The organism is Amycolatopsis sp. NPDC000009, assembly GCF_055563465.1.
This window is the reverse complement of the sequence record NZ_JBVHDI010000014.1, coordinates 102,043-156,383: the sequence shown is the minus strand read 5'-3', so window position 1 is coordinate 156,383 and position 54,341 is coordinate 102,043. Positions and strand designations below refer to the sequence as shown.

General features: G+C 69.7%; 60 protein-coding genes and 1 pseudogene (2 of these 61 only partly in view). 31 read left to right on the top strand and 30 right to left on the bottom strand.

Annotated elements, in window-relative coordinates:
• The 7 genes in view from ACZ3HL_RS30720 to ACZ3HL_RS30690 are tightly spaced (at most 49 nt apart) and all read left to right on the top strand, a layout consistent with a single transcriptional unit that may run on beyond the window.
• Positions 1-34: the 3' end of a SigE family RNA polymerase sigma factor gene (locus ACZ3HL_RS30720; RefSeq protein WP_465534994.1), read on the top strand. It extends 476 nt beyond the left edge of the window; only the last 34 of its 510 coding nucleotides appear in the window; its start codon lies off the left edge, out of view; it ends in the stop codon at positions 32-34.
• Positions 31-1,029: a hypothetical protein gene (locus ACZ3HL_RS30715; RefSeq protein ID WP_465534993.1), complete on the top strand. Its 999-nt coding sequence runs from the start codon at positions 31-33 to the stop codon at positions 1,027-1,029. The genes ACZ3HL_RS30720 and ACZ3HL_RS30715 overlap by 4 nt, the downstream gene beginning before the upstream one ends.
• A gap of 28 nt (positions 1,030-1,057) precedes the next feature.
• The gene (locus tag ACZ3HL_RS30710; protein ID WP_465418786.1) at positions 1,058-1,981 is read left to right on the top strand and encodes an NADP-dependent oxidoreductase; all 924 of its coding nucleotides are present in this window, start codon (positions 1,058-1,060) and stop codon (positions 1,979-1,981) included.
• Positions 1,978-2,538, top strand: a complete 561-nt coding sequence (locus ACZ3HL_RS30705) for a putative glycolipid-binding domain-containing protein (protein WP_465534992.1) — start codon at positions 1,978-1,980, stop codon at positions 2,536-2,538. Before ACZ3HL_RS30710 ends, ACZ3HL_RS30705 begins: the two co-directional genes overlap by 4 nt.
• 49 nt (positions 2,539-2,587) lie before the next feature.
• Complete coding sequence (locus ACZ3HL_RS30700; protein WP_465534991.1) at positions 2,588-3,310, top strand: ABC transporter ATP-binding protein; 723 nt, start codon at positions 2,588-2,590, stop codon at positions 3,308-3,310.
• Positions 3,307-4,041: an ABC transporter permease gene (locus ACZ3HL_RS30695; RefSeq protein ID WP_465418792.1), complete on the top strand. Its 735-nt coding sequence runs from the start codon at positions 3,307-3,309 to the stop codon at positions 4,039-4,041. The genes ACZ3HL_RS30700 and ACZ3HL_RS30695 overlap by 4 nt, the downstream gene beginning before the upstream one ends.
• Before the next feature lie 9 nt (positions 4,042-4,050).
• On the top strand, positions 4,051-4,437 hold the full coding sequence (locus ACZ3HL_RS30690) for a PPOX class F420-dependent oxidoreductase (RefSeq protein ID WP_465418794.1): 387 nt from the start codon (positions 4,051-4,053) through the stop codon (positions 4,435-4,437).
• Position 4,438: 1 nt separating this feature from the next.
• On the opposite strand, the gene ACZ3HL_RS30685 is transcribed toward ACZ3HL_RS30690, so the two are convergent.
• From ACZ3HL_RS30685 to hisH, 3 genes are all read right to left on the bottom strand, one after another.
• Positions 4,439-4,786 (bottom strand): DUF1330 domain-containing protein, encoded by a 348-nt coding sequence (locus tag ACZ3HL_RS30685; RefSeq protein ID WP_465534990.1) that lies wholly within the window; start codon positions 4,784-4,786, stop codon positions 4,439-4,441.
• An 80-nt stretch (positions 4,787-4,866) separates the two neighbouring features.
• A complete protein-coding gene (gene priA, locus ACZ3HL_RS30680; protein WP_465418799.1) occupies positions 4,867-5,604 on the bottom strand; it encodes a bifunctional 1-(5-phosphoribosyl)-5-((5-phosphoribosylamino)methylideneamino)imidazole-4-carboxamide isomerase/phosphoribosylanthranilate isomerase PriA in 738 nt (245 codons plus the stop codon).
• Positions 5,605-5,613: 9 nt separating this feature from the next.
• Entirely contained in the window at positions 5,614-6,237 is a 624-nt protein-coding gene (hisH, locus tag ACZ3HL_RS30675; RefSeq protein WP_465419054.1) for an imidazole glycerol phosphate synthase subunit HisH, read from the bottom strand.
• Positions 6,238-6,371: 134 nt separating this feature from the next.
• On the opposite strand from hisH, the gene ACZ3HL_RS30670 reads away from it, so the two are divergent.
• From ACZ3HL_RS30670 to ACZ3HL_RS30645, 6 genes are all read left to right on the top strand, one after another.
• The gene (locus ACZ3HL_RS30670; protein ID WP_465418801.1) at positions 6,372-6,551 is read left to right on the top strand and encodes a hypothetical protein; all 180 of its coding nucleotides are present in this window, start codon (positions 6,372-6,374) and stop codon (positions 6,549-6,551) included.
• Between the two features lie 72 nt (positions 6,552-6,623).
• Positions 6,624-7,796, top strand: coding sequence for an acyl-CoA dehydrogenase family protein (locus ACZ3HL_RS30665; RefSeq protein ID WP_465418803.1), 1,173 nt, complete (start codon positions 6,624-6,626; stop codon positions 7,794-7,796).
• A gap of 84 nt (positions 7,797-7,880) precedes the next feature.
• A complete protein-coding gene (locus ACZ3HL_RS30660) occupies positions 7,881-8,216 on the top strand; it encodes an ArsR/SmtB family transcription factor (RefSeq protein ID WP_465418805.1) in 336 nt (111 codons plus the stop codon).
• An 11-nt stretch (positions 8,217-8,227) separates the two neighbouring features.
• Positions 8,228-8,728, top strand: a complete 501-nt coding sequence (locus ACZ3HL_RS30655; RefSeq protein WP_465534989.1) for an SRPBCC family protein — start codon at positions 8,228-8,230, stop codon at positions 8,726-8,728.
• Positions 8,729-8,740: 12 nt separating this feature from the next.
• Positions 8,741-9,541, top strand: coding sequence for an alpha/beta fold hydrolase (locus tag ACZ3HL_RS30650; protein WP_465418810.1), 801 nt, complete (start codon positions 8,741-8,743; stop codon positions 9,539-9,541).
• Between the two features lie 39 nt (positions 9,542-9,580).
• Positions 9,581-10,249, top strand: coding sequence for an NIPSNAP family protein (locus tag ACZ3HL_RS30645; protein WP_465534988.1), 669 nt, complete (start codon positions 9,581-9,583; stop codon positions 10,247-10,249).
• On the opposite strand, the gene ACZ3HL_RS30640 is transcribed toward ACZ3HL_RS30645, so the two are convergent.
• The 3 genes from ACZ3HL_RS30640 to ACZ3HL_RS30630 all read right to left on the bottom strand — a co-directional run bounded on the left by ACZ3HL_RS30640 (position 10,235) and on the right by ACZ3HL_RS30630 (position 12,741).
• The gene (locus tag ACZ3HL_RS30640; protein WP_465418814.1) at positions 10,235-10,663 is read right to left on the bottom strand and encodes an NUDIX hydrolase; all 429 of its coding nucleotides are present in this window, start codon (positions 10,661-10,663) and stop codon (positions 10,235-10,237) included. The two genes, ACZ3HL_RS30645 and ACZ3HL_RS30640, sit on opposite strands and share 15 nt — an antisense overlap.
• A 490-nt stretch (positions 10,664-11,153) precedes the next feature.
• Entirely contained in the window at positions 11,154-12,044 is an 891-nt protein-coding gene (locus tag ACZ3HL_RS30635) for a transketolase family protein (protein ID WP_465534987.1), read from the bottom strand.
• Positions 12,045-12,048: 4 nt separating this feature from the next.
• Positions 12,049-12,741 (bottom strand): transketolase, encoded by a 693-nt coding sequence (locus tag ACZ3HL_RS30630; RefSeq protein WP_465534986.1) that lies wholly within the window; start codon positions 12,739-12,741, stop codon positions 12,049-12,051.
• A gap of 52 nt (positions 12,742-12,793) precedes the next feature.
• Between ACZ3HL_RS30630 and soxR the strand changes: the two genes are divergently transcribed.
• Complete coding sequence (soxR, locus tag ACZ3HL_RS30625) at positions 12,794-13,255, top strand: redox-sensitive transcriptional activator SoxR (RefSeq protein ID WP_465534985.1); 462 nt, start codon at positions 12,794-12,796, stop codon at positions 13,253-13,255.
• Between the two features lie 46 nt (positions 13,256-13,301).
• Positions 13,302-13,850 carry an RNA 2'-phosphotransferase gene (locus ACZ3HL_RS30620; RefSeq protein WP_465534984.1) on the top strand — a complete coding sequence of 183 codons (549 nt, stop codon included), beginning with the start codon at positions 13,302-13,304 and terminating at the stop codon, positions 13,848-13,850.
• On the opposite strand, the gene ACZ3HL_RS30615 is transcribed toward ACZ3HL_RS30620, so the two are convergent.
• Both ACZ3HL_RS30615 and ACZ3HL_RS30610 read right to left on the bottom strand, forming a co-directional pair.
• The gene (locus ACZ3HL_RS30615; protein WP_465534983.1) at positions 13,847-14,719 is read right to left on the bottom strand and encodes a hypothetical protein; all 873 of its coding nucleotides are present in this window, start codon (positions 14,717-14,719) and stop codon (positions 13,847-13,849) included. The genes ACZ3HL_RS30620 and ACZ3HL_RS30615 overlap by 4 nt on opposite strands.
• Before the next feature lie 46 nt (positions 14,720-14,765).
• Complete coding sequence (locus ACZ3HL_RS30610; protein WP_465534982.1) at positions 14,766-15,335, bottom strand: TetR/AcrR family transcriptional regulator; 570 nt, start codon at positions 15,333-15,335, stop codon at positions 14,766-14,768.
• A gap of 160 nt (positions 15,336-15,495) precedes the next feature.
• On the opposite strand from ACZ3HL_RS30610, the gene ACZ3HL_RS30605 reads away from it, so the two are divergent.
• Entirely contained in the window at positions 15,496-17,676 is a 2,181-nt protein-coding gene (locus ACZ3HL_RS30605; RefSeq protein WP_465534981.1) for an MMPL family transporter, read from the top strand.
• Positions 17,677-17,737: 61 nt separating this feature from the next.
• On the opposite strand, the gene ACZ3HL_RS30600 is transcribed toward ACZ3HL_RS30605, so the two are convergent.
• From ACZ3HL_RS30600 to hisD, 5 genes are all read right to left on the bottom strand, one after another.
• A complete protein-coding gene (locus tag ACZ3HL_RS30600; protein WP_465534980.1) occupies positions 17,738-18,292 on the bottom strand; it encodes an NADAR family protein in 555 nt (184 codons plus the stop codon).
• A 53-nt stretch (positions 18,293-18,345) separates the two neighbouring features.
• Positions 18,346-18,501: a hypothetical protein gene (locus tag ACZ3HL_RS30595; RefSeq protein WP_016335988.1), complete on the bottom strand. Its 156-nt coding sequence runs from the start codon at positions 18,499-18,501 to the stop codon at positions 18,346-18,348.
• Between the two features lie 144 nt (positions 18,502-18,645).
• Entirely contained in the window at positions 18,646-19,245 is a 600-nt protein-coding gene (gene hisB / locus ACZ3HL_RS30590) for an imidazoleglycerol-phosphate dehydratase HisB (protein WP_005155296.1), read from the bottom strand.
• Positions 19,242-20,342, bottom strand: a complete 1,101-nt coding sequence (locus ACZ3HL_RS30585; RefSeq protein ID WP_465418833.1) for a histidinol-phosphate transaminase — start codon at positions 20,340-20,342, stop codon at positions 19,242-19,244. Before ACZ3HL_RS30585 ends, hisB begins: the two co-directional genes overlap by 4 nt.
• Entirely contained in the window at positions 20,339-21,664 is a 1,326-nt protein-coding gene (hisD, locus tag ACZ3HL_RS30580) for a histidinol dehydrogenase (protein WP_465534979.1), read from the bottom strand. The genes ACZ3HL_RS30585 and hisD overlap by 4 nt, the downstream gene beginning before the upstream one ends.
• Before the next feature lie 84 nt (positions 21,665-21,748).
• On the opposite strand from hisD, the gene ACZ3HL_RS30575 reads away from it, so the two are divergent.
• Positions 21,749-22,543 (top strand): carbon-nitrogen hydrolase family protein, encoded by a 795-nt coding sequence (locus ACZ3HL_RS30575; protein WP_465418837.1) that lies wholly within the window; start codon positions 21,749-21,751, stop codon positions 22,541-22,543.
• Here the strand turns inward: ACZ3HL_RS30575 and ACZ3HL_RS30570 are convergent.
• A complete protein-coding gene (locus ACZ3HL_RS30570) occupies positions 22,491-22,979 on the bottom strand; it encodes an Lrp/AsnC family transcriptional regulator (protein WP_465534978.1) in 489 nt (162 codons plus the stop codon). The two genes, ACZ3HL_RS30575 and ACZ3HL_RS30570, sit on opposite strands and share 53 nt — an antisense overlap.
• A 69-nt stretch (positions 22,980-23,048) precedes the next feature.
• Between ACZ3HL_RS30570 and ACZ3HL_RS30565 the strand changes: the two genes are divergently transcribed.
• Positions 23,049-23,942: an SMP-30/gluconolactonase/LRE family protein gene (locus ACZ3HL_RS30565; protein ID WP_465534977.1), complete on the top strand. Its 894-nt coding sequence runs from the start codon at positions 23,049-23,051 to the stop codon at positions 23,940-23,942.
• Between the two features lie 64 nt (positions 23,943-24,006).
• Here the strand turns inward: ACZ3HL_RS30565 and ACZ3HL_RS30560 are convergent, their stop codons facing one another.
• From ACZ3HL_RS30560 to eccB, 3 genes are read right to left on the bottom strand one after another with little or no spacing between them, the layout of a single operon-like run.
• Positions 24,007-24,663, bottom strand: a complete 657-nt coding sequence (locus tag ACZ3HL_RS30560) for a response regulator (RefSeq protein ID WP_034319368.1) — start codon at positions 24,661-24,663, stop codon at positions 24,007-24,009.
• Positions 24,660-25,382, bottom strand: coding sequence for a response regulator (locus tag ACZ3HL_RS30555; RefSeq protein WP_465534976.1), 723 nt, complete (start codon positions 25,380-25,382; stop codon positions 24,660-24,662). The genes ACZ3HL_RS30560 and ACZ3HL_RS30555 overlap by 4 nt, the downstream gene beginning before the upstream one ends.
• Before the next feature lie 14 nt (positions 25,383-25,396).
• Positions 25,397-26,824 (bottom strand): type VII secretion protein EccB, encoded by a 1,428-nt coding sequence (gene eccB, locus ACZ3HL_RS30550; RefSeq protein WP_465534975.1) that lies wholly within the window; start codon positions 26,822-26,824, stop codon positions 25,397-25,399.
• 125 nt (positions 26,825-26,949) lie between these two features.
• Here eccB and ACZ3HL_RS30545 point away from each other — a divergent pair, with 125 nt between their 5' ends.
• The gene (locus tag ACZ3HL_RS30545) at positions 26,950-28,023 is read left to right on the top strand and encodes a type VII secretion protein EccE (RefSeq protein WP_465534974.1); all 1,074 of its coding nucleotides are present in this window, start codon (positions 26,950-26,952) and stop codon (positions 28,021-28,023) included.
• Positions 28,024-28,104: 81 nt separating this feature from the next.
• Here the strand turns inward: ACZ3HL_RS30545 and eccD are convergent, their stop codons facing one another.
• From eccD to ACZ3HL_RS30515, 6 genes are read right to left on the bottom strand one after another with little or no spacing between them, the layout of a single operon-like run.
• Positions 28,105-29,481, bottom strand: a complete 1,377-nt coding sequence (gene eccD, locus ACZ3HL_RS30540; RefSeq protein WP_465534973.1) for a type VII secretion integral membrane protein EccD — start codon at positions 29,479-29,481, stop codon at positions 28,105-28,107.
• Complete coding sequence (locus ACZ3HL_RS30535) at positions 29,478-29,807, bottom strand: YbaB/EbfC family nucleoid-associated protein (RefSeq protein ID WP_016336001.1); 330 nt, start codon at positions 29,805-29,807, stop codon at positions 29,478-29,480. The genes eccD and ACZ3HL_RS30535 overlap by 4 nt, the downstream gene beginning before the upstream one ends.
• Positions 29,804-30,322 (bottom strand): hypothetical protein, encoded by a 519-nt coding sequence (locus ACZ3HL_RS30530; RefSeq protein WP_465534972.1) that lies wholly within the window; start codon positions 30,320-30,322, stop codon positions 29,804-29,806. Before ACZ3HL_RS30530 ends, ACZ3HL_RS30535 begins: the two co-directional genes overlap by 4 nt.
• Positions 30,323-30,327: 5 nt before the next feature.
• Positions 30,328-31,677, bottom strand: coding sequence for a WXG100 family type VII secretion target (locus tag ACZ3HL_RS30525; protein ID WP_465534971.1), 1,350 nt, complete (start codon positions 31,675-31,677; stop codon positions 30,328-30,330).
• Positions 31,678-31,694: 17 nt separating this feature from the next.
• On the bottom strand, positions 31,695-32,723 hold the full coding sequence (locus ACZ3HL_RS30520; RefSeq protein WP_465534970.1) for a hypothetical protein: 1,029 nt from the start codon (positions 32,721-32,723) through the stop codon (positions 31,695-31,697).
• 21 nt (positions 32,724-32,744) lie between these two features.
• Positions 32,745-33,524 carry a WXG100 family type VII secretion target gene (locus tag ACZ3HL_RS30515; protein ID WP_465418858.1) on the bottom strand — a complete coding sequence of 260 codons (780 nt, stop codon included), beginning with the start codon at positions 33,522-33,524 and terminating at the stop codon, positions 32,745-32,747.
• A 152-nt stretch (positions 33,525-33,676) separates the two neighbouring features.
• On the opposite strand from ACZ3HL_RS30515, the gene eccCa reads away from it, so the two are divergent.
• The 3 genes and pseudogenes from eccCa (at position 33,677) to ACZ3HL_RS30500 (ending at position 40,017) form a co-directional block, all read left to right on the top strand.
• Complete coding sequence (gene eccCa, locus ACZ3HL_RS30510; protein ID WP_465534969.1) at positions 33,677-37,618, top strand: type VII secretion protein EccCa; 3,942 nt, start codon at positions 33,677-33,679, stop codon at positions 37,616-37,618.
• Positions 37,619-37,779: 161 nt separating this feature from the next.
• A pseudogene (locus ACZ3HL_RS30505) lies at positions 37,780-38,758 on the top strand (IS30 family transposase).
• A gap of 221 nt (positions 38,759-38,979) precedes the next feature.
• Complete coding sequence (locus ACZ3HL_RS30500) at positions 38,980-40,017, top strand: HNH endonuclease signature motif containing protein (RefSeq protein ID WP_465535035.1); 1,038 nt, start codon at positions 38,980-38,982, stop codon at positions 40,015-40,017.
• A gap of 323 nt (positions 40,018-40,340) precedes the next feature.
• Here the strand turns inward: ACZ3HL_RS30500 and cpt are convergent, their stop codons facing one another.
• The gene (gene cpt / locus ACZ3HL_RS30495; RefSeq protein ID WP_465534968.1) at positions 40,341-40,892 is read right to left on the bottom strand and encodes a chloramphenicol phosphotransferase CPT; all 552 of its coding nucleotides are present in this window, start codon (positions 40,890-40,892) and stop codon (positions 40,341-40,343) included.
• A gap of 182 nt (positions 40,893-41,074) precedes the next feature.
• On the opposite strand from cpt, the gene ACZ3HL_RS30490 reads away from it, so the two are divergent.
• On the top strand, positions 41,075-41,773 hold the full coding sequence (locus ACZ3HL_RS30490; protein ID WP_465535034.1) for a S1 family peptidase: 699 nt from the start codon (positions 41,075-41,077) through the stop codon (positions 41,771-41,773).
• 47 nt (positions 41,774-41,820) lie between these two features.
• Here the strand turns inward: ACZ3HL_RS30490 and ACZ3HL_RS30485 are convergent, their stop codons facing one another.
• The gene (locus ACZ3HL_RS30485) at positions 41,821-42,810 is read right to left on the bottom strand and encodes a hypothetical protein (RefSeq protein WP_465534967.1); all 990 of its coding nucleotides are present in this window, start codon (positions 42,808-42,810) and stop codon (positions 41,821-41,823) included.
• Between the two features lie 194 nt (positions 42,811-43,004).
• Between ACZ3HL_RS30485 and ACZ3HL_RS30480 the strand changes: the two genes are divergently transcribed.
• The 6 genes from ACZ3HL_RS30480 (at position 43,005) to ACZ3HL_RS30455 (ending at position 47,255) form a co-directional block, all read left to right on the top strand.
• A complete protein-coding gene (locus ACZ3HL_RS30480; protein WP_076153289.1) occupies positions 43,005-43,346 on the top strand; it encodes a WXG100 family type VII secretion target in 342 nt (113 codons plus the stop codon).
• A gap of 21 nt (positions 43,347-43,367) precedes the next feature.
• On the top strand, positions 43,368-43,670 hold the full coding sequence (locus tag ACZ3HL_RS30475) for a hypothetical protein (protein ID WP_005155348.1): 303 nt from the start codon (positions 43,368-43,370) through the stop codon (positions 43,668-43,670).
• Positions 43,671-43,781: 111 nt separating this feature from the next.
• Positions 43,782-44,186 carry a hypothetical protein gene (locus ACZ3HL_RS30470; RefSeq protein ID WP_465418864.1) on the top strand — a complete coding sequence of 135 codons (405 nt, stop codon included), beginning with the start codon at positions 43,782-43,784 and terminating at the stop codon, positions 44,184-44,186.
• The gene (locus ACZ3HL_RS30465) at positions 44,183-45,490 is read left to right on the top strand and encodes a WXG100 family type VII secretion target (RefSeq protein WP_465418866.1); all 1,308 of its coding nucleotides are present in this window, start codon (positions 44,183-44,185) and stop codon (positions 45,488-45,490) included. Before ACZ3HL_RS30470 ends, ACZ3HL_RS30465 begins: the two co-directional genes overlap by 4 nt.
• 30 nt (positions 45,491-45,520) lie before the next feature.
• Positions 45,521-46,867 carry an alpha/beta hydrolase gene (locus tag ACZ3HL_RS30460; RefSeq protein ID WP_465534966.1) on the top strand — a complete coding sequence of 449 codons (1,347 nt, stop codon included), beginning with the start codon at positions 45,521-45,523 and terminating at the stop codon, positions 46,865-46,867.
• A 10-nt stretch (positions 46,868-46,877) separates the two neighbouring features.
• Positions 46,878-47,255, top strand: coding sequence for a hypothetical protein (locus ACZ3HL_RS30455; RefSeq protein WP_465418870.1), 378 nt, complete (start codon positions 46,878-46,880; stop codon positions 47,253-47,255).
• Positions 47,256-47,317: 62 nt separating this feature from the next.
• On the opposite strand, the gene ACZ3HL_RS30450 is transcribed toward ACZ3HL_RS30455, so the two are convergent.
• Genes ACZ3HL_RS30450 through nadA form a run of 4 tightly spaced genes read right to left on the bottom strand, consistent with a single transcriptional unit; the run spans position 47,318 to position 52,083 of the window.
• On the bottom strand, positions 47,318-48,487 hold the full coding sequence (locus ACZ3HL_RS30450; RefSeq protein ID WP_465534965.1) for a S8 family serine peptidase: 1,170 nt from the start codon (positions 48,485-48,487) through the stop codon (positions 47,318-47,320).
• 46 nt (positions 48,488-48,533) lie between these two features.
• Complete coding sequence (nadC, locus tag ACZ3HL_RS30445; protein ID WP_465534964.1) at positions 48,534-49,424, bottom strand: carboxylating nicotinate-nucleotide diphosphorylase; 891 nt, start codon at positions 49,422-49,424, stop codon at positions 48,534-48,536.
• The gene (locus ACZ3HL_RS30440) at positions 49,421-51,076 is read right to left on the bottom strand and encodes an L-aspartate oxidase (RefSeq protein WP_465534963.1); all 1,656 of its coding nucleotides are present in this window, start codon (positions 51,074-51,076) and stop codon (positions 49,421-49,423) included. The genes nadC and ACZ3HL_RS30440 overlap by 4 nt, the downstream gene beginning before the upstream one ends.
• On the bottom strand, positions 51,073-52,083 hold the full coding sequence (nadA, locus tag ACZ3HL_RS30435) for a quinolinate synthase NadA (protein WP_465534962.1): 1,011 nt from the start codon (positions 52,081-52,083) through the stop codon (positions 51,073-51,075). The genes ACZ3HL_RS30440 and nadA overlap by 4 nt, the downstream gene beginning before the upstream one ends.
• Before the next feature lie 115 nt (positions 52,084-52,198).
• On the opposite strand from nadA, the gene ACZ3HL_RS30430 reads away from it, so the two are divergent.
• Together ACZ3HL_RS30430 and ACZ3HL_RS30425 are read left to right on the top strand one after the other, a co-directional pair.
• Complete coding sequence (locus ACZ3HL_RS30430; RefSeq protein ID WP_192741116.1) at positions 52,199-52,834, top strand: NUDIX hydrolase; 636 nt, start codon at positions 52,199-52,201, stop codon at positions 52,832-52,834.
• A 40-nt stretch (positions 52,835-52,874) separates the two neighbouring features.
• The gene (locus ACZ3HL_RS30425; RefSeq protein ID WP_465418881.1) at positions 52,875-53,591 is read left to right on the top strand and encodes an LON peptidase substrate-binding domain-containing protein; all 717 of its coding nucleotides are present in this window, start codon (positions 52,875-52,877) and stop codon (positions 53,589-53,591) included.
• Positions 53,592-53,869: 278 nt separating this feature from the next.
• Here ACZ3HL_RS30425 and ACZ3HL_RS30420 read toward each other — a convergent pair whose 3' ends face one another.
• Positions 53,870-54,341, bottom strand: the end of a protein-coding gene (locus ACZ3HL_RS30420; RefSeq protein WP_465418883.1) for a M48 family metallopeptidase. The gene runs 569 nt beyond the window's last position; the window shows 472 of its 1,041 coding nt (coding positions 570-1,041); its start codon lies beyond the right edge, outside the window — the gene reads right to left on this strand; its stop codon occupies positions 53,870-53,872.

The following is a 54,341-nucleotide window of genomic DNA, read 5'->3' as shown; positions in this document are numbered from 1 at the left end:
CCCGTCCGTGCAGCCCACGGGAGCCCGCAAATGACCCGACTGAGTGACGAGCACACCGAGGACCTGATCCGCGAGAGCCTCGAACACCTGGCGACGCGGGCGCCCGACGGGGCCGAGATCCGCGACGCGCTGACCCAACGGTCGCGAAGCCGTCCCAAGATGGCTTTGGCGCTGGTCGCGGCGGCGGTCGCGATCATCGCGCTCGGCGTGCCGCTCGGCCTGCGGGCCTTCACAGCGGTCCCACCGGCCGCCCAGCGCAACGCCGACTGGGCGGTGCTGCCGTACAACCCCGGCTGGCTGCCCGACGGCTTCCGGGAAACGAGCCGGGCCGCGAAGCCCTACCCCGCACCACAGTCGAGGTCCTGGAGCGACTCCGGCACCGGCAGCGTCGAGCTGACCAGCACGCCGTTGAGCGAACGGTCCGGCCCGTGGACGATCGCGCCCGCGCCGAACCAGATCATCGTGCGCGGCAGGGTCGGCATGGCCGTCGAGGTCGCCGGCCAGGGGACGACGCTGACCTGGTCGCCCGACGACGTCTACGTGCTGACCTTGAAACTGGTCGGCCTCAAGGACTCCCGCGCGGTCGGCGAGCGGATCGCCGAGGAGATGGTGCCGGACGGCCGGGCCCGGGTCTCGGGCGAGCTCCGGTTCGGACGGCTGCCCGCCGGTCTCGAACTGTCCGGGGTGAAGACGTCCGTGACGACCGGCGGGGGCGTGACCGAACTGGAGGCCACCGTGGCGGGGCAGCCCACCGCGGCGGCGGTCCTCACGGCGTCACTCGGCGGTGACCGGCCGGAAGCCGACGGCGCGGAACCGGTTCCGGTCACGGTGCGGGGCCGGGGCGGCAGTTACCTCCCCGAGCGGGAAGGGGCGCTCGGGCGCCGGAACGCGACGGTCGCCGTCCAGCTCGAAGACGGGCGGTGGCTCACCGTGGCGGGCCACCGGGACAAGGCCGCCCTGCTCGACGTCGCCGACAGCTTGCAGATCGTCCCCGGTGACTACAGCTGGTTCGGGAAGCCGCCGGAATAGTGACGGGCGGGCGGCGGTTGTCGACGGCATGACGGACACCTACCGCTCCATCGCGTTCACCGAATACGGCGACTCCGGCGTGCTGCGCGTGCTCGAGCGGGAGCTTCCCGAACCCGGCCCCGGCCAGGTGCGGGTCGCCGTCCGGGCCGCGGGCGTGAACCCGATCGACTGGAAGGTCCGCTCCGGGCTGATGGCCGGGGTGTATCCGGTCGAGTTCCCCGCCGTTCCCGGTGGTGACATCGCCGGCGTGATCGACGCGGTCGGTGAAGGCGTGTCCGGGTTCGCGGCAGGCGACGAGGTCCTCGGCAGGGGGATCGGCGGATACGCGGAGTACGTCCTCGCGGATCCGGCGGGCCTCACCCGCAAGCCGGAGGAGCTGTCGTGGGAGCTCGCCGCGGCGTTGCCCGTGGTGGTCGGCACCGCCTACCGCGCCCTCAACCTGCTGGACCTCCAGAAGGGCGAGACGCTGCTCATCGACGGCGCGGCGGGTGGCGTCGGCACCATCGCCGTCCAACTCGCCGTCGCGCGCGGGCTCACCGTCGTGGGCACCGCGAGCGAAGCGAACCACGACTATCTGCGCTCGCTGGGCGCCGTCCCGGTGCAGTACGGCGAAGGGCTCGCGGAGCGCGTCCGCGACGTGGCGCCGCAGGGCGTCGACGCGTCCTTCGACACCTCCGGACGCGGCTCGCTCGCCACCCTCGTCGAGCTGACCGGCGGCCCGAAGCGGGTCATCACCATCGCCGCGCCGGACGCGGCCGACCACGGCGTCCGCTTCACGTCGGGCTCTCCGGCCGAGCAGGTCCCCGGAGCGCTGGCCGAAGGCGCCGCGCTTGCCGCCGAAGGGAAACTCGACCTGCCGATCGCCCGGGTGTATCCGCTCGCCGAAGCGGCCGCGGCCCAGGACGAAAGCGAAGCGGGCCACGTCCGGGGCAAGCTCGTCCTGGTCCCGTGAACCTTCCCGCGACCGCGAGCTGGCTGCATCGGGACGCGAGGACCGGCCTGGAGGTCGCGTTCTTCGACGAACACGAAGGCGGCTGGAGGATCAGCGGGGCCACGACGGCGGTCGAGGACGGCGAATCCTGGTTCGTCGAGTACTCGATCACCGTCGACGCCGCCTGGCATACGAGGTCGGCGGCGCTCTCCGGCCGGTCGGTGCGAGGAGTCCGGCGCACGGTGCTCGAATCCGGCGGCGACGGACGCTGGCGGGTGGACAGGGTGGCGGATCCGCGGCTCGACGGCTGTTTCGACGTGGACCTCGAATCGTCGTCGATGACGAACACGCTGCCGGTGCACCGGCTCGGCCTGGCGCGAGGCGCCGCCGCCGAGGCGCCCGCCGTGTACGTCCGGGCGGGCGACCTCGCCGTGGAGCGGCTCGAGCAGCGCTACGAGCGGGTCGGTGACCGCGATTTCGCTTACGCGGCACCGGTTTTCGACTTCTCCTGCGTGCTGCGCTACGACCGGCACCTGCTGGTCCGGGACTATCCGGGGATCGCCGTCCGGCTGTCCTGAACCACGCACCCCTTGACGCACGGTTCTCAACGGGCGCAGAATTAAACACATGGCTAATTCAGCGATCTCCGTGACGGGACTGAGGGTCGTCCGCGGCGGTCGCGAGGTCGTCAAGGACATCGCGTTCCAGACGCCGCGCGGCCGCGTCACCGGCCTGCTCGGGCCGAGCGGCTGCGGCAAGACGACACTGATGCGCTCGATCGTCGGCGTGCAGATCGTCGCGGCGGGCGAGGTCACCGTGCTCGGCCATCCCGCGGGCAGCCCGCCGCTGCGGCGGCTGATCGGCTACGCCACCCAGAACCCGGCCATCTACGCCGACCTCACCATCACGGAAGCCTTGCGCTACTTCGCATCCGTCCTTCGCGCGCCGGTGTCCGATGTGGACAGGGTCATCGCCGAAGTCGGGCTGACCGACCACGCGGGCAAACTCGTCGGCTCCCTGTCGGGCGGCCAGCACAACCGCGCCAACCTCGCCGTCGCGCTGCTCGGGAAACCCGAACTGCTCGTCCTCGACGAACCGACCGTCGGCCTCGATCCCGTGCTCCGCGACGAACTCTGGGTGCTGTTCCGCCGGCTCGCCGAGGGCGGGGCCACCCTGCTCGTGTCCAGCCATGTCATGGACGAGGCCGCGCGATGCGACCGGCTGCTGCTCATGCGCGAGGGCCGGATCCTCGCCGACGACACCCCGCGCGGGCTGCGCGAACGCACCGGGACGACCGATCTCGAGCAGGCGTTCCTGCGGCTCGTCCGGGAGAGGGAGACGACCTCGTGAACCCCACGCTGACACTCGCCACGGCCCGCCGCATCCTCCTTCAGCTACGGCACGATCCGCGCACCGTCGCGATGCTGGTCGTCGTCCCTTCGCTGCTGATGGTGCTGCTGCGCTTCGTCTTCAACTCCGAAGCGGTGTTCAGCCGGGTCGCCCCGGCGCTGCTCGGCGTCTTCCCGTTCCTGATCATGTTCCTGATCACCTCGATCACCACGCTGCGCGAGCGCACCACGGCGACGCTGGAACGCCTGATGACCCTGCCGATCGGCAGGATGGACCTGCTCTTCGGCTACGCGATCGCGTTCGGTTCGATCGCGATCGTGCAGGTCGGCGTCGCCGCCGGGGTTTCGCTCGCCTGGCTCGGCCTCGACATCGCGGGCTCGATCGGGATGCTGCTGCTCATCGCCGTCCTCGACGCCCTCCTCGGGATGGCGCTCGGCCTGTTCGTGAGCGCGTTCGCGCGGACGGAGTTCCAGGCGGTGCAGTTCATGCCGCTGTTCGTGCTGCCGCAGATCCTGCTGTGCGGGCTGTTCGTGCCGCGCGGGGAAATGGGCTGGCTCCTGAACTGGCTTTCGAACGTGATGCCGCTTTCGTACGCCGTCGAAGCGCTCACGCGGGTCACCACGTCGGGCACCGTGGACGCGACCCTCATCCGGAACCTGCTCATCGTCGGGGCGTGTGCCCTGGCCGCGCTGGTGCTCGGCGCGGCGACGCTGCGTCGCCGAACGCCCTAGACTTTCCACATGGGATCGGAGTTCGAGCGGATCGCCGCCGAGAAGTACGTCGTCCTGACCACCTTCCGCAAGAACGGCACCCCGGTGCCGACGCCGGTCTGGGCGGCGGGCGACGGCGGCGAGCTGGTGCTCTGGTCCGAGCGGAAGGCGGGCAAGGTCAAGCGCATCCGCAACAGCGGCCGCGTCGAGGTCCAGGCCTGCGACTTCCGCGGCGCGAAGACCCATGGTGACGTCGTCGCGGGTGAGGCGCGGCTGCTGGACCTCGACGGGACCGAACGGGTGCGCAAGGTGATCGCGCGGAAATACGGGATCACCGGGCGGGTCACGATGTTCTTCAGCAGACTGCGGGGGCCGAAGGACCGGACCGTGGGGATCGCGATCAAGCTGGCGGAGTAGGTCAGGCGGCCTGCAGCGCCCGCAGCCCGGCCGCCAGCGCGGCCGAGTCGTGGTCCGGTCCGCACCCCTCCACCAGGATCAGATCGCCGGGGATGTGGTCGGCCCGCAGCGGCAGGATCTCCCGGTACGCGGGCGAGTCGTACCACTCCCGCGCGGCATCGAGGCTCGGGAACTCGATGAGCACGAGCGCCCCCGGCCACTCCCCCTCGACGACGTGGACCCCGGCTCCGTGCACGAGGAACCTGCCGCCGAAGGGATCGAGCGTGGCCTGGATCCGTTCCATGTACTCGAAGACCTCTTCGGCCAGCACGGCGCCGGGGCGAAGGTGGGCGAGTCCGTAGGCGGTCATGGTGTCCCTCCAGGTTTCGTTGTCCTGGAAGGAATCCTGACCGAGCCGGCGCGTGGCGTCGATTACCCCGGAGGTAAAGCTCAGAACTCCGCGACGGCCGCGAGCGCCTCGGGCAGGGTGAACGCGCCGGCGTAGAGCGCCTTGCCGACGATGGAGCCTTCGACACCGTCGCGGGCCAGCGCGGCCAGCGCGCGGAGATCGTCCACACTGGACACGCCACCGGAGGCGATGACCGGCGCGTCGGTGCGGGCGGCGACCTCGCGGAGCAGGTCGACGTTCGGCCCCTGGAGGGTGCCGTCCTTGCTCACGTCGGTGACGACGTAGCGCTGCGCGCCGTCGCGGTCGAGCCGGTCGAGGACCTCCCAGAGGTCGCCGCCGTCCTGCGTCCAGCCGCGGGCGGACAGCCGGTGCCCGGCCTCGGTGATCCGCACGTCCAACCCGATGGCGACGCGGTCGCCGTAGGAGGAGACGACCTTCGCGGTCCACTCCGGGTCCTCCAGCGCCGCGGTGCCGAGGTTGACCCGGCGGGCGCCGGTGGCCAGCGCGGCCTCCAGCGAGGCGTCGTCGCGGATGCCGCCGGACAGCTCCACCTGGACGTCGAGCCTGGCCACGACGTCGGCGAGCAGTTCGCGGTTGGAACCCTTGCCGAACGCGGCGTCGAGGTCCACCAGATGGATCCACTCCGCCCCGTCGCGCTGCCAGGCGAGCGCCGCCTCCAGCGGGCTGCCATAGGAGGTTTCGGTGCCGGCCTCGCCCTGGACGAGTCGCACGGCCTGGCCATCGGCCACATCAACGGCGGGAAGGAGCGTGAAAGTCACGCGCCCACTCTAAGACAGGGTGTTCAGCCAGTTGCGCAGCAGGTGCGCCCCGGCGTCCCCGGACTTCTCGGGGTGGAACTGGGTCGCCCAGAGCGGCCCGTTCTCGACGGCCGCGACGAAGTCCTGGCCGTGGTTCGCCCAGGTCACCTTGGGTTGCTGCCCGGCGAGGCCGGAGTCCAGTTCCCAGGTTCGCGCGGCGTAGGAGTGCACGAAGTAGAACCGCGTGTCCGCGTCGAGCCCGGCGAACAGCACCGAGTCCTCGGGCGCGCGGACGGTGTTCCAGCCCATGTGGGGCAGGACGTCGGCCTCCAGCCGGTCGACCGTGCCCGGCCACTCCCCCGCGCCCTCGGCCTCCACGCCGTGTTCGACCCCGCGTTCGAACAGGATCTGCATGCCGACGCAGATGCCCAGCACGGGGCGGCCGCCGGCGAGGCGTTTGCCGATGATCTTCTCCCCCGACACCGACCGCAGCCCCTCCATGCAGGCGGAGAAGGCGCCGACACCGGGGACGACCAGGCCGTCGGCCTCGAGCGCGGCATGCGGGTCGGCGGTGACCTCGACGTCGGCGCCGGCGCGCTGGACGGCGCGTTCGGCGGATCGGAGGTTGCCGGACCCGTAGTCCAGGATCACCACGCGAGGAGTAGCCACGCGCCCAGGTTAGCGGACCGGATTTTCCGCGGTTCCCCGTTTCGACCTTCACTCTTCTGGGTAATAGCGACTCCGAGTGAAAGGCCGGCGCAGGACCGCCCTGCACTTGTGGAGGAACGATGCAGGACGCCGACGACCTGACCCGCCTGCTCAGCGCCTGGCGGGAAGACATCGAGAGCGTGCCTTTCCCTACCTTCGCGGAGCTGCTGATCCCGGCGCAGAAGCGGCGCTCCGCCCCCGCCCGGACGGCCACGGCATCGGTTCAGGTGACGAAGACCACCGGATGGCCGAATCGCTGACACCCGACTCCGGTCGCGTGTGTGGTTTTCTTCATAGGAAGACGACCCACCGAGCCGACCAGGAGTGACCGCATGAGCAGCAGCCCGGATCCGCGCGACTTCCTCGATCTCGACGCCGAGCTCACCGCCGAGGACCGGGCCATGCGGGACGCCGTGCGGTCCTACGCGCAGGACCAGCTCCTGCCGAACGTGGCCGACTGGTACGAGACGGGCGCGCTGCCCGCCGCCGAGCTCGCCAAGGGGTTCGGGCAGCTCGGACTGCTCGGCATGCACCTGGAGGGTTACGGCTGCGCCGGGACCAGCGCCGTCGCCTACGGCATCGCCTGCCGGGAACTGGAGGCCGTCGACTCCGGGTTGCGCAGCTTCGTCTCGGTGCAGGGTTCGCTGGCGATGTACGCGATCCACAAATGGGGCACCGAGGACCAGAAGCAGGAGTGGCTGCCCCGCATGGCCGCCGGTGAGGCGCTCGGCTGTTTCGGCCTGACCGAACCGGACGCCGGCAGCGACCCCGGCAGCATGCGGACCCGCGCGGTGCGCGACGGTTCGGACTGGGTGCTGAGCGGCACGAAGATGTGGATCACCAACGGAACCGTGGCCGACGTCGCGGTCGTCTGGGCGCAGACCGACGAAGGCGTGCGCGGTTTCGTCGTCCCCACGAACACGCCGGGTTTCACCGCGAACGAGGTCAAGCACAAGCTGTCACTGCGGGCCTCGCTGACCGCGGAACTCGTGCTCGATGGCGTCCGCCTGCCCGATTCGGCGGCGTTCCCCGAGGTGAGGGGCCTGCGCGGACCGCTGTCCTGCCTGAACGAGGCGCGCTACGGGATCCTGTTCGGCGTCGTCGGCGCCGCTCGCTCCTGCTACGAATCCGCGCTGGAGTACACGCTGAGCCGGGAACAGTTCGGCAAACCGCTGGCCGGGTTCCAGCTCACCCAGCGCAAGCTCGCCGACCTCGTGGTCGAGGTCAACCGCGCCGGGCTGGTCGCGCTGCGGATCGGACGGCTCAAGGACGCCGGGACGCTGCACCACAACCACGTCAGCTTCGGCAAGCTCGCGAACGTCCGCTCGGCGCTGGAGGTCGCCAGGACCGCGCGCGCCATGCTCGGCGCCAACGGGATCTCGCTCGAGTACCCGGTGATGCGCCATATGTCGAACCTGGAAACCGTGCTGACCTACGAAGGCACCGAAGAGATGCACGCGCTCTCGCTCGGCCAGTCGGTCACCGGGCTCGCCGCCTTCCGCTGAGTTTTCCGGAACGCCGATCGAGGGACGACGCCTGCCGTCGTATATCTGCTTGCGTGTATATATAGCCACGTGTATGTTGGCGTCATGACCGCTACCGTGCAGCAGCGTCTCGCGGCGATCTCGGAGCCGAACCGGTTCCGGATCGTCGAGCTGCTCCGAGAGGGACCGCAGCCGGTCGGCGCCATCGTCGACGCGCTCGGCCTCGGTCAGCCGCAGGTGTCCCGGCACCTGAGGCTGCTCGCGGAGGCAGGCGTGGTCGAGGCGACCAAGCGGGCACAGCAGCGGATCTACCGGTTGCACCCCGAAGCGATGCAGCTGATCAGCGACTGGGTGCGAGGTTTCGCGACACTGTGGTCGGGACGGATGGATCGTCTCGGCTCACTTCTCGACGACGACCGCCCGTTCGAACCGAACCCGTGAGGAGGCCGGCCGTGCCCGACGGCATCGAGATCGACAGGGCGAACAACACCGTCCACATCAGCCGCACCTACGCCGCGGGCGTCGATCGTGCCTGGTGGGCGTGGACCGACGCCGAGGCGATCCGGCGGTGGTGGGGCCCGCACGGCTGGGCGGCCACCGTCTACGAGATGGACGTGCGCCCCGGTGGCCGGTGGCGATTCCAGATCGCGCCGGAGGACGGCTCGGCGGCCGCGGTACGCAGCGTCGCCACCTACACGGTGGTCGAACCGTGCGCCGAACTGGCCTACGAGGACGCGTTCGCCGACGAGGCGTGGCGGCCCGACGGCACCGACACCTTCCCCACCAAGGTCACCTTCGCGGCCGCCGGCGGCGGCTGCACCGTCGAGGTCAGCGCGGTCTTCGCCGACGGCGAGGCGCTGCAACGCGCTGTCGAACAGCAGATGGCCGAAGGCTACGCCGAGGCCCTCGACCGGCTCGACGACGTACTGGACACCCCGAACGACTTCACCTGAGGAGTATCGACCATGGACACCATCACTTCGGCCGACGGCACCACGATCGCCTACGAAAAGACCGGTTCCGGTCCCGCGATCATCGTGGTCAGCAACGTCGCGGAGGACCACACCTCCGTCGAGGGCCTCGTCACGGCGCTGGCCAAGGACTTCACCGTGCTCACCTTCGATCGCCGGGGCCGCGGCGCCAGCGGCGACCCGCAGCCCTACGATCCGGCGCGCGAAATCGAGGACATCTCGGCGCTGATCGACGTCCTCGGCGGCTCCGCGGCCTTGACCTCCGGATCCGGCGGCTGCGGGATCGTCCTGGACGCGGCCAGCGCGCTGGGCGAGAAGGTCAGCGGCCTCTACCTCTACGAGCCTCCCTTCATCGTCGACGGCTCCCGGCCGCCGGTTCCCGCCGACTCCGTCGAGCACATGGAAGCGCTCGTCGCGGCGGGCAAGCGCAGCGAGGCGGGCGAGTACTTCATGAGCGAGGTGGTCGGCGTCCCCGCCGAATACCTCCCGATGATCACGCAGGACCCGTCCTGGGAGAAGACGACGGCGTACGCCCACACCTACGCCTACGACGGCCGGATCTGGCGGGGGCTCCAGGACGGCACGCCGTTGCCCACCGACCGCTGGAGCATCGACGCGCCGATCGCCGTCGCCGTCGGCGGCAACGGTGAGGCGTTCATGCGCGTCGGCGCCGAGGCGCTGGCCGCGATCCTGCCGAACGTCACCGTGCTGACCCTGGAAGACCACGACCACAGCGCTTTCTGGATGGCCCCCGAACCCGTCGCCGGACAGATCCGCGCTTTCCTGCACGGCTGACGACCGGAAACTGTCGGTGCGGGCCTCTAGGGTCCGCGCATGACCGATTCCCCCGAGTTCCAGTCCGTCGTCGAGCTGCGCCGGTACACCCTGCACCCCGGCCGCCGGGACGAGCTGATCGAGCTCTTCGAGCGCGAGTTCGTGGAGACCCAGGAAGCGTGCGGCATGCGCTTGTTCGGTCTCTTCCGCGAACCGGCCGAGCCGGGCAAGTTCGTGTGGCTGCGCGGTTTCCGGGACATGGAGTCCAGGCGTGCCGCGCTCGGATCGTTCTACTCCGGGCCCGTGTGGCGTGCGCACGGGCCCGCGGCGAACGAGACGATGATCGACGCCTCCGACGTCCTGCTGCTGCGGCCGTCCGGGCCGGGGTTCCCCGCTCCCGGCGGCACCGGGGGTTCCCGGGTGATGGTGACGGTGTGCCATCCGTCCGTCCCCGTCAAGGAGTTCTCCGAGCACTTCGCGGAGAACGTGGCGCCCGCCCTGCGGGAAGCCGGCGTGGAGACGTTCGGCCACTTCGAAACGGAGCCCGCGGAGAACACCTTCCCCCGGCTGCCCGTGCGGGAGAACGAGACGGTGTTCGTCTGGTTCGCCAAGTTCACCGAAGAACACCGGGAACTCCTCGCCCTGGCAGGCGCCGGGCTCGCGGGCGAACTCGAACGCCCTTGGGAGCAACGGGAACTGACGCCGACCGCGCGGTCAGCGCTGCGCTGAAAGGAGGTCCGCGAGTCCGTCCGGGTACAGGATCGCCCTGCCGCTGACCACGTCGGCCATCGGCAGCCAGTGCACGCGCGCGCCGTCGTCGAGCACCACGCCGACCTCGTCGCGCTCGTAGAACGCCTTGTCCGTCAGATCCGCGGTGAACAGGAACACGATCTCGTGCCCCGGCATGCCTTCGTAGGTGTACACGTTCTCCAGTACGGCGATCTGCTCGACCGACGTCAGCTCCGCCGCGAGTTCCTCCTGGAATTCGCGATGCAGCGCTTCGGCGGCGGTCTCCCCGAACTCGATCCCACCGCCGAGCGGGCGGTGGTAGGTCACCCCTTTGGTGTGATCGCGGCCTTCGAACACGAGAAGGTCTTCACCGCGGCGGATGACCCCGAGCGCGAGCGGGCGGATCTTCGTCATCCTGGTGACTCTAGTGTTCCGAGTGGGAAGTTCGCGTCGTAAGTCTGTGTAATGATTCGCTACCGTGAGTGGCGATTCGGGTTCTTGAGGGCAAGACAAAGGTGACGGTGGATGAGGGGTGTGTGGAAATAGGGACGTTGAATGTCCCTATTTCCACACACCCCTTCCGGATGCGGTGGTCACCGGGGCTCCTCGCGCAAAACTGTGTGGATTTCAGGTCATCCAACGCACCAAAATCCACACGGTGAAGGCCGCAGCGCTGGGTTCGGTACGCGAACTTCCGGTGCGCGACACAATTCAGTGTGGCGATTCGTTGGTTCGCGACTTGAGCTCGTGCTCAGATTCCGGTGTCGTGTGACACTGTTTCACCAATTTACGGCGCGAATCAACGACTCGGTGACGCTAACGCCCTGCGCCGGAAATTCGAAGGCCTTCTCGGCGGCCCGGCTTCCCGCTGGACGCACGGCCAGCGGAAACCCGGAGCAGCACGCTAGCGGAGGAATTCCTTGACGGACAAGGTGATCGAGCCGGCGTCGAGGCCGTGCGCGAGGTCGTGATCGGCCATGTCGCCGTAGATGCGCACTTCCGCGTCGCGCCGGACACCGAGGGAGAGCAGCCGGTGCGGCGTTTCGGACAACGCGTCCGTCACCGCGTGCGCCGACGTTCCCGCGAGGTACGGCTCGATCAGCACGACGTCGGTGGTCCCGGCGGCGTCGACGGCCGCGCGCAGCCCGGCGGCGTCGAACGGCCGGACGGTCGAGGTGTAGAGCACGGTCACGTCGAGATCGGCGGTCGCCTCCAGCGTCCGGTCGAGCATCGGCCCGACGGCCACCACCACAGCGCGCCCGCCTTCGCGCAGCGTTTGCAGGCCCGCGCCCAGATGCGGTTTCGCGTTCTCCTGCGCGGAAAGCCGGAGATAGACGCGTCCGTCGCCCGGGATCGACTCGAGCAGCAGCCGCCGTGCCTCTTCGGGATGTCCTGGCACGTGCACGGTCCAGCCCGGCAGCGTGTCGATGAGGGCGACGTCCCCGGGTGCCTGGTGTGTCCGCCCGGCGGTCGGCATGTCGTAGGACGCGCCCGAAGACACCAGCACGGCCCCGACGTCCTGGTGCCCGAGGTCGAGTTTGACCTGCTCGAACGCCCGCTCCACAAGGAACGACGAGAAGGTGTGGACGATCGGGCGCATCCCGGCCAGCGCGAGGCCGCCCGCGGTGCTCATCATCAGTTGTTCGCGGATGCCGACGTTGAGCACGCGGCCGGGATGTTTCCGCGCGGCGAAGGCGAGTTGTGCCGCGGAGATGTCGGCGAGCACGACGGCGACGTTCGGGTCGTTGTCGAGCGCGTCGGCGGCGGCTTCGAGGAACGTTTCGCGCATGTTCACGGGTTCAGCCCTTTCGCTCGACGGTCGCGACCACGGCGAGCGGCCGGTCCGGATGAGGTGCGGTGAAGGCTTCGTGGAGCGCGTCGTGGTCGCGTCCGTCGACGGTGCGGGTCGTCCAGCCTTCGACCTCGAACCGGCGCGCGATCCCGCCGGGCCAGCCGTGGGTGGCCGAGCAGTTGTCGACGACGACGGCCGTCAGCTGCGGCATGCCGATCCGGCCCGCGACCGCGATGGCCTCCTGGTTGGACCCCTCGTCGAGCTCCGCGTCGCCGACGAGGGTGACGACCTTGGCATCGCGGAATCCCTTGGCGCGCAGGCCGAACACGGTGCCGATGGCCAGTGGGAGGCCGTGCCCGAGCGAACCGCTGGAGATCTCGGCCACGGGCAGCCGCGCCCGATCGGGATGGTGACCGAGCCGGGACTCGGCCGAGGTCCAGTCGGCGAGTTCCTCCTCGTGGATGAAGCCCTTCTTCGCCAGCACCGCGTAGTAGGCCATCGGGCCGTGGCCCTTCGACAGCAGGAAGCGGTCGCGGCCCGGATCGCGGACGGTCTCCGGGGTGATGTCGAGCACACGGTCGTAGAGCACCCACAGGACGTCCACTGTGGACTCCGCGGCGGCCTGATGCTTCTCGTCGCCGGTCATCAACGAGATCAGCCTCGGCAGATCCTCGTAGCCGGTCTTGGTGTCGGTGGTCATGAACCGAGGTTGCAACCTCGACTTAGGTCGAAGTCAAGGCTAGCCTGGCGACGTGACGAGACTGGCTGAACACCTGAGCATCGGGCAGGTCGCCGACCGCAGCGGCGTGCCCCATACGGCTTTGCGCTTCTACGAGGACAAGGGGCTGATCAGCTCCGAGCGCTCGGCGGGCAACCAGCGCCGGTACGCGCGCTCGGTACTGCGCCGGATCGCCTTCATCCGCGCCGCACAGCGGGTCGGGCTCAGCCTGGACGACATCAGCTCGGCACTGGAGACCCTGCCCAAGGACCATGCCCCCACCAAGGCCGACTGGGCCCGTCTGTCGCGGGGCTGGCAGGACGAGCTCGACGCGCGGATCGACGCGTTGCAGCGGCTGCGCGACAGGCTGACCGGATGCGTCGGCTGCGGTTGCCTCTCCCTGCGCAGCTGCGGGCTCTACAACGCCGACGACCAGATGGCCCGCTTCGGCCCCGGTGCGGGGAAACTGCGCCCGGCTTCCGAGGGCGGCATCTGAATTCCGTTGCCACGCGGGTGCCGGATATGCGTCACTGTGACTCGAAATGGACAAGAAACACCTCATCCGGGTCTCGAAACGACTCTCCCGGCATCTGCGCCACGCACCCGGCGACATCGGCATCACGCTCACCCCTGACGGCTGGGTCGACGTCGACACGCTCTTGGCGGCCCTGCGCCGCAAAGGTTTGCCGCTCACCCGCGCCGACCTCGACGAAGTGGTCGAGGGCAACGACAAGCGGCGCTTCGCCTTCGACGAGTCCGGGCTGCGGATCCGCGCCAGCCAGGGCCACAGTGTCGACGTCGACCTCGCGCTGCCCGCCGCGATCCCGCCGGACGTGCTCTACCACGGCACGGTCGCCCGGTTCCTCGACGCGATCCTCCACGAAGGGCTCCGGCCGATGAAGCGGCACGCCGTCCACCTGTCGGCGGCCGTGGACACCGCGAGAGCCGTCGGGGCCCGGCGCGGCGTCCCGGTGCTACTGGCCGTGGACGCCAGGGAGATGACCGCCGCCGGACACGAATTCCAGGTCAGCGCGAACGGCGTCTGGCTCACCGCCGCCGTTCCGCCGGAATTCCTGCGCAGACTTCCCTAGACCAAGCCGTTCTTCCGGAGCAGCGACAACGTGTTCACGGTGAACATCCCGTTCCACTCCAGCGCGGCCGCGGGCGAATAGCTGGCGTAGTCGACCCGCCAGCCCCCGTCCTCGTGCTGACCGCCCGCCACCCGGCGCAGATCCGCTTCGACGACGTCGGGCCGGAAGAGCTTCCGCGCCGGGCCATCGGGTTCCGGCGCGAAGTCGAGCGGGCGCATGGCCTCGCCCTCGATCCCGCCGCCGACGGCGACCTCGCCGTCGTCCGGGACGAACCGGCCGAGCTTCTCGACCAGACGTGTGTCGCCCAGGGCGTCCACCAGCTTCATCGCGAAGGCGAGCACGAGCGCGTGCGGTGCCTCGTCGAGCTTCTCGATCTCCTCCAGGCAATAGCTCGTGGCCTTCGCCAGCCAGGGATGCGCGGCGACCGCGGGGTCGTGCGCCGCGACGCGATGCGCGGTCACCGCGACGATCGCGGTGATCTGCAGCGACGAGACCGCCGGATCCGCGCTCGCCCAGAACGGCGCGCTGCCGACGGGGTCCGGTATCGGCAACGCGAACGGGATCCCGCCGTCGGGCAGGGAGATCGAGGCGAGCCAGTCGCAGAGTTCGGCCGCACGGGGACTTGTCGACGTGCCGACATCGGCGAAGACCTCGAAAGCGTGCAAGGCGCCGCCGGGCTGGCTGGTCACCGAGCGGCAGTCGGGTTCGAGCCCGTGGCCGTAGCCACCGTCGGGATTGCGGTACGCCTCGAGCGCGGCGAGCGCCGCGGCAGGATCACCGTCGCGGAACAGGACTTCGAAACGCCGCCTGTCGAGCAGCCGGGCTTGGGTGGCCATGAACGTGGCCGCCGCCTTCAGATCGATGTTCATGCCGACAGGATCGCGCGGATCACGGCGGCTGTCTTGAACACATCGGTCACGAACGGCGGCGCGGGCGGTTGTAGAGCTTGCGTCCGACGGCCAGAAGCGTCTCGCGCAACGCTTCGTCGTCGAGTGAGGCGACCTCTGGCGAGCCGCCGGCGATGGCGATCCCGGCCAGGAGCACCTGGGCCGTCACGATCGCGGTGAGATCCGGATCCGGGCCGACGAGGATCTCCAGCAGCCGGTTCTTGAAGCTGTCCGAGCTGTGCACGGACTTTTCGATCGCGCGGGCGATACCGGGGTCGCTGGAGAACAGGGCGACCAGCGCGCGGTGCCGCACCACGAGATCGACGAAACCGTCGAGCAGGTGGTCGATCTGCGCGCCCCGGGTGCGCTGGGCACGGGCGTCGTCGACGATGCCTTCGAGCTCCAGCAGCACGGGTTCGGCGACGGATTCGGTGATCTCCGCCTTCATCTTGAAGTGGTAGTAGACGGCGGCCTTCGTGACGCCGAGGGCGTCCGCGATCATCTGCAGCGAGGTGCCTTCCACGCCGTGTTCGGTGAACAGCCGCAACGCCGTGCCCAGTAGTCGCGTGCGGGTGTCCTCCGCGTGGACGACGTCCATGTTCCCTCCTCGTTCAGCCGTCGGAGATTACGTCAAGCGTGCCCGCCTGACCAAACGAGTACTAGCCGTGCGGCTAGTCACATACTTGCCGATCGGCTTGTAGGCCCCTAGCCGATCGGCTAGCTTGAAATGAACCTGAACGAGTGAACGGGAGAGTTTCGTGGCCAGCTTCCTGTACCGCCTGGGCCGGTTCTCGTTCCGGCGCCGGGCCCTGGTGGCGGCGGTGTGGGCCGCCGTCCTGGTGGCCCTCGGCGCGGGCGCGCTGACCCTGTCCGGCCAGCTTTCGAACTCGGTGACCATCCCCGGCACCGAGTCGCAGAAGGCGATCGACCAGCTCGCCGACCGGTTCCCGGAAGCCGCCGCGGGTGGCGCGACGGCACGCGTCGTCATCTCGACGCCCGGCGACATCACCGACGAGGCCGGCCGGGCGGCGATCACGGGACTCGTCACCGGGCTCAAGGACGCGCCGAAGGTCGCCGGTGTGGCCGACCCACTGCAAATGCAGGCGATCTCCCCCGACAAGCATGTCGCGCTGGCGCAGGTCAGCTACCGCGTCCAGGGCTTCGAGCTCACCGACGCCGACCGCGAAGGCCTGATGGCCGCCGCGGATTCCGCCAGGGCCGCCGGGTACACCGTGGAATTCGGTGGTGACGCCGTCCAGGCGATGCCCGCCACGAACGCCACCGAAGGCCTCGGTGTCGCCGTCGCCGCGGTCGTCCTGATCATCACCTTCGGCTCGCTGCTCGCGGCCGGGATCCCGCTGCTGACCGCGCTCATCGGCGTCGGCATCGGCATGGCGGGGATCACGACGGCCTCCGGTTTCCTCGAACTGAACACGAACACTCCGGTGCTCGCGCTGATGATCGGCCTCGCCGTCGGCATCGACTACGCGCTCTTCATCGTCTCCCGCTACCGGCACGAACTCACGATCGGACGAGATCCGGAGGAAGCCGCCGGGCGCGCCACGGGCACGGCCGGCTCCGCGGTGGTGTTCGCCGGGCTGACCGTGATCATCGCCCTGGCGGGCCTGACCGTCGTCGGCATCCCGTTCCTCGGCGAGATGGGGATCGCCGCGGCGATCACCGTCGCCATCGCGGTCGTCATCGCGCTCACCCTGCTGCCCGCCGTGCTCGGGTTCGCGGGCGGCAAACTCGCCGGCGGCAAGATCCGCTTGCGCCGCAAGGAAAGCACGACGACACACGGCGAGCGCTGGGCACGTTTCGTGGCCCGGCGCCGGATCCCGGTGCTGATCGCCGCGATCGCCGGTCTCGCGATCGTCGCCATCCCGGCCGCGAGCATGCAGCTCGGCCTGCCGAACGACAGCACCGCCGCGCCGGACACCACCCAGCGCAAGGCCTACGACACCGTCGCCCGCAGCTTCGGCGAAGGCGCGAACGGGCCGCTGGTGATCGTTGTCGACCTGAGCGGCAGCACCGACCGGCAGGCCGCGCTCCAGCAGGCGGCCGCGGGTATCGGCGGACTCCCCGAACGCCCGATCGTCACGCCGCCGAAGACGAACCGGGCCGGTGACCTGGCGCTGCTGACCGTCATCCCGAAGAGCGGCCCGAGCAGCACCGCGACCGAAGACCTGGTCAGCGACATCCGCGGCCTGAACGCGGGCCTGGGCACGGCCACCGGCGCCTCGCTGGCGGTGACCGGCCAGACCGCGGCCAACATCGACGTCTCGGAGAAACTCGCCGACGCGATGCTGCCCTATCTCGCGCTGATCGTCGGACTGGCGTTCCTGCTGCTGATGCTGGTGTTCCGGTCGATCGTGGTCCCGCTGAAGGCGACGCTGGGCTTCCTCGGCTCCGTGGTCGCGACGTTCGGCGCCGTGGTGGCGGTGTTCCAGTGGGGCTGGCTCACCGACCTGCTCGGGGTGAAGACGACCGGGCCGATCATGAGCATGCTGCCGATCCTGCTGATCGGTGTGCTGTTCGGGCTCGCGATGGACTACCAGGTGTTCCTGGTGACGCGGATGCGGGAGGAATACGTCCACGGCGCCGACCCGCAGCAGGCGATGGTCACCGGTTTCCGGCACGGCTCCCGCGTCGTGGTCGCCGCCGCGCTGATCATGATCAGCGTGTTCGCCGGGTTCGTCCTCGCGGAATCGTCGTTGATCCAGTCGATCGGGTTCGCGCTGGCCTTCGGGGTGCTGGTGGACGCGTTCGTGATCCGGATGACCATCGTGCCTGCGCTGATGTCGCTGCTCGGCCGCGGTGCCTGGTGGCTGCCGAAGTGGCTGGATCGCGTGCTGCCCGACGTCGACGTCGAAGGCGAGAAGCTCGCGAAGCAGCTGGACGCTCCTGGTGAGCGCGAGTTGGTCGACGCCTCGAAGTAGGTCCTGGTCCGTGAAGGCCTCCTTGAGGGACTCTAGGTCCCTCAAGGAGGCCTTCACGGACTCAGGCGAGCGCCGCGCGGGCCTCCCCTAGTGCGAAGCCGAGCAGGTTCAGGCCGCGCCAGTGTTCCGCGTTTTCGACGTGCGGATGGTCGGCAGCGAGCCCGATCCCCCAGATCCCGTCCAGCGGGCTGGCCTCGACCAGCACCCGATTCCTGGTACCGAGCAGGAAGTCGCGCAGTTCCGGATGCTGCCCGAACTTCGCGATCGTTCCGTCGAGGACGATGCCGGAGCGCTCGTCTTCCCAGCGACCCTGCTCGAATCCCCGCACTTCGCGGCCCAACTCCTTGGCCTGACGCGGATGCCGGGCGGCGAGGATCCGCGCCGCGCTCTCGGCGTCGTCGAACAGGACGGCTTTGCGCCACATCATGTAGTGCTCGGCCGTCGAGAAGGTTTCGCCGTCGATGGTGAACCGGGCGGGCCACCACTGGCTGAAGCATTCCGGACCGAGCGTGCCGTCACGCCGGGGCTGATGGCCCCAGAAGAACAGGAACTTGACGCGGCTCCCGGCTCGCTGGAGCCGGACGACTTCGGCGACCGAGCGCGGGTTTCCGGACATGCCGGACAGCATGCCCGCCGCTGTCACGGCGCGCAGCCGATTTACCGCAGCGGTCAGGCCAGCCAGGCGATGGCGCCACCGATGGCCAGCAGCGCGCCGATCCCCAGCACGACGGCCATGAACTTGACGCTCTTCCAGGTCGCGTAGACGCCGCCGATCAGGAAGCCGCCGAGCGCGAACAGCAGCACAGCGATGGTCGTGTTACTCACGACCGCCACCCTGCCACACGCCCGCGTCCGGGACCTCGCCGGGCTCGGCCTTGCCGCGACGGCCCGGCGCCGCTAACGCATTTAGTCCTCTGGATGCGGTAGTTGCACGCGCAAGGAACGCATCCAGAGGACTAAACGCGGGGGTTAGAGGACGCCCTTCGTGGACGGGATGCCGCCCGCCCGCGGGTCCGGCTCGGTGGCGGCGCGCAGCGCCCGCGCGACGGCCTTGTACTCGGCCTCCGCGATGTGGTGCGGGTCCCGGCCGTGCAGCACCCGCACGTGCAGCGCGATCTGCGCGTGGAACGACAGCGAGTCGAACACGTGCCGGGTCAGCACGAACGGGTAGTTCCCGCCGATGGTGAAGCTGTTGAACTGCTCCGGCTCGCCCAGGTGCACGCAGTACGGGCGCCCGGAGACGTCGATCGCGGCGTGCGCGAGGGTCTCGTCCATCGGGATCCACGCGTCGCCGAAACGGCGGATGCCGCTCTTGTCGCCGAGCGCCTGCCGCAGCGCCTGGCCGAGCACGATCGCGGTGTCCTCGACGGTGTGGTGCGCGTCGATGTGCACGTCACCGGTCGCCTGCACCTTGAGGTCGAGCGAGCCGTGCACACCGAACGCGGTGAGCATGTGGTCGTAGAACGGGACACCGGTGTCGATCTCCACCTGCCCCGTGCCGTCCAGGTCGAGCTGGACCGAAATGGACGATTCCCTGGTGGTGCGATCCACCTTGCCGACGCGACTCATCGCGGCACCTCCTTGCTGGCCTCGAGAAAGGCGTCGTTCTCTTCCGGCGTCCCGATGGTCACCCGCAGATGCCCTTCGATGCCGACGTCCCTGATCAGCACGCCGTTGTCCAAATAGGACTTCCAGGTCGCAGGCGCGTCCGCGAACCGTCCGAAGAGGACGAAATTCGCGTCGCTCGGGACCGGCGTGAATCCCAAGCCCAGCAACGCTTCCACCACACGATCACGTTCGGCCGCGAGTTTGGCGACCGAGGCGAGGGTGGCGTCCGCGTGCCGCAGCGCCGCGCGCGCGGCGGCCTGCGTGAGCTTCGAGAGGTGGTACGGCAGCCGCACGAGCTGCAGCGCGTCGACGATCGCGGGCGCGGCCGCGAGATACCCGAGCCGCCCGCCCGCGAAGGCGAACGCCTTGCTCATCGTGCGCGACACGATCAGCTTCGCCGGGTACTCCTCGAGAAGCTCGACGGCGCTCGGCTGCGACGAGAACTCCGCGTACGCCTCGTCGACGACCACGATGCCCGGCGCCGCTTCGAGCAGCCCGCGCAGCTCGCCGAACGGGATCGACCCGCCGGTCGGGTTGTTCGGGCTGGTCACGAACACGATGTCCGGACGGCGTTCGGCCACCAGCGCGGCCGCCTTCTCGGTGTCGAGCGTGAAATCGTCGCGGCGCGGCACCGGCAGCCAGTCGGTGCGGGTGCCGGCCGAGATGATCGGGTGCATCGAATACGACGGCTCGAAGCCCAGCGCCGACCGGCCCGGACCGCCGAAGGCCTGCAGAATCTGCTGCAGGATCTCGTTGGAGCCGTTGGCGGCCCACACGTTCGACTCCGACACGAGCACGCCGGTGGACACCGCGAGATAGTCCGCGAGGTCCTGGCGCAGCGCGACGGCGTCGCGATCCGGGTAGCGGTGCAGCGAAGCGGCTTCGGCGCGGACGGCCTCGGCGACGTCGGCCACCAGCGCGTCCGGCGGCGGGTACGGGTTTTCGTTGGTGTTGAGCCGGATCGGCACGTCGAGCTGCGGCGCGCCGTACGGGGTCTTGCCCCGCAGGTCGTCCCGCAGCGGGAGCGAGCCGAGCGTGATCTCCTCGCCGATGCTCATGCCTTCTCCCCCTCGAACCGCGCCGTGATGGCCTCGCCGTGCGCGGGCAGGTCTTCGGCGTTCGCCAGCGCGACGACGCGGCCGGCGATCTCGCGCAGCGCGTCCTGGCTGTAGTCGACGACGTGCACACCCTTGAGGAAGCTCTGCACCGAAAGCCCGGACGAGTGCCGCGCGAACCCGCCGGTGGGCAGGACGTGGTTCGACCCGGCGCAGTAGTCGCCGAGCGAGACCGGCGCGTACGCACCGACGAAGATCGCGCCGGCGTTGCGCACGCGAGCCGCCACCGCCGCCGCGTCGGCGGTCTGGATCTCCAGGTGTTCCGCGGCGTACGCGTCGACGACGCGAATCCCGTCGTCCACAGTGGACACGAGGATGATGCCGGACTGCTTGCCGCCCAAGGCTTCGGTCACCCGCTCGGCGTGCTTGGTCGCGGCGACCCGGCCGGTCAGCTCCTTGTCGACGGCATCCGCGAGCTCCTCGGACGTGGTGACGAGCACGCTCGCGGCGAGCGGGTCGTGCTCGGCCTGGCTGATCAGGTCGGCGGCGACGTGCACCGGGTCCGCGGTCTCGTCGGCGAGGATGGCGATCTCGGTCGGGCCCGCCTCGGAATCGATGCCGATGATGCCGCGCAGCAGCCGCTTGGCCGCGGTGAGGTAGATGTTGCCGGGACCGGTGACGACGTCGACCGGCTCCAGCGTCGCGCCGTCGGTGTCGGTGGCGCCGTACGCGAGCAGCGCGACGGCCTGCGCCCCGCCGACGGCCCAGACCTCGTCGACGCCGAGCAGTTCGGCGGCGGCCAGGATCGTCGGGTGCGGGAGCCCGCCGAACGCGGCCTGCGGCGGCGAGCACAGCACGAGCGTGCCGACGCCGGCGATCTGCGCCGGGACGACGTTCATCACCACGGTCGAGGGGTACACCGCCAGCCCGCCCGGCGCGTACAGCCCGACGCGCTCCACCGGGATCCAGCGCTCGGTGACGGTGCCGCCGTCGACGACCTCGGTCGTGACGTCCTGACGGCGCTGGTCGCCGTGGACCTTGCGGGCGCGGGCGATGGACTCCTCCAACGCCTCGCGGACGGCCGGATCCAGGTTCGCGAGCGCGTCGGTGAGCTCCGCGGCGGCCACGCGGACGCCACCGGGACGGATCTTGTCGAACTTCTCGGTGTACTCGAGAACCGCCTCGACGCCACGATCGCGGACCGCCTCGACCACCGGCCGTACGTGATGCAGCGCCGCGTCCACGTCGTACTCGGCACGCGGGAGCGTGCGCCTGAGCTCGGCAACGGACGGGACCTGTCCACGCAGGTCGGTACGGTTCAGCATGGGTCAAGGGTACGAGGTGGCCGGATCGGTCCGAGCAGGCACACTGGGGTGGTGACCAGCGATCCCACGATGAGGGAGGCCTCCGTGCCGCGAATCGGGTTGTGCCAGCTCACGGCGGCCGAGGATCCCGAAACGAACCTGAAGCTGATTCGCGAAGGCGTGGCGGCCGCGGCGGCCGAGGGCGCGCGGATCGTCGTGTTCCCGGAGGCGGCGATGGCGCGCTTCGGCATCCCGCTCGGGCCCATCGCGCAACCGTTGGACGGACCGTGGGCGTCCACTGTGGCCGAGCTCGCCGAGGAGCACGGCGTCGTGGTCGTCGCGGGCATGTTCACGCCGTCACCCGACGGGCGGGTGAGCAACACCCTGCTCGTCACCGGCGCGGGGCATCACTTCGGCTACGACAAGATCCATCTGTACGACGCCTTCGGGTTCGCCGAGTCCGACACGGTCGCCCCGGGCACCGCGCCCACCACCTTCGACGTCGACGGGACCACGTTCGGCCTCGCGACCTGCTACGACATCCGCTTCCCCGAACTGTTCCGGAAGCTGGCCGACGACGGCGCCGACATCGTCCTCGTGCCGACGTCCTGGGGCGCGGGCGAGGGCAAACGCGAGCAGTGGGAGGTGCTGGTGCGCGCCCGCGCGCTCGACTCCGGCTGCTGGGTGCTGGGCTGCGGGCAGGCCGATCCGGCCACGACCTCGACCCCGGTGAACCCGAAGGCGCCCACGGGGATCGGCTACTCCACGGTCTCCGACGGCTTCGGCCGCGTCCACACCCAGCTGGGTGCCGGGCCGGAGCTCGTGGTCGTCGACGTGGACCCCGCGGTCAGCGGGAAGGCGCGGGCGGCGACGGGGGTCCTGGCGAACCGTCGCCTCTAGCGTCCACAGATCTCTCGAAGAAGGATTCGAGCACCACGATCGTCTGCGTCCCGGTGACGCCCTCGATCGCGTACAGCCTGCGCAGTGACGCCTGCAGTTCCTCGGTGGTCGGCGTGCGTACCTTCACCAGCAGCGAGGCCGGGCCCGCGATGATGTGCGCCTCGACGACCTCCGGCAACGCCTCCAGTGCGGCCTTGGTCGGCGCGTCGCCCATCCACGAGCCCGCCTCGACCAGCACGAACGCCATCACTCCCCGGCCGACGGCCGCCGGTTCGACGTCTACGGTCGTGCGCCGGATGACGCCCTGCTCGCGCAGTTTGCGGACCCGCTCGTGCGCGGCGCCCGCGGACAGGCCGACCGCCTTGCCGAGCGCGGCGTACGCCTGAGTCGCGTCCTGCTGCAACGCGGTGAGCAGCATGCGATCCACGTCATCCATGGGTTGACCATATCAAGTTCGTCGGTTCATGATGATCGCAATATCTCATTCAGGAGCACTGGGGTTTCCATGGACATGGTCAAGGCGCATTTCGAAGTCCTCGACGAACGGTTCGCCCGCGTCAACGGGGACGAGTGGATGCAGCGGATCCACACCGGCTGCCGGTGGACCGAGGGGCCCGCCTACTTCCCGGCCGGGCGGTACCTGGTGTTCAGCGACATCCCGAACGACCGGGTCCTGCGCTGGGACGAGACCACCGGCGCGGTCGGCGTGTTCCGCGAGCCCGCCGGATTCCACAACGGGCACACCATCGACCGTCAGGGCAGGCTCGTCAGCTGTGAACAGGGCGGCCGCCGGGTGACGCGCACCGAACACGACGGCACGACCACAGTCCTGGCCGAGACCTATCAGGGCAAGAGGTTCAACAGCCCCAACGACGTCGTCGAGTCCTCGGACGGCGCGATCTGGTTCACCGACCCCAGTTACGGCATCGACAGCGATTACGAGGGCCATCAAGCGGAAAGCGAGATCGGCGCCTGCCACGTCTACCGGGTCGATCCGGATGGTTCCGTGCGGATCGTCGCGGACGACTTCTCGCGCCCGAACGGGCTCGCGTTCTCGCTCGACGAGACGCTGCTCTACATCGCGGACACCCGGCAGAAACCCAGCCACATCAGGGTTTTCTCGGTGGACAGCGGGCGGCTTTCCGGTGGCGAGGTCTTCGCGACCTGCGACGCCGGCGCTTTCGACGGCGTGCGCGTGGACGCCGCGGGCCGGGTCTGGGCAGCCGCGCACGACGGCCTGCACTGCTTCGCGCCCGACGGCACGCGGATCGGGAAACTGCGGGTGCCGGAGGTCTGTTCGAACCTGACGTTCGGCGGGCCGCGGCGGAACGATCTGTTCATCACCGCGTCCAGTTCGGTCTACACGCTGCGGGTGAACTTCTCGGGGCCACGCGTTTAGTCCTCTGAATGCGGTCGTTGCGCTTGGCAACTCCCGCATTCAGAGGACTAAATGCGGGAGGGGGCTAGCGCAGCAGGCCTTCCCGGATCGCCACGCGGACGAATCCGGCCCGGCGCCGTTCCCCGGTCTTGTCCCGGATCCGGTCGAGATAGGACCGCACGGTCCGCACGCTGATGTTCAGGATCTCCGCCACGTCGACGTCCCGTTCGCCCGCCGCGACCAGCCGCAGGACCTGCTTCTCCCGCTCGGACAGGACGATCTTGGGCCCGGCGTGGCGGTCTTCGCTGTCCTGGATGATCATCCCGGCCAGCGTCGGCGACACGTACGCGTTGTCCTCGGCGATGGTGCGGATGGCGCGCAGGAGTTCGTCGCCGTCGACGTCCTTGGAGAGAAAGCCTTTCGCCCCGGCCTGCATGGCGCCCAGTACTTCGGGCTGCTCGGCGTGCGCGGATACCACGAGCACCTTGTGCCCCATCTGGCCCACTTCGAGCACGGCGGCGGCGTCCTGGACGCCGCGCAGCTTGAGGTCGAGGACGACGACGCTGCCGGGCGGCTGCTCCTGGACGGCGAACCGCGCGACGGAGTCGGCGACGGCGCCCAGCGCGATGTCGGGCGCTTCGGTGAGGACCCGCGCGACGGCGTCCCGGTACAGCGGATGATCTTCGATCACCCCGACGTTGATCGGCGTGGTGCGTTTCGGCTGCTGCTCGTCTGCGTTCACCGGCGTCCTTCGAATCCGCCCGCGTCGGCGCGGGGCGCGACCGGCCGAGCCGGGCCGGGCACCTCCGGCGGAGACGCGAGACCGAGCTGGATGGCCTTGCGGACCAGAGCGGCCCGCCTTCTCTCTCCGAGTTTGTCACGGATCCGGTCCAGATAACCGCGGACCGTCCGAACCCCGATGCCCAGGATGCGGGCGATGTCGACGTCGCGTTCGCCCGCCGCGACCAGCCGCAGGACCTGCTTCTCCCGCGCGGAGAGCGCGACGTCCGGAGCCGGCGCGGGACGGTCGGCGTTGTCCTTGATGATCATTCCGGCCACCACCGCGGAAACGTAGGCCCTGCCCCGCGCGACCGTCCTGATCGCGGTCAGCAGTTCGTCGACGTCGACGTCCTTGGACAGGAACCCCTTGGCGCCGGCGGCGATCGCGCCGAGCACCTGCTCGGGCTCGGCCTGCGCGGACACCACGAGCACGTGATGTCCCAGTTCGGCCACCTGGAGCACGGCGGCCGCGCCGGCGATCCCCGGCAGGCCGAGGTCGAGCAGCACCACACTGCCGGGCGGCTGCGGATGGACGTGGAACCGGGCGACGGAATCGACCACGGCACCCAGCTCGATCCCCTCGGCCTCGGTGAGGACCCGGACCACCGCGTGCCGGTACAGCGGATGGTCTTCGATCACCGCGACGTCGACGCGGTCGGTCTCCGGCCTGTCTTCGGTCATCCGCACGTTCCCGATCACCCCGTCCCACCCACCGCCGCGGACACCGCGCGGCCTGCCTGCGCCGGGTCCAGCGCGGGCCCGCGCGGCACCAGTGCCAGCAATCCATTCGGAACCGGTTGCCGTTCGGCTTGGCCGTACCCGAGGGAAGCGAGTGCCTCGGTGCTCGCCACCGGGTATTTCAGGCCCGTGTCGGTGACGACGTAGACCGTGCCGGAACCGGATTCCGCCACCACCGCGCCTCCCGACGGAGGCACGAAGACGGCGTCGGCGACGAGCGCGTCCGTGCGCGCCGTCACCGGGATCGCCTTCGCACCTTGCGGCAACGGGACCTGTGCGGAGATAACGATTCGAGAACCCTGTGCGCATAACGTCACGGACTGTCCGGTAACGGGCGCTTTTCGCGGGATCCGGTCCGGATACTCGGCGGGATCGGCCCCGCCCGTCCTCGTCGAGGCGACCTTCGGCACCGCGGCGACGTCGGCCGCGCGCACCGCGACGGGCGCCGGGACGCCGGTGTAGGCAACCGCGTTCTCCGGCGTGTTGATCAGCAGGCTCGCCTCGGTCTGGCCGATCGGCTGGAGCCCTTCGGCACGGACGAGGTAGTAGGACGTCGCGTCGCCGGGTGACGCCATCGCGTCGACGACGCCGAGCACCGAACCGACCTTCGTCACGGTGCCGCCGACCTTCGGGCCGAGCCGTCCGGCGTCCTCGACCGCGCGGTAGGCCAGATCGCGTCCGGCGGCGACGGTACCGATCCACCGGGAGGACACCGCGATCACCGGATAGGTGTCGAACTGCAGCGCCGTGGCGGCTTCCGGGGTGAGCTTGTAGCGGCGCCCCGCCGTCACGAGGTAGCGCTCGCCGTCGGGGACACGGACCACGACGGCCTGATCCCTCGGCAGGTCGACCCCGGCGGCGGGTGCGCCGAGGAGCACCGTCGTCTCCGGTTCGGCCGACGCGGGCGCGTCCTGAGTGGTCCGCGAGCAACTCGTCCACGGCGTGTGCACGAGCGCGGCCGCCGCGGGCAGCGAGTCGGGGGCGCCGGGAATGCCGATCTGCGAACCCCTCGGTGCCTTCGCGAGCTTGTCCGAAGGGACGGTCACAGTGGCGTCGCCGTTGCCGCCCGCCATCAGCCGCGCGGAGGCGTAGTTGAGCACGGGATGCAGCGCGCCGTCCTGGCCGAGGATGTAGCGCGCGCCGGTGCCTTCTTCGACGATCACCTTGCCGCCCGCCAGCCAGTCTTTGCCACCGGAGGGCTTCAGCAGGCCGATCACGCCGAACACCGCGGTGACCAGCAACGCGACACCGAGGCCGCACAGGGTCCCGATGACGAGCCTGCGGCTCGGGGCGACCGGATGGTTGGCGTCAGCCGAGACCAGCGCCGAAACCAGTCTCCTGCGGAGGAATTGGTAGGCCTGGATCTGGTCCCGCTGCGTCCACACGCTCCCGTCCCCCGCTGCTCTCGCCCACCCGTTTCGAGGGTGCTCACGTTAGGTTCCGGCCAGGTTCGCGGTGAGGGTATTTTTTACGCCCCTCCCCCGCGCGGGGCGGGGCTACCGTCGGGCGCGTGCACGCTGAAGCCCCGGCCCGCCCGGTCCCGGAAAAGGCGCCCCCACGCGGGATCGCGGGCGCGGCGCCCCTGCCCTGGCTGCTGCCGATCCGTCCGCTGCAGGCGGCGCTCTGGGAGATCGCCGGGATCGCGATCCTGCTGGCCCTCACCGTCGACGGGATCCCTCAGGCGGCCTGGATCAGTATCGTCGCCGTCGCCGGCGTCCTCGTGCTGACGACTTCGGTGCGCTTCGCCGGACGCCACGCCGCTGGCTGGGCGCTCACCTGGGTCATGTATCGGCTGAAGCGCCGTGACAAGAACGAAGTGCCCGATCCGTTGCACCGGCTCGCCGGTCCCGTCCGGGTGCGCCAGCATGTCGACCGCGCGGGCAACCGCTTCGGCGTCGCCGAGGTCGGCGACGGGTGGAGCGCCATCGTGCGGCTCACCCCGGGGACCGTGGCGCCCACGCCGGACACGCTCGTCGGCATCCTGCGCGAGGCGTACACGAGCACCGGGATCCCTTTGTCCAGCGCGCAACTGCTGACCTGGACCGTCCCTAATGGACAGTCGTTGCTGCGGGTTCGCTGGCTCACCGTCCGGTACCGGCCCGAGGACGCGCCGATCGCCGCGCTCGCCAGAGGCGGCGGAGACCTCGGCGCGCTGCGTAGCACCGCCTGCGCGGCACTGTCGCTGATGGGCGCGCTGGCCGAAGCCGGGTTCGAGAGCACCGTACTCGAAGCCGGTGAGGTGACGGAGAACCTGCGCGTCGCGCTCGGCAGCGGCCAGGACGCGCCGGCGGACGGCTGGCGTTCCTGGGACTGGGGCGGCGCGTCGCAGGTCTGCTACCGGCCCCGGTCGGAGCGGGATCTCGCGCGGACACTGGATCTTCATGTTCCCGGCTCGGCGTTCACCGCGACTTCGTACACGCTGTACCGGTCGCCTGGCGGACGCGAGAAGTCCGAGGTGACCATCCGGGTCGGTGGACGGCCGGGAGCGGAACCGGTGCGGCCGACCGGGATCGCGGTGAGCCCGCTGCACGGACGGCACGCGGCGTCGGTCCGGCGGACCCTGCCGCTGGCGCTGGAGAACTGAGCGACTGAACGCATTTCGTCCTCTGGATGCGGTATTTGCGTGACACAAGTACCGCATCCAGAGGACGAAATGCGGGAGAGATCAGCCCCGCACGGCCTCGTAGACGCCGGCGATCATGCCGACGAACGGGATCAGCGAGAGCAGCACCAGGAACTCGACGATATCGAGAGTCCTTGCCCAGTAAGGAGAACGACGTCCCTTCGCGACACGCGTCGCGTAGGTGAGACAGACGCCCGCCGCGACGACGACGGCACAGCCCGCGGCGAAGACGAACGAACGCGGACCGCTCGCGGCGAGCCAGAATCCGGCCGCCGCCAGGGCCGCCGCGCCGAAACCGACGAGCACCACCCGCTGCGAACGGCCGGCGAAGGCTCGCGAGCGCAACATCAGCGCCAGACCCAGCAGCGCGCTCAAACCCGCTTCCCAAGCCCCGCCGGAAGAAGACAGAACCACCGACGCCGAAAACACGACGAGCCCGAGCGCGACGAGCAGCCCGGTCAGCAACGCCTGCGCGTACGTCGTCCCGCCGACCATGTCCTCGCCGAGCGAAGGGTTCTCGTCGGCACGGAACGCGTCCATGTCGTCGGGCACCCTGGGCAGCGGCAGCCTGCCGAGCCGCAGCGCCATCATCGGCGCCACCGCGGCCAGCGCCGTCGCCACCACCGCGACCACGGCGGCCGCCGAAACCGGGCGGACGTCGGCCAGCAGGACGATGGCGGTCGTGATCGCGCCGAGCCCGGCCGAAACCGTCACCGCGACGAACCACGGCAGCCGGTCCGCCACCGAGACGGCCGCGATCACGCCGTAGACGGTCACGACCGCGAGCCCGGCGGCCAGCGGTCCGGCCGACAGGGAGAACAGCGGATGCGGCGGCAGGATCGACATCCCCGCCAGCAGTGCCGCGCCGACCCCGGCGAGCGCGCCGGCGGCACCGGCCTCCGCGTCGCCGTACGCGCGGCTCAGCGCGCCGCCACCCAGTACCAGGACCAGCGCGAGCAGCCCGGTCCCGATCGGCGCCAGCACGCTGCCGGACGCCGCGGCCTGCACCAGCAGCCCACCGGCGAGCAGCAGCACCACCGACGCGACGATGCCCGCCTTGCGCGCCACCGACGGCCCCCACCGCCCGGTGCCAGACTCGGCGACGCTGGCGATCGAATCGACGACGTCGTCGAACAGCAGCGGACCCCGCGGGCGTTCCCGCGGGGTCAGATGGAGGACTTCGCCGTCGCGCACCTGCGCCGCGGCGACCGTGAGCCCGAGCGCGAGCGGAGCGCCGCCAAGCCGCGACAGCACCCAGCCAGGATGCTCGGCCGACGCCTGCCCCGAAGCACCCGCGAGCCGAACGAGCTGCGGGACGAGTTCGGCGAACGTGCTCTGCTGCGGCAGCGCCACGTCGACGCGCGCCCGCGGTGTCACCACGGTGACGCGCCGGGTGGAACCGGCGATCGCGGCCGTCATGCTTCGATCGACTTGGCGGACTCGATGACCGGGGCGAATTTGGCGCTGCTGGCCTCGGCCAGTTTCTGCAGCCCGTTGTTGACCGCCTCCAGCACGATCTCCGAGAGGTTGCGCGCGTCGTACTGACGCACCGCGCGCGGGTCGATGTCGATCGAGGTGAACCGGCCGTCACCGCGCAGCACGACGGTGACCTCGTTCTGCCGCGAGTGCGCCTTGACCTCCATCGCCTCGACCGAACGCTGGATGCGCTGCACCTCTTCGGTCTGCTTGCGGACCTGGTCCAGCAACTCGTCCATGTCCGGCATGGCGTAGGGGTCGGTGGTCACGAGTCTTCTCCTTCATCTGCGGTGAAATCCCGCCGGACGTGGACACTGCCCACGAACCGCCGGAAGTCGTCGCCGAGGCCGCGGGCCGCCTCGGGCGTTGCGGTACAGGCGATTTCGAGGATCAGCCGCTCGGCCGGGGTCGCCCCCGGCACGGTCAGCAGCACCTGCGTCTGTACGAGATCCTGTCCTTCGCCGGTGCGGACGTGCAGCACCTGCGTCACCCCCGGCGCGATCCCGGTGCCGATCACCTTGCGCCGCACCACTTCGAGCGCGGCCATCGTCCGGCCGAGGCGTTCGACGGCCTCGTCGGCGATGCCGGTGATCTCCGTCTGGTCGGGCCGTTGCCCGATGCTCAGGGTGATGTTCGGGGTGAACTCCGCATACGTCCCGGAGTGCACCGCCACGAAGACCGCGCCCTCGGCGCCGACGGACGCCGGGTCGACCGGCACCCAGCCCTCGGGGATGTCGAATCCGAGCGGGAGGGAGACCCGGTCCTGCGTCATCGTTTCGCTCATCCCTGTCACCACGTGCCCACGTAGGTGGTCGCGTCGTCCCACGCCTCGCCGACGGCGTCCGCCGCCTGGCCGGCCGCGCCGCTCACCGCGTCGACGGCCGCGCCGCCGTACTCGCCGACGGTGTCCGCGATCTTCGGCAGATCGATGTCGATCTTCGCGCCGATCCCGGCACCGAGGCCGAGCGCGACACCCGCCTTGAAGTTGACCTTGATATGCCCGGCGTCGTAGACGGCCTGGCCGTCGAGCTGCGCGCCGAGTCCGTATTGGAGGGTTCCGCTCGCGCCGACGCCCACCCCCGCCACATCCGCCGCGAGCTCGCCTTCGACCTTGCCGCCCACGAAGGCGTTGGCGTGCACACCGACCCCGTGCGCGCCCGCCTGCAGCGACCCGTTCACCTCACCACCGACGAACGCGGTTCCCTTGGCGCTGCCCGAAGCGACGCCCCATTCGCCCTTGCGTTCGAGTTCTTCCTTGAACGCGGCCAATTCCGCGTGACCGGCCGCCTTGACGTCCCAGCCCTGCGAGGAGATCTTGGCGTCCCACCCCGGGGTGAAGCCGTCCTGTTCCTGCTTCCACTTGGCGTAGGTGATCTCGGTGTTGCCCCAGGCCTTTTCGCCAAGTCCCTCCGGCTTCGGCCTGCCGAACGGGGTGTCACCGGCACGCGGGGCTCGCGTGCCTTCCAGACCGTCCCACGTGAGCTTCTTCCAGCCGGAATTTCCGAACCAGGACGGATGCGAGCGCGGGCGCTTACGGCCATCGAGCGTTTCACCGTTGAGCCAGTACAGCGGGCCGCGGCCCCATTTGCCGAGTTCGTGCTCGATCCGGCCCGTGCCCTCCGGCGGGAACAGCCGCGCGAGTTCCTCGCTCAGCTCGTCGGCGATCTCCTGCGCCGCCTGCACGGCCTGTTCGCCGAGCCGGCGGGCGGCGGCGATGAAGGCGTTGACCGCGTTCGCGTTCGCCGTCCGCGCCTGGCTGGTGAGCTGCGCGGCGTACTGGTCGAACTGGGCGAGGATCGAGTCCACACAGGACTTCGCGCCCTGCAGCGCCTGCGCGCCCGCCCGCAGCCGGTTCGACTGGTCGCTCAGCTTCGCGCCGAGCTCGCCGAGTTCCTGGCACAGTTTCGCGGCGGAGACGGAGAACGCCGTGTAGGCGTCGCCCTCCCAAGACGCGTTGAGCGCCTTCGCCGCCTTGCCGATCTCGTCCGCCCGGCCCGAGACGGTCGACGCCCGATCGCCGCACCGCTGTCCGGCCGCGGTCAGCGCCGGCGGATCACCGGTGACCCGCCGCTGGTACTCGACCACGAGCCGCCGGTAATTCGACAGGATCGAACTGACGACGCCCGAAGCGTCGACCACACCGCTCCCCCACACGGCTACCTGCCCTTGGTCGGCGAGTCAGCTACAGCGTTGTCCACGTCGATGTCGATGTGCTGCTCGAAATGCTTCCCGCCGTAGTTCATGTCGATGTCGATATCGATGTCCTGACCACCCGGCGCCTGCACGGTGGATTTGCCGGTGCTCAGGTCGGTGGTGATGGTGACCGTGTTCCCGGCACCCGGGTACGAGCCGCCGGAACCCGCGCCCCCGCCGGAGGGTCTGTCCACCGGGATCCAGGCGTCGGCGCCGCCGGGCCAGTTGCCCTGGGATCCGTTGCCGCCCAGCGCGGGTGGCCGGTACTGGGTGAACGGCGGCGTCTCGCCCGGCGTCGAACCACCGCCACCGGAGCCACCGATGGCTGCCTGCCCGGAACCGCCGGCGACCGAACCCGGCGCCTGCGGATTGGTGACCGGGGTGCCGGAGACCGCGGAGTTGCCCGCCGCGCCGTTGTCCCCAGCGTCGTTGTGCCCGAACAGTTTCTGGACCTCGCCGATGATGGTGGCGATCTGGGTGATCTGGTTGGCGAGGTCGACCACGCCGAGCGCCTTCAACAGCGCGCCGATCGCGGTGATGAACGCGCGCAGCGAAGCACTGGTGGCGGTGGAAAGCGCGACCGCCGCACCGTAGGTCCACGGATTCGACATCAGGCCCGCGACCGTCGGGTTCACCGCCGAGACCACCGCCTTGTAGGCGGTCTGCGCGGTCTTGATCAGCGTCCCGGCGATGCCGAGCAGCTCGGCGCCCTTCTGCACGACCTGGATGATCTTGGTCAGCGAGTTCAGGGAGTCGGTGATCTTCTTCAGCGCGGAGTCCGACGCGGCGCCGGACCAGATCTTGCCCAGCTGCTCGGCGGCCTTCGTCACCTCGTTGTACATGGTGAGGAACTCGTTGGCCTTCTTGAGCACTTCGAGGACGTGCTTCGCGATCTGCTCCGGCTGGCCGGTGAGGATCTGCGGCAGGATGGTGATCGGCCCGCCCGAGGACGCCGTGGCGTCCATCGCGCTGGAATTGGGGTAAGTCAGCATGGTCGCTCCTCAGGCCGGAAGTCAGACGGAAGCCGGGCGGTAGACACTGACCTTCGCCAGGCCGTTGATGTCCGCTTCGACGATTCCGTGGTTGTAGAGCAGCCCGCCCTCTCCGGCGATGGCGATGATCGGCTTGTTGTCGGAGAACAGGAGCGGTTCGACCACGACGACGTCGCCGCTGTGCACCCCGCCCGGCACATCGCCGAAGTTGCGCGCCGTACCGGCGTAGACCTCGATGACCCCCACCCGCGCCTGGTTGTCGGCGTCACCGGCCAGCCAGTCGTTGAAATCCGAGACGCCGTGGAACCGTGTGTCGGTGATCGGGTGGTCGCCGAGCTGCCCCAGCCGCGCGTCCCCCAGGTAGCGCAGCACGTTGCCGACCGAAGACGGCTCGCCCACGCCGCCGGCGCTGTCGTTGATGGCCAGCGTCGCCAGCTCGGAGGCGTGCGAGTTGCCCCAGATCGACGACGACGTCGAACCCGCGCCGCCGCCGGGACGGCCGCCGTATCCGCCCGCGACCGCCTCGTCGGCGGCCTGGTAGGCGTCGGCACTGCTCTTGATGAAGCCGTTGATCTGCTGCAGCAGCTGCAACAGGGTGCGGACCGCGACCACCTGCTGGCTCTGCATGGCCGTGTTGGCCGCCGCCACCGCGCTGCCGAACGTGGCGAACGACATCGGCTGGAGGACGGTGCGTTCGAGGTCGGCGACGACGTTGATGCCCTGCATGATGATGCCGCCCAGGTTCCCGACCGCCGAGCGCATGGCCTCGGGCTCCGCCCGGTACTCGCCCGTGCCGACCATGGCTCTCCTTACTCTCTTCCCCCACGTCTGCGTGACCAGCAGCGTAAGTTCGCCACCAGACGTGAGCGGACGGCAAAAGTACCCACCGCGGGGGCGGCACGAGTGGCCAGAATGATCGGCAGGATTACCCACAAGCGGCCAGAAAGACCCTGATGAGCGCCACTCGCGACCGCCTGCCGGCCCTGGGCGAGCAGCCCGGTGAAATCGTCCTGCAGTCTCCGCCGATGCTGCCGAAGGGCTCCTCCGGTGGAGCCATGCAGCTGCTGATGTTCATGCCGATGATGCTGGGCATGGGCGCCATGTCGTTCGTCTACATCGGACGCGACGGCGGCGTGATGACCTACATCTTCGGCGCGCTGTTCCTCACCGCGATGGTGGGCATGGTCGTGATGTCGCTCGGCCGCGGCGGCGCGCAGAAGAAGGCGCAGATCAACGAGGAACGCCGGGACTATCAGCGGTATCTGACCGGTTTGCGCGGCCAGGTCCGGGACATCGCGGACAACCAGCGCGCGGCGATGACGGCGTTGCAGCCCGACCCGGCGGATCTGTGGGCCTGTGTCGAGACGGGCAGGCTGTGGGATCGACGGCGGTCCGACGCGCAGTTCGGGCAGGTGCGGATCGGGACGGGGCCGCAGCGGCTGGCGACCCCGTTGAAGGCGCCGCAGACCGTCCCGCTCGAAGACCTCGACCCGGTGTGCTCGACGAACCTCAAGCACTTCATCCGCACCTATTCGACGGTCGACGGGCTCCCGGTCGCGGTCTCGCTGCGGTCGTTCGCGCAGGTCGCTCTGTCCGGCCGCCGCCCGGACACGCTCGGGACCGCGCGGGCACTGCTGACCCAGCTCGCGACCTTCCACTCCCCCGGGGACCTGCGGATCGCGTTGTGCGTCAAGGACGACCGGCTGCACGACTGGGAATGGGCGAAGTGGCTGCCGCACGTCGCCTCCACCGCCGCCGACGCCGCCGGCCCGCGGCGGCTCGTCGACGCCGGCACCGGGAAGCTCGCCGAACTCCTCGGCCCCGACCTCGGTGACCGGCCCGCGTTCACCCGGCGGCCGGACGCCCGGCTGGACCTGCCGCACGTCGTCGTGGTCGTGGACGGCGGGAACACCCACGGGGACACGCGGCTCGTCGCCGAAGAGGGCAGGCTCGGTGTCACCGTGCTCGAGATCGGCGCGGAGCAGCCGCGGTCGGTCTCGTCGGAACGGCTGCTGAGCCTGCACCTGAGCCCGGATCAACTCGGGATGGTCGTCGGTGACGGGACGGAGCAACGGCTCGGTTTCCTCGGCAAGCCGGACACCTTGGACCGCGGGGCCGCCGAAGCGCTGTCCCGGATGCTGACGCCGCTGTTCCAGGGCGCGGCGGTGGTCAGCGAGGCGCCGATGTCGGCGACGTTCGGACTGGCCGGGCTGCTCGGTATCGGCGATCCGCGCGACACCGACACCGAGGTCACCTGGGCACCCCGGTCCGCACGGGACCGGCTGCGGATCCCGTTGGGCGTCAACCCCGAAGGCAGGCCCGTCGACCTTGACCTCAAGGAGTCGGCGGAAGGCGGGATGGGGCCGCACGGGCTGGTCATCGGCGCGACCGGATCCGGCAAGAGCGAGCTGCTGCGGACGCTGGTCACCGCGCTCGCCGTCACCCATTCGTCGGAGAAGCTGAACCTCGCGCTGATCGACTTCAAGGGCGGCGCGACGTTCGCGGGGATGACCGGGCTGCCGCACACCTGCGCCGTCATCACCAACCTTTCCGACGATCTCGCGCTGGTCGACCGCATGGCGGACGCGCTGAACGGCGAACTGTTGCGGCGACAGGAACTCCTGCACGCGGCCGGGAACTACGCGTCCGTGCGGGACTACGAAAAGGCCAGGGAATCGGGCGCCAACCTGCGGCCGTTGCCGTCGCTGCTGGTGATCATCGACGAATTCAGCGAGCTGCTGTCCTCGCGGCCGGAGTTCATCGACCTGTTCGTCGCGATCGGGCGGCTGGGCCGGAGTCTCGGGATCCACCTGCTGCTGGCGTCGCAGCGGCTCGAGGAAGGACGGCTGCGCGGGCTGGATTCGCACCTGTCCTACCGGATCGGCCTGCGGACGTTCTCCGCGTCGGAGAGCCGTGCGGTGCTCGGTGTCGCCGACGCCTACCAGCTGCCGCCCGTGCCCGGTTCGGCGTATCTGAAGTCCGACAACGACACCCTCATCCGGCTCAAGGCCGCGTACGTCTCGGGGGAACTGCCGCCGCGCAGCAAGATCGTGCGCAAGGACGGGCAAAGTCTCGGTCTGATGCCGTTCACGCTGGCGCCGGTGGAGATCCCGGTGACCGTCGAGGCCGAGGCGCCGGTCGAGAAGGGCACCGGCGAGACCATCATCGGCGCGATGATCTCGCGGATCGAAGGCAAAGGCCCGGAGGCGCACCAGATCTGGCTGCCACCGCTCTCCGAACCGCCGACGCTGGACCAACTGCTTCCGCCGCTCGGCGAAGACGCCTCTCGCGGTTTGTGCCCGCTGGGCTGGGGCGGCAACGGCAAGCTGATGATCCCGGTCGCGCTGGTGGACAAGCCCTTCGAGCAGCGGCGCGACATGCTGTGGGCGGATTTCTCCGGTGCCGCCGGGCACGCGCTGATCGTCGGGGCGCCGCAGAGCGGCAAGAGCACGCTGATGCGCGACATCGCCGCGATGCTCGCGCTCACTCACACGCCGGAAGAGGTCCAGCTGTTCGTGCTGGACATGGGCGGTGGCGCGCTGGCGCCGATCGCCGGGCTGCCCCACGTGTCCGGCTACGCGACCCGGCGCGACGCCCAGCGGTGCCGCCGGGTGGTGGCGGAACTGACGACGCTGCTCGAACAGCGCGAGGAGTTCTTCTCCGCCAACGGAATCGAGTCGATCACGACGTTCCGCCAGCGGCGTTCGGAGTTCCGGGAGAGCACGGAAGGCCGCGAGTTCGGCGACGTCTTCCTGTTCGTGGACAACTGGACCACGATCCGCCAGGAATACGAGCAGCTGGAGGAACAGATCACCAGCCTGGCCTCGCGCGGGCTCGGTTTCGGCATCCACGTCGTCGTCTCGATCAACCAGTGGATGGGCATGCGGGCGCCCCTGCGCGACGCCATCGGCACCAAGTTCGAACTGCGGCTCGGTGAACCGGCGGATTCGCTGATCGACCGCAAGATCGCGCAGAACGTCCCGGCGGACCGGCCGGGCCGCGGGTTGACCGCGGACAAACTGCACTTCCTCGCGGCGCTCCCGCGGATCGACTCGGACCAGCGGCCGGACACCGTCGGTGCCGGCGGTCTCGACCTGAACCGCCGGATTTCCGCGGCCTGGACACGCGCGGCGGCGCCGCAGGTCCGGCTGCTGCCTCCCGAGGTCCCGCTGGACTCGCTGGAAGCCGGGCCGCGCAAGCAGATCACGCTCGGCATCGCGGAATCGAACCTGCGGCCGGTGTACCTCGACTTCGCCACCGAGCCGCACTTCCTGGCCTTCGGTGACGTGGAGTCGGGCAAGAGCTCGCTCCTTCGCGCGATCGCGCAGGGCATCGTGTCGAAGTATTCGGCGGAAGAGGCCGCGATCGTCGTCGCCGATTACCGGCGAGGGATGCTCGGCGCGGTGCCGGATTCGCATCTGCTCGGCTACGCGGGTTCCGAAACCGTGCTGACCGGGCTGATCGACCAATGCCAGCAGGCCATGCGGAACCGGCTCCCCGGCGCGGACGTCACGCCGGACCAGCTGCGGAACCGGTCGTGGTGGCGGGGACCGGAGCTGTTCGTGCTCGTCGACGACTACGAAATGGTCGCCACCGTGGGGCGCAATCCGTTGCAGCCGCTGCTGGAATTCCTGCCGCAGGCGCGGGACATCGGGCTCCACCTCGTCATCGCGCGTGGGAGCGGCGGGGCCGGGCGATCCCTGTTCGAGCCTGTGCTGCAACGGATTCGGGAGCTGGGTTCCCCCGGTCTCGTGATGTCCGGGTCGCGGGACGAAGGGGCGCTGCTCGGGGAGGTGAAGCCCGGGCCTCAGCCCGCGGGGCGGGGTGTGCTGGTGTCGCGGCGGCATGGGACGGGACTGGTGCAGGTGGCTTGGACGAAACCCGTGGAGGACTGAGCGTCGCCGTTTCGGATTCCTTTTCTGCCGTGACGGATTCTCCGCAAGGGTTTGACTTCTCGAAGTCACATTTTCCTTGTCACCCAATAGATTCTCGGGGACGCTAGGCGGTTTACCCCTCACCGCTTGGCTTCAGATGGTCAGTGCACCGGCTGGGGATAATGATCGTTCTGGGTAGCGAAGGGGGTTCCGTGTCGCGTGGTGTTCCGCTGCGGTCGGTGGAGCGCGAGTTGATCGCGTTCGGGTTGAGGCAGGGGAAGTCGTTTCGGGAGATCGGGGCCTGGATTGGGCGGGATCATTCGGTGGTGTCCCGCGAGGTCGATCGAAACGGTAGGCGGGAGTCCACGGAAGCGCCCAAAGGAACGCAAGGTGCTGAAATCGCCGTTTCTGACTCGCGTGGTGTATGAGGGGCTGCGGAAGAAGTGGTCGCCGATGCAGATCGCGTACAGGTTGCGGCTCGACCATCCGATGGATCATTCTCGCTGGGTGTCACATGAAGCGATTTACCAGGCGTTGTTCGTACAGGCGAAGGGGACGTTGCGGGCGGAGGTGGCCGAGGGGTTACGCCAAGGCAGGATCAAGCGACGGACCCGGTCGCGAGGGGCGGAGCTACGGGGCAAGATCACGGACATGGTCCTGATCAGCGAGCGGCCGGCCGAGGCCGAGGACCGTGCCGTGCCGGGCTTCTGGGAAGGCGATCTGATCGTCGGCGCGAACAATCAATCGCAGATCGCAACCTTGGTCGAACGACGCACTCGATTCGTCATGCTGGTGCGTATTCCTTACGATCGCACGGCCGAGAATGTGGCCCCACGGGTGGCCGCCAAGATGAACACCTTGCCTGACGTTTTCAAGAACAGCGTCACCTGGGATCAAGGTGGCGAGATGGGCGACCACAGGAAGTTCACCATGGCCACCGGCATGCCGGTGTATTTTTGTGATCCGCGCTTGCCCTGGCAACGTGGCAGCAACGAGAACACCAATGACTTGCTGCGCCAGCACCTTCCCAAAGGAACCGACCTATCCGGGTATTCACAGGACGAACTCGATGCCATCGCAGACGAACTCAACGACCGGCCGCGGCAGACGCTGGGCTGGCTTAAGCCGATCGAAGCGTTCAGCAAAGTGTTGCCAGACTAGAGGTGGTGCACTCACCAGTTGAAACCACCCCGCCGATTCAGTGGCACTCGAACGCACGTTCGAGTACGATCTTGGTCATGACCCAGTCTCTTGCTTTTAATCCGAAAGCCGCTCGTTTTCTTGATGCCGCGTATGACGAGGAGGTGGTGCTTCGTCGCGCGCAGGGGCGGCAGGTGCGTTCGATAGCGGGGTTCGCCGGGGTGGGTGGTTCGCGAAGATCGGTGACCGAGGAGGTCGCGCTGGCGTTCTCGGTCTCTCGCAATCAGGCCTATCTACTGGTCGAAACCTCGTGTGCTTTGGTGGCGCGGCTGCCGAACACGTTGACAGCGCTGGAAAACGGCGACATCGATCTGTTCAAGGCGTCGAAGGTCAGTCAGCTGACCCGTGACGTCTCCGACGAGGTCGCCGCCCAGGTGGACGCGTGGATGGCGGGCCGTCTGGCCGGGCGTGACCCGACGGCGATCCGGAAGTCGGTGGATCACGCGGTGCAGAAGTTCGACCCCGACGGCTATCGGGAACGCGCCGAGCAGAAACGTGCGTTGCGGCATGTGTCGCTGGAGCACGAGGACGAGACCATGTCCAAACTGTCGGGTTATCTTCCCGCCGAAGTAGCAAGTTCGGTGTACGCGTCACTGTCCCGTGCGGCCAAGGCCCGCCGCGCATCCGACAAGACCCGCACTCTTGACCAGCATCGCGCGGACATCTTCGCCGAACGTCTCCTCGCCGAAGACGGTCACGGCGCACCCCGGGCGCACGTCCACGTCTATGTCGACTTGCTGACCCTGACCGGCGCCCGGGAGGACCCCGCGACCCTCGCCGGCTACGGGCCCATTCCTGGCTGGCTCGCCCAGGAGATCGCCGCCGACCCCGGCTCCACCTGGTCCCGGTTGCTCACCGACCCCACCACGGGGCAACTTCTCGAAGCCAGCCCCGGCACTTACCGGTCCCCGGCTTCGCTCGCACGCCTGATCAAGGCCCGGGACCGGGAATGCACCCACCCCGGCTGCCACCGCCCGGCCGAGTTCTCCGAGATCGACCACATCACCACCTGGGCCCGCGACGGCCACACCGACCACCACAACTGCCACGCCGCCTGCAAGATCCACAACATGCTCAAAGAAGAACCCGGCTGGACCGCGGAACCCACCGGCAATGGCGGCATGACCCTCACCACCCCCACCGGCCGCCGCTACACCGCGATACCTGAACCATTCCACGATCCACGTCCCGAACCGGAGGACGACGCCCCACCCTTCTGATCGGAGCGGCACCCAGAACCACCCGGAAACACGCCGGGCGGCGACACCGGCGTGCCCAAGATCCGGTCTGGGACTGTGCGTGCACGCCCGGAGACACCGCCGCGCCCAAGACGGGGTCCCGTTGAAAGCCATCCGGCGGGCGCGCCCCTGACAACTCCGTCGAAACGTCCTTCACCGGCGGCGAGTTGAGAGCCCAGCTTCGCAATGCGCGACACGATGTTCCACACGCGGAACGTCGACCTCGGCCTGAAGTCCGAGCTCAACGAAAAGGCTCCCCCAACGAGAGCACCACAGCGGCCGTGATTCGAATTCGTCGGCAGCGATTACTCCACCGCCGGCGAACTGGTCTCGGCGGTCAAAACCAGCGCGGCGATCTCCCGGGCACAGGCCAGAGCCTCGTTCACTCCGGTGTCCACCTCAAGGTCGTAAACCACACCTCGATGCACGATCTCGGCCTGCGCCTCCGCCATCCCCGTGACCCGATCTCCCCGCGCCATCTCCCGCCCGGCGGCCACGACGCCGTCACACCGGACCCCGACCCACAACACCTCGAGTCCGGCCAACGCGTCACGCCACCGCTGCTGCGACGCGGCCCCACCGAGGAACGCGTCGTCGATGATCACCCGAGCCCCCGCCCGCACCATCGCCGCGACACCGGCCATCCACGCGTTCTCGAGCCGCCGGAAACCGGATCCGACACTCACCCCGCCGTCCGTCGCGAAGTCAATCCCGTCGTCCACCGTGGACGGCATGGCGTCGATCAAGGTGTCGACGCCGAGGGTGAGCCAGGGAGCCGGCAACACCGCTTGCAGGCATCTGGCGATCCCCGACTTACCCGAACTGGAGCCGCCATTGAGCACGATCACTGTCGTCACGATGACAGCCTAAAGACGAACACTTTTCCAGCAAAACGGATACAACGGACGTGCCAATACATTCCTCACGACGTTTACCGACTTCGGTAGGTTACTAAAACCCTTACCGCGGCCTAACTTGGTGAAACCGTTTCGAATCGAAGCGGTTTCCCCGACGCAGGCTGAAGGGCGTATTCATGCGTATGTCCAAGATAGTCGCAACCGTGGCCGGTGCCGCCGCGGCGCTGACTCTTGCCGCCACCCCCGCCGCGAACGCGGGCCAGGACATCATCGGCGGCGGCACCGTGAGTTCCGCGCCGTGGGGCGCCCAGATCTATTGGGACGACGCCACCGCGTTCGGCGGTTTCAACTGCTCCGGCACCATCATCGCGCCACAATGGGTCCTCACCGCGAAGCACTGCCTCAACAAGCCCGGCATGCACGTCAAGGTCGGCGACGTCAACCTGAACCAGGGCACCGAGGCCGACGTCGACCAGCAGAAGGCGGCCCCGCGCGGGGACATCGCGCTGCTGCACCTCAAGACCGCGGTCAGCACGACCTACCTGAAGCTCGGCACCGCGAACCCGGCCAACGGCACCACGAACCAGATCTACGGCTGGGGCCGCACGCAGGGCAACAACCCGCCGTCCAGCGTCCTGAAGACCGCCGACGTCCGTATCACCGGAACCAGCAGCGACGCGTACGGCGGGCAGGCCATCGCCAGTGTCGGCATCGACGGTTCCGCCTGGCACGGCGACTCCGGCGGCCCGCAGCTTGCGAACGGCGTCCAGGTCGGGGTCTGCTCGACCGGCAGCAATTCCGGCACGAACCCGCAGGGCACCCAGAACTACGCCAGCGTCGCGGCGAGCCGCGACTGGATCCGCACCACCGCGGGAGTCTGACCCGGAAAGGGGACCGTTCACCCCGAACGGTCCCCTTTCCCCGAACCTCACGTCAATTGGTGCATCGGCCGCCGGGCCCGGAGCGAAAGTGCCGAACCGGCGGCCACGACGGCGATGATCCCCGCACCCGCGGCCAGCGTCCAGAAGTCCGGATGCACAATGGACTGTCCTCGCTGCGCCTGCCAAGTGAGCAACACGAGCACCCCCGCGAAGCCCACCGAAGCGGTCCGCACCAGGTTCCGCCGTACGAATTCCGATTCGAGCACCGGATACCGCCGGGCGAGCTTGAGCAGTCCGAAGGCGACCAGTGGCAGCACCTGGATCGCGTGGATCCCGAAGAAATGCGGGATCCTCATATCCCCGCCCACGGTGCTCCATCCCAGCACCGGCAGCCCCGGTCCGCCGTCGGGGACACCGACCGCGTGGGCGCCGAGGACCGACGGTCGTTCGCCGGCGCGGAACTGGGCCATTTGCTGTTCGTTCGGCCCGAACATCAGCAGCGCGACCCCGATGCCGGCGACCGACAACGCGGCGCCCGCGCGTAACGCGGAGTTCATCGCCCGGTCGGGAAGACGTTGGAACAGCAGAAGAAGCGCGATGGCCGCCGTCGCTCCCCAGCCGGTGAAGGCGCCGTTCGCGACCATGTTGTTGATCCACTGGTCGGCCGGTGTCTCCCGGTTGAAGTGGAGCGTCCGGCCGCGGATCGCGATCTGCCAGAACAGCAACGCCATGTCCAGGCCGAGCCCGGCGGCGAACACCGTCCCGAGCCACCAGCCGAGCCGCTTGCCCCGGGTCAGCTGCCCGATCAGCCAGGCCAGCGTCACCGCGTAGAGACCCACGGAAATCGCGAACTTGAGCGGCTTGAGCCAAATGGGCGCGTTGACGAGACTGCGATCGTCGAAGACGAGACCGCCGAGCGCGACGACCCCGAGCACCGCCATCGCGGCCGCCAAGATCATCAACGGTCGATGCGACACAACACTGGATCCCTTGTCCACCATGGGGTCGAGCGTGCCGGGAAGCTCCGATCCGGACACTGGAGCGCTCCCCCTGATCGGGGGTGGGGAAAGCCCTACCACCGACCTGTGGGTAATAGTGCCGTCAGCGCGACCGGCAGTTGTGCCGTTTGACCGCACTCCCCTCTTTTCTAGCGTGTCCTTCACAAGAGCAGACAGGGCGTCCCCTGGTGCTCACCGGGATTTCCAGCGAGATGAGAGGAGGTGGCCCATCCATGACCGGTACGGGATATCAGGCAGACGCGGCTGCGATGGCGCGCGCCGTCCAGGGGTTCGAGGAAACCGCGTCGAACGCCAAGACCACGATGGCCAGCTTGGAGAGCGAGCTGACCCAGACCCTGCACAACTACAAGGGTGACCAGGCGGTCGCGTTCTGGGATCTGCAGCGCCGCCTGCAGGAGAAGATGACCATCGCCGTGAACGAGCTCAACACGATGTCGCGCCTCGTGCACGAGAGCAACCGGAACTACAACTCGGGTGACGAGCAGGTCCGGGAAAGCCTCACCGGGGTCAGCGGAGTCGTCGACCAGACCGTGATCCACCGGCTGAACCCCTGATCCGCGAGAGGACCACCCATCATGGCTGACGTCGTCGAAATCAACTTCGCCGCGCTGCAGCACAGCTCGGCCTCGCTGGCCGCCAAGGCCAAGGCGCTCACGTCCCAGCTCGAGCAGCTGCACACCAATCTGCAGCCGATCACCCAGACCTGGTACGCCTCCGGCAGCTCCGCCGGTGAGGCCGCCCGTGCGTCTGAAACCCGCCTGCGCCAGGCCACCGCGGACATCGTGGCGATCATCGCGCAGTTCGGTGGCAAGGTCGGCGACGCCCACGACCTCCAGCACAGCCTGGAGAACCGCAACCAGGGTCTGTTCGCCGGCTGATCCCCATCCGTCGGCCGGCCGGTGCTTTCACCCCCCTCGGCACCGGCCGGCCGGCTTTGCGCGTAGTCGTCCCCCTTGTCGGCGTGGCCGTTCACGAGAGAGCCGGGATCAATGCAAGACCAGTCGTACTACGTCCATCTGGAATCACTGAAGGACTTCGTGCGGGAACTGGAGACCCAGATCCACGCGATGTCCAAGCCGAACGACTTCCTGCTGACCCTGACCGAACAGCCTCTGCTGTTCGGCGAGTTCGGCGAGGCGGGTTCACTCACCAAGGCGCACCAGGCGGCCGTCGCCGAGATGCAGGGCCTGCTGGACCAGGTCAAGGGCGCGATCACCTTCGCGCAGGACGTCACGACGACCGTCGCCGACGGCTACGCGGCGGCGGACTACTCGGTGGCGGGCGACATCGACAACGCGAGCCGGCAGACCGGGCTGCTCGATCCGTTGCTCAACGTCCTCGGGGGCGTGCTGGGCGGCAACAGCGGCTCGAACGGCGGGGGGAACAAGGGATGACCGAGACCGCGCACACGAACTTCGCCGCGTACTCGCATCAGCAGCTCTACGCGATGCTGCAGACGGGCGACCCCAACACGGCGCGCCACGCGGCCCACAAATGGCAGTCCACCGGTCTCGGGCTCTTCGAACAGGCCGAGAACCTGACGGGCGAGCTGAAGGAGTTCTCCGGCAACTGGACCGGTGGCGCCGCAGACAAGTACCACACGATGATCAGCGACCTCGTCGGCGGAATCCGCAAGGTCGCCCAGACCGCGCAGGCGATGAACAACCTCCTCGAGGACGCCGCGGACGCGCTGGTGAAGGCCAAGAAGGAGATGCCGCCGCCGGTCGCGGTGCCCGACGTCTCCCCCGCGGATCTCGCGCTGGCCGTCAATCCTCCGCTCCTGCCCCCGGATTCGTCGCCGTCGACGATCGTCAACGCCGCGCAGCAGCGGCAGCAGGCCATCGCGAACGTCGAAGCGCAGCAGCAGGCCGCGGGCGCGGCCAGCGCGGCGCACAGCAAGGCGATCGTGGTGATGACCCAGCTCGCGGGTGAGTACTCCGCCGCGGAGGAGTCCATCCCGGCCTCGCCGAACGCCGTCGCCCCGCCGCCGGTCACCGGTGGCGGCACCGCCCCGGGTGGCTCGGTCGGCAACGACATCGGCGGAACGCCCGGCGTCGGACTGGTGCCAGGCGACAACACGCATCCGCTGCCTTCGGACGGCTCCACGCCGCCCACCACCGGGCAGCCGGGCCAGGTCCCCAAATCGAACCCGCTGTTCGGCGACATGTTCACCGCCGGTCTCGCCGCGGCCTCGGCCGCCGCGTTCGGCCGGTTCGGCTCGATCATGCCGCGGGTGCCCGCGTGGGCGAACGGCAAGAACCCCAAGGACGAGAAGAAGGACGGCGAGGTCATCGGCGGCGGTGCCGGCGGGGCGGGCGCGACCGCGGGCGGCGCCGGCGGCGGCATCCCGATCGGCGGTGGCGGAGCGCCGTCGCTGGACGGCGGCGCGATCGGCGCGGGCGGCGGCGGGGTCTCCGGTCCCGGTGAGGCCCCGGCGGCGTTCTCCGGCCTGGCGGGCGACGGCGGCTCGGGCAGCGCGATGAGCGGCCTGGCGGGCGGAGCGGCCGGTGCCGCGGGCGCGGCGGCGGCCAAGGGCGCGATGCCGATGATGCCCATGATGCCGATGGGCATGGGCGCGGGCGGCGACATGGGTTCCGGGCGGCGTATCCCGCCGTGGCTCGTGGAGACCGAGAACGTCTGGGGCCAGTCGTCCCCGGTCGCTCCCGCCGTGCTCGGCGAAGAACCCGAACAGTACTGATCGTTTTCCACCAGGAGAGGCGGCTCGGTGATGGCATCCAGTGCGGGCGGTTACCGGGTCGCCCCCGCCAGGCTCGAAGCGGCGGCGGCCGAACTCGAACAGCGCGCCGGCGTGCTCAAGACCGCGCAGACCGCGCTGGCCGGTGAGAACGTCCCGGCCACCGCGTTCGGCCAAGTGTCTGCTTCCAGTGCGGCTTCGGCCACGTACACCAAGACGATCAAGGACGTCGCGGGCAAACTCGACGGCCAGATCACCAAGGCGACGGTGATCCACCAGGGCCTGACGGCCGCGGGCGGCGGCTACCGGCGTGCCGACGTCCAGATCGCCGCCGCCTACCGGTCACTTATGCCGGAGAACCCGTTGCCCAAGGCCGGGAATCCGTCCGGCGTCGGCGGCGCGGCCGACACCGGTTCCTGGGCCACCGCGATCGCCGAGAACCGCACGAAGGTCGCCGACGCGCTGACCACCGAACGCGAACGGCTCGCGAACCTCCTGGCCCAGGGCGGAAAAGCCGGCGACATCGCGAACGCGCGCACCAGGATCGCGCTGTACGAGGACATCCTCGCCAACGACCGGCAGATCCTGCGGTTCGACCCGTCGGGCAACGGACGCATCGCCGAACTCGTCGGCCGCATCGAGCCGGGCACCCGCAACGTCGGATTGTTCGTCCCCGGCGTCAACACCTCGTTCGACAATTTCCAGAGCTACGCCGACCTCGGCAAGAGCCTGGTCGCCGCGGACGCCACCGGACGCACCGCGATGGTGGTCTGGGCCGACGGGGTCTTCCCGCAGAACGTCGTCACCGAAGGGCCGGCCGCGCACTACGCGCAGACGATGGCGCCCGAGCTCAAGGCGTTCGGCGACGAACTGCGCGGCCAGATCGACAGCCACGCCGGACCGGGCGTCGTGGTCACCGCCGTCGGGCACAGCTACGGCGGTGCGACCGTGGGGCTGGCCGAGCAGCTCGGGCTGCGGGCCGACCAGGTGCTGCACGTCGAGTCCGCGGGTATGGGACACGGCATCTGGAGTCCGGACGACCTCCCGGCCAGCCAGGCCGGCGTGCAGCGGTACTCCATGACGGCCCCCTTCGACCCGATCGTGGTGGCACAGGGCAACGCGGGCCTCGTCGAATGGCTCGGCGCCGGGCACGGAGCGGACCCCGACCGCTTCCCCGGCGTCGTCGAACTGGAAACCGGTCGCGACGCGAACGGCGATCTGCAGTGGGGTTTCGAGTCCCACAGCGGGGTGCTCAAGCCGGGTTCCGATTCCTGGAACAACATCTACGGTGTGATCACGGGTGGCGCGGTGACGCACGAGGGCTTCACCGGTGGCTCCCTGCGCGAAATGGTCATCGAAGGCGTCGGACGAGGCTTGTGAGGGGTTCACCGTGATCACCAGGAACACCGAGCTCGACCCGCTGGCCGAGGACCTGACCGCGGTCATCGACGGCGTCGCGGGCACCTTCGGCTCCAGCGCCGAGCGCACCGTGGAAGGCGAGCTGGACTGCGACCCGACGCGGCCGGGCCGGTCGCTCTGCTGGCAGTACGGCCTCCGGGTGGACGACGCGACCGACGCGATCCGCAAACTCGTCGACGTCGTCCTGCCGCTGCTGGAGAGTCAGGGCTGGCGAACACGCGACCGCAGCAACCCGCGCGAGCTGATCGCCCAGTTCAGCCGTGACGGCGCCGACTTCAACGTGCACGTCTCCCGCGCCGGCGACGGCGTGGCCATCGTGGGCTCGACCGCCTGCGTAACCGTCCCCTAAACCCCGGGGGTCGCGAAAGACCTCGTGAGCGGCGGCGGTGTCCCCCAGTACACCGCTGCCGCTCACGAGGCGCGGAATCGCGAAGGTTTCCAACCCCGGCGCCTGCCCCGCCGGACCGCGGCCACCACCACGCCCACCGCGATGGCCGCGGCCACCCCGGAGATGGCGAGCACACCGGAAACCTTGTCCGCGTTGGCCCGCGCGGGCGCGGCGGCGGGGACGACGAAGGTGTCCGGGCCCGCGCTCGGCGGCCCTCCCGGACCGGGCGTACCGGCCGGGATCGAGGCGGAAACGGCGGCGTAGGCGTCGATCGCGCCCCAGCCCCGCCGAGGATCGTGCCCACCGTTCGGCCCGCGATGCGCGGTCAGCGTCAGCCGCGTGACGACCTGCTCGGGTGACAGCTCCGGGTGATACGCGCGCACGAGCGCGGCGACACCCGCGACATGCGCCGCGGCCAGGCTCGGGTCACTCACCGGCCACCGGTGCGCCACGGTCCCGGCCGCGCCCGCGGACGTGCTGACCAGTTCGGCGCCGGGCGCGGAGATCTTCACGTAGGAACCGGATTCCGTCTGCACCGCCGCACCGGTCTGGTCGGTCGATCCCACGGCGAGCACGCCGGGTGTCGCGGTCGGGTAGGAGGTCTGGCCCTGTTGCGTCCCCGCGGCGGGAGAGACGATCAGCGCGCCTTTCTCCTTGGCGCGCGACACGGCGCCCGTCAGCGCGGGGCTGTCGGAGGCGGCCGGGACGGCGATCAGGATGATCCCGGCGCCGCGGTTCAGCGCGGTTTCGATGGCGCCCGCGAGCTGCCCTGGGTCGCCGCCGCCGTTCACCTGGGTGTAGCGGATCGGCAGGATCTTGGCGCCGGGCGCGATCCCGGTGAACGTGGTGGACGGATCCGGTTGCGCGCCGACGATCCCGGCGGCGATGGTGCCCCGGCCGTCGCAGTCGTCGGCCTGGGTGCCCTGGCCGCCGAGGAGCTGGCCGGGCGCGAACTGGCCGTTGCCGCCGTCGACCCCCGTGCCGATCACGGCGACCAGCTGGCCGGTGCCGCGGGAGAGCGGCCAGATCCGCACGGGATCGATCAGCCGCTGTCCCCACGGGACGGCCGCGGTGTAGGTGCCCGTCGGGTTCGCGCACTGCTCGGCGACCGCCGCCGACGGGACGGGGGTGCCGAGCAGTGCCACGAAACCGACGCATCCCGCGACGGCACTTTTACCGGCAAAGCCCACCATTCCTCCAGAATTCCCTTGTCACACAAGGGAATTCTAGTGCGCCAGGTCAGCGCAGGTCCATCCCGAGGTCGAGCGCGGGCGAGGAATGCGTGAGCGCTCCGACGGCGAGGAAATCCACACCGGACTCCGCGTACGCCCGTGCGACGTCCAGCCGCAGACCACCCGAGGATTCCAGTCTGGTCTTCGGGGAAACCTCGTCCCGCCGGTCGACGGCCTTCGCGCACTCGTCGGGCGTGAAGTTGTCCAGCAGCACCTCGTCGGCCCCCGCGGCGAGCGCCTCGTCCAGCTGGGCCAGGTCGTCGACCTCGACCTCGCAGTGCAGTTCGGGCGCGTGCTCGCGCGCGGCCGTGAGCGCGGCGGTCACCGAACCGGCGGCGACCACGTGGTTGTCCTTGATCAGCACCGCGTCGCCGAGCCCGAGCCGGTGGTTCACCCCGCCGCCGGCACGCACGGCGTACTTCTCCAGCAACCGCAGCCCGGGCAGCGTCTTGCGGGAATCCCTGATCCGGCAACCGGTTCCCTCCACGGCGCGCACCCAGGCGGCGGTCGCGGTGGCGATACCGGACAGGTGGCACAGCAGGTTCAGCGCGGTGCGTTCGGCGGTGAGCAGGCCGCGCACCGGGCCACGCACGACCAGCGCGGGCTCCCCGGCGATCAGCCGGTCGCCGTCGTCGCGGGCGGCCAGGATCTCCAGGTCCGAGCCGAGCACGACGTCGAACACCGCCAGCGCCACCGGGATCCCGGCGACCACGCCTGCCGCCCTCGGCGTGAGCTCGGCCAGGGCGCGGGCGGATTCGGGCACGGTGGCGTTCGTCGTCGCGTCGGGCCCGTAGCGCAGATCCTCGGCCAGCGCCGTCGTGACGACACGCCGCACGTCGGCGGCGTCGAGACCGTGATCGTCCAGCGCCTTGACGACCCACGGGGAGAATTCGCTCATGCCACACCCTCCAAAGCGATCGGATCGGCCAGCACCGGCTGCCCCGACGGGCTGAGCCGGATGAGCTGGCCGCGCTGCCGGCCGTTGTCGTCGCGTTCGGGGAAGTCGGTCCGCACGTGACAGCCGCGGGACTCCGTCCGGCGCGCCGCCGCCGCGACCAAAGCCTCCGCCACCAAGGTGAGCGCCGCGTCCTCCACGATCCGGGGAGTCCACAACGGACTCTCGGCCACCGAAAGATCCAGCACCGAACCCACGACCGAAAGACCTTCCGCGTCCCGGCCGATGGCGGCGTACCGGCTCATCGCCCGCTGCACCGCGTCGCGGTCGGCCACCGCGACCTTCGCCGGAGGCATGAGCACACCGCGGCGCGGATCGCCCAGCAATCCGGCGGCGAGATCGATGGCGACCGCTTCCGCCACCCGCTGCCCGACGACCAGACCCTCGAGCAAACTGTTGGAGGCCAGGCGATTCGCGCCGTGCAGGCCGGTCCTGGCGACCTCGCCCGCCGCGTAGAGACCGCGGACGCCGGAGCGTCCGTCCACAGTGGTCACCACGCCACCGCAGGCGAAATGCGCCGCGGGCGTGACCGGGATCGGGTCCTTCGCCGGATCCAGCCCGATCGCCGCACACGCCGCGTGCACGGTCGGGAACCGCTTGGCGAACCCGGAGATCCCTGTCGCGTCGAGGAAGACGTGGTCGTCGACACCGCCGGGCGCCTGCGTCATCCGGCGGGTGATCGCCGCCGACACGACGTCCCGCGGCGCGAGATCTCCGAGCGGGTGGACTCCCCGCATCACCGAAGCACCCGTCGCGTCGTGCAATGTCGCGCCCTCGCCGCGCACCGCCTCGGTGACCAGCGGGAGACGGCCGCGCGCGCCGGGCGTGAACAGGACCGTCGGGTGGAACTGGACGAACTCGACGTCCGCGACCTGCGCGCCCGCACGCAATGCCAGCGCCAGCCCGTCGCCGGTGGCGAGCTCCGGATTCGAAGTCGCCTGATAGAGCTGCCCCAGCCCACCGCTGGCCAGCAGCACCGCCGGTGCCCGGACGACCCCGGGAACGCCGTTGTGGTCCAGCACGGTCACGCCGACGACCTCGCCCGCGGGCGTGCGGATCGCGTCGACGGCGATGTGGTGCTCCAGCACCGGGATCCGCCGGTCACCGGCCGTCGCGACCAGCGTCCGCTCGACCTCCGCGCCGGTCGCGTCGCCACCGGCGTGGATGACGCGGAACGCGCTGTGCCCGCCTTCCCGTGTACGGGCGAGCTCGGGCCGTCCATCGGCCGCCGGGTCGAAACGGGCACCCTCGGCGCGCAGCCGGGCCACCGCGGCCGGGCCACCGGCGATGATCGACCGGACTGCGTCCTCGTCACAGAGCCCGGCACCGGCGGTGAGGGTGTCTTCGGCGTGCTTGCCGACCGAATCGCCTCGCTCGTGCTCACCCTCCAGGACGACCGCGATACCGCCCTGCGCCCACCGGGTGTTGCCGTCGGAGACCGTCGCCTTGGTGACCACCAGGACGTGCAGTCCGAGTTCCCGCGCCCGCAGCGCCGCGGTGAGCCCCGCGACGCCGCTGCCGATCACCACGAGATCGGCGGCGGCCTCCCAGACCGGGTGGGTTTTCGCCTGAAGAGCGGTAACCGGGTCGGTCATTCTCCGCCGCCAGGCTGCCCGATCTCGATCATGCGCTGCACGGAAGCGCGGGCACGGGCGGCGGTCTCGGCGTCGACGTGGACCTCGTCGGCACCCTCACGCAGCGACCGCAGGAGGGCGGCCGGCGTGATCATCTTCATGTACCGGCAGGACGCCCGGTCGTTCACCGCGCGGAAGTCGATCTCCGGCGCGGCCTTGCGCAGCTGGTGGATCATCCCGATCTCGGTGGCCACGAGCACCGACTTCGCCTTGGTGTCGCGGGCGGCGTGGACCATGTCGCCGGTCGAGAGGATCTTGACCCGCTCGGGGGCGACGGCGCCCTCTCCCGCCAGGTACAGCGCCGAGGTCGCGCAGCCGCATTCCGGGTGGATGAACAGGTCGGCGTCCGGGTTCTCCGAGGCCCGCTCGGCCAGCTCGGCGCCGTTGATCCCGGCGTGCACGTGGCACTCACCCGCCCAGATGTGCATGTTCTCCCGGCCGGTCACGCGTTTGACGTGCGCGCCGAGGAACTGGTCCGGCAGGAAGAGAACCTCCTGGTCAGCGGGGATGGAGGCGACCACGTCGACGGCGTTCGACGAGGTGCAGCAGATGTCGGTCTCCGCCTTGACCTCGGCCGTGGTGTTCACGTACGACACGACGACCGCGCCCGGGTGCTCGGCCTTCCAGGCGCGCAGTTCGGCGCCGGTGATCGAGTCCGCGAGCGAGCAGCCCGCCCGCGCGTCCGGGATCAGGACGGTCCTCTCCGGCGCCAGGATCTTCGCCGTCTCGGCCATGAAGTGCACGCCGCAGAAGACGATGGTGGACGCGTCACTGCTCGCCGCGATACGGCTGAGCGCGAGGGAGTCGCCGGTGAAATCGGCGATGTCCTGAATCTCGGGGACCTGGTAGTTGTGCGCGAGCAGGACGGCGTCGCGTTTGCGCGCGAGGCTTCGCACCTCCTCCGCCCAAGCCGCGTCGGCGACCACGCCACCGTACGGAGTCAAGTCGTTCTCACACGTGATCGTCATCGTTCTGGCCCTCCTGGACCTGTCTCCGGTTTTCGCCTTATAATCGAAAACCGTGCGAAGTCATCTTAACACCCAGACCCCCCTCGCCCACGAGGTCTTGGGAGCGGTCCTTCAAGTGCGCTCCGACACACTCCGGGTCCTGCTGTGGCGGCGTGCGCTCGATCCGCATCTGGGCCGCTGGTCACTGCCCGGCGGCAGGCTTCGCCCGGATGAAGACGTCGAGGCGTCCATCCGGCGGCAGCTCGCGGAGAAGGTCGACGTACGCCAGTTGAAGCATGTGGAGCAGCTGGCGGTCTTCAGCGCGCCGGACCGGGTGCCGGGCCCGCGCGTCGTCGCGACGGCGTTCCTCGGCCTCGTACCGTCCGATGTGGACCCCGAGGTCCCCGAAGACACCGAGTGGCACGACGTTTCCGAGCTGCCGCGGACTGCGTTCGACCACGAGTCCATCGTGCTGCGCGCGCGGGACCGGCTCCGTTCGAAGCTCTGCTACACGAATCTCGGCTTCGCGCTCGCCCCGGAAGAGTTCACCGTATCGGCGTTACGGGGCCTGTACTCGGCTGCGCTGGGTTACCGGGTGTCCGCGACGAACCTGCAGCGGGTGCTGTCCCGGCGCGGGCTGCTGCTCCCCACCGGGCACACCGCCCCGCCCGGCCGCAGCGGTGGACGTCCGGCGGCGCTCTTCTCCTTCGCGGGCAAGGGGATGCAGATCACCGACCCGTTCGCCGTCTTCCGCCCGCCCGCCGGGAAGTGACCGTCCTGCGAAGTCCTCCCGGTCCCCGTACCTTGAACGGGTGACCGAGCCGAGCGAGGAGTCCACCGGGAAGGCGATCTTGCCGCTGTTCCCGCTACAGACCGTGCTTCTGCCCGGAACACACCTTCCGCTGCACATCTTCGAACCGCGGTACCGGCAGTTGATGGCCGACCTCGTCGGCGAGGTCGTCCCGGACCGCGAGTTCGGCGTCGTCGCGCTGCGTTCGGCGATGGTCCGGGAGGTCAGCGGGCCGGAGCACGTCCACGAAGTCGGCTGCAGCACGGTGCTGCGCGAGGCGAAACGGCTGCCGGACGGCAGATTCGACGTCGTCACCACCGCGCGGCGCCGGTTCCGGCTGCTCGAGATCGACCGCGTTTCCGCGCCGTACCTGATCGGCGCGGTCGAGTGGGTGCCCGACGACCGGGTCGCCTCGGTACCCGGCGACACCGTGAACAGGCTCGCCGACGTCGCGAAGGCCGCGCACCGGCGCTACTGCGAATCCGCGTGGAACGACGAAGACTGGACCACCCCGCCTGAAGACGGCGACATCGCGGCGCTCGCGTACCGGCTCACCGCGGACTGCCTGCTCCCGCTGGAGGACCGGCAGCGCCTGCTGGAGGAGACGAACCCGCTGCGGCGGCTGCGGATCGCGTGCCGGCTGCTGACGCGGGAGGCCGGGTTCCTCAGCACGCTCGGCGCGGTCCCGATGCCGCCGGGGGAACTCGGCGAGTTCACGCGCCCCTCGAACCTGAACTGACGACTTCGTGAGTGGTAAGGACGGTCTGGCCGAGGGTGTCTCAGGTACCTACTGGCTCCGGCCGCCCTGATGCCGGGCCCGGTTCGTGAGGGCCTGGGGGTCTGGAGCCGGGCCCGGCCACGGCCGAGGTTGCGAAAGCCACTTTCGCAACCTTCAACGTTGCGAAAGTGGCTTTCGCAACCCGCTGTCCAAGCCCAGCAGCACCCCCGGTACCGAGTGGGTCTGGTCTCGTGAGTGGTAAGGACGGTTCTAACCGTCCTTACCACTCACGAGACCCACTACTTGCCGGACTCCGGTTCCTTGTCGGTACCGAACTTGCTCCACACCTTGCCCGCCGCCCCGGACACCGCCTCGCCGACGTCGCTGAACACCTTGGTCAGCGGGTCGGCCGAACTGTTCCAGGAGTCCTTGTACGACTTCGCGGCCGACTTCAGGTCGTCGGTCCAGTTGGACGACGGCGCGTCCTCGTCGCGGCGCGGGTACTCACCGGCCAGGATCCCCCGGTAGTCCTCCGACGCGGCCCACTTCTGCAGTTGCGCGGCGCGCACGACGGCCAGCGGATGCGACATCGTCTCGACGTAGCGCAGCTTCAAGTAGCTGTCCCGGATGTCCTCGACCGACTCGTACTCCGCCGCCTGCTGCAGGAAGGCCGGGATGTCGATCTTCGACGGGTCGATCCCGCCCGCGACCAGGATCTGCGAGCGCAGCGCCGCCGTCGGATCCTGCGAGCACAGCAGCCCGGCGCGGTCG

Bases quoted from the DNA above. Each gene is read 5' to 3' on its own strand.
- ACZ3HL_RS30715 (WP_465534993.1), top strand. From the start codon at position 31: ATGACCCGACTGAGTGACGAGCACACCGAGGACCTGATCCGCGAGAGC.
- ACZ3HL_RS30710 (WP_465418786.1), top strand. From the start codon at position 1,058: ATGACGGACACCTACCGCTCCATCGCGTTCACCGAATACGGCGACTCC.
- ACZ3HL_RS30700 (WP_465534991.1), top strand. From the start codon at position 2,588: ATGGCTAATTCAGCGATCTCCGTGACGGGACTGAGGGTCGTCCGCGGC.
- ACZ3HL_RS30690 (WP_465418794.1), top strand. From the start codon at position 4,051: ATGGGATCGGAGTTCGAGCGGATCGCCGCCGAGAAGTACGTCGTCCTG.
- ACZ3HL_RS30685 (WP_465534990.1), bottom strand. From the start codon at position 4,786: ATGACCGCCTACGGACTCGCCCACCTTCGCCCCGGCGCCGTGCTGGCC.
- ACZ3HL_RS30670 (WP_465418801.1), top strand. From the start codon at position 6,372: ATGCAGGACGCCGACGACCTGACCCGCCTGCTCAGCGCCTGGCGGGAA.
- ACZ3HL_RS30665 (WP_465418803.1), top strand. From the start codon at position 6,624: ATGAGCAGCAGCCCGGATCCGCGCGACTTCCTCGATCTCGACGCCGAG.
- ACZ3HL_RS30660 (WP_465418805.1), top strand. From the start codon at position 7,881: ATGACCGCTACCGTGCAGCAGCGTCTCGCGGCGATCTCGGAGCCGAAC.
- ACZ3HL_RS30650 (WP_465418810.1), top strand. From the start codon at position 8,741: ATGGACACCATCACTTCGGCCGACGGCACCACGATCGCCTACGAAAAG.
- ACZ3HL_RS30645 (WP_465534988.1), top strand. From the start codon at position 9,581: ATGACCGATTCCCCCGAGTTCCAGTCCGTCGTCGAGCTGCGCCGGTAC.
- ACZ3HL_RS30640 (WP_465418814.1), bottom strand. From the start codon at position 10,663: ATGACGAAGATCCGCCCGCTCGCGCTCGGGGTCATCCGCCGCGGTGAA.
- ACZ3HL_RS30630 (WP_465534986.1), bottom strand. From the start codon at position 12,741: ATGACCACCGACACCAAGACCGGCTACGAGGATCTGCCGAGGCTGATC.
- ACZ3HL_RS30620 (WP_465534984.1), top strand. From the start codon at position 13,302: ATGGACAAGAAACACCTCATCCGGGTCTCGAAACGACTCTCCCGGCAT.
- ACZ3HL_RS30615 (WP_465534983.1), bottom strand. From the start codon at position 14,719: ATGAACATCGATCTGAAGGCGGCGGCCACGTTCATGGCCACCCAAGCC.
- ACZ3HL_RS30610 (WP_465534982.1), bottom strand. From the start codon at position 15,335: ATGGACGTCGTCCACGCGGAGGACACCCGCACGCGACTACTGGGCACG.
- ACZ3HL_RS30600 (WP_465534980.1), bottom strand. From the start codon at position 18,292: ATGTCCGGAAACCCGCGCTCGGTCGCCGAAGTCGTCCGGCTCCAGCGA.
- hisB (WP_005155296.1), bottom strand. From the start codon at position 19,245: ATGAGTCGCGTCGGCAAGGTGGATCGCACCACCAGGGAATCGTCCATT.
- ACZ3HL_RS30585 (WP_465418833.1), bottom strand. From the start codon at position 20,342: ATGAGCATCGGCGAGGAGATCACGCTCGGCTCGCTCCCGCTGCGGGAC.
- hisD (WP_465534979.1), bottom strand. From the start codon at position 21,664: ATGCTGAACCGTACCGACCTGCGTGGACAGGTCCCGTCCGTTGCCGAG.
- ACZ3HL_RS30570 (WP_465534978.1), bottom strand. From the start codon at position 22,979: ATGGATGACGTGGATCGCATGCTGCTCACCGCGTTGCAGCAGGACGCG.
- ACZ3HL_RS30565 (WP_465534977.1), top strand. From the start codon at position 23,049: ATGGACATGGTCAAGGCGCATTTCGAAGTCCTCGACGAACGGTTCGCC.
- ACZ3HL_RS30555 (WP_465534976.1), bottom strand. From the start codon at position 25,382: ATGACCGAAGACAGGCCGGAGACCGACCGCGTCGACGTCGCGGTGATC.
- eccD (WP_465534973.1), bottom strand. From the start codon at position 29,481: ATGACGGCCGCGATCGCCGGTTCCACCCGGCGCGTCACCGTGGTGACA.
- ACZ3HL_RS30530 (WP_465534972.1), bottom strand. From the start codon at position 30,322: ATGAGCGAAACGATGACGCAGGACCGGGTCTCCCTCCCGCTCGGATTC.
- ACZ3HL_RS30520 (WP_465534970.1), bottom strand. From the start codon at position 32,723: ATGCTGACTTACCCCAATTCCAGCGCGATGGACGCCACGGCGTCCTCG.
- ACZ3HL_RS30515 (WP_465418858.1), bottom strand. From the start codon at position 33,524: ATGGTCGGCACGGGCGAGTACCGGGCGGAGCCCGAGGCCATGCGCTCG.
- eccCa (WP_465534969.1), top strand. From the start codon at position 33,677: ATGAGCGCCACTCGCGACCGCCTGCCGGCCCTGGGCGAGCAGCCCGGT.
- ACZ3HL_RS30490 (WP_465535034.1), top strand. From the start codon at position 41,075: ATGTCCAAGATAGTCGCAACCGTGGCCGGTGCCGCCGCGGCGCTGACT.
- ACZ3HL_RS30480 (WP_076153289.1), top strand. From the start codon at position 43,005: ATGACCGGTACGGGATATCAGGCAGACGCGGCTGCGATGGCGCGCGCC.
- ACZ3HL_RS30475 (WP_005155348.1), top strand. From the start codon at position 43,368: ATGGCTGACGTCGTCGAAATCAACTTCGCCGCGCTGCAGCACAGCTCG.
- ACZ3HL_RS30470 (WP_465418864.1), top strand. From the start codon at position 43,782: ATGCAAGACCAGTCGTACTACGTCCATCTGGAATCACTGAAGGACTTC.
- ACZ3HL_RS30465 (WP_465418866.1), top strand. From the start codon at position 44,183: ATGACCGAGACCGCGCACACGAACTTCGCCGCGTACTCGCATCAGCAG.
- ACZ3HL_RS30460 (WP_465534966.1), top strand. From the start codon at position 45,521: ATGGCATCCAGTGCGGGCGGTTACCGGGTCGCCCCCGCCAGGCTCGAA.
- ACZ3HL_RS30450 (WP_465534965.1), bottom strand. From the start codon at position 48,487: ATGGTGGGCTTTGCCGGTAAAAGTGCCGTCGCGGGATGCGTCGGTTTC.
- nadC (WP_465534964.1), bottom strand. From the start codon at position 49,424: ATGAGCGAATTCTCCCCGTGGGTCGTCAAGGCGCTGGACGATCACGGT.
- ACZ3HL_RS30440 (WP_465534963.1), bottom strand. From the start codon at position 51,076: ATGACCGACCCGGTTACCGCTCTTCAGGCGAAAACCCACCCGGTCTGG.
- nadA (WP_465534962.1), bottom strand. From the start codon at position 52,083: ATGACGATCACGTGTGAGAACGACTTGACTCCGTACGGTGGCGTGGTC.